This window comes from Klebsiella sp. 1SOBk5mer (assembly GCF_046603115.1).
Taxonomy (GTDB): Bacteria; Pseudomonadota; Gammaproteobacteria; order Enterobacterales; family Enterobacteriaceae; genus Klebsiella; species Klebsiella quasipneumoniae.
The window spans coordinates 1-57,671 of the sequence record NZ_JBKIUU010000002.1; the positions used below are offsets into that span (position 1 = coordinate 1).

The 57,671-nt window shown below is 56.6% G+C and carries 50 protein-coding genes, 1 tRNA gene and 3 rRNA genes (1 of these 54 running past the window's edge); 30 read left to right on the forward strand and 24 right to left on the reverse strand.

Translation table 11 applies throughout. The annotated features are described in order from the left end of the window. From ACLH1U_RS05600 to rrf (ACLH1U_RS05615), 4 genes are all read left to right on the forward strand, one after another. A 23S ribosomal RNA gene (locus ACLH1U_RS05600) occupies window positions 1-84 on the forward strand; the annotation flags it as partial. A 96-nt stretch (window positions 85-180) separates the two neighbouring features. Next, window positions 181-296 (forward strand): 5S ribosomal RNA (rrf, locus tag ACLH1U_RS05605). A gap of 14 nt (window positions 297-310) precedes the next feature. Next, window positions 311-386, forward strand: a tRNA-Thr gene (locus tag ACLH1U_RS05610). A 38-nt stretch (window positions 387-424) separates the two neighbouring features. Continuing rightward, window positions 425-540: ribosomal RNA gene (gene rrf, locus ACLH1U_RS05615) — 5S ribosomal RNA — on the forward strand. A gap of 218 nt (window positions 541-758) precedes the next feature. Here the strand turns inward: rrf (ACLH1U_RS05615) and ACLH1U_RS05620 are convergent. The 3 genes from ACLH1U_RS05620 to ACLH1U_RS05630 form a co-directional block, all read right to left on the reverse strand. After that, window positions 759-980 carry a membrane protein gene (locus ACLH1U_RS05620; protein WP_004206262.1) on the reverse strand — a complete coding sequence of 74 codons (222 nt, stop codon included), beginning with the start codon at window positions 978-980 and terminating at the stop codon, window positions 759-761. Window positions 981-1,272: 292 nt separating this feature from the next. Then, window positions 1,273-4,383, reverse strand: a complete 3,111-nt coding sequence (locus ACLH1U_RS05625; RefSeq protein ID WP_023291164.1) for an efflux RND transporter permease subunit — start codon at window positions 4,381-4,383, stop codon at window positions 1,273-1,275. Between the two features lie 12 nt (window positions 4,384-4,395). After that, the gene (locus tag ACLH1U_RS05630; RefSeq protein ID WP_048298470.1) at window positions 4,396-5,535 is read right to left on the reverse strand and encodes an efflux RND transporter periplasmic adaptor subunit; all 1,140 of its coding nucleotides are present in this window, start codon (window positions 5,533-5,535) and stop codon (window positions 4,396-4,398) included. A 376-nt stretch (window positions 5,536-5,911) separates the two neighbouring features. Between ACLH1U_RS05630 and envR the strand changes: the two genes are divergently transcribed. Beyond that, the gene (gene envR / locus ACLH1U_RS05635; protein ID WP_411299133.1) at window positions 5,912-6,565 is read left to right on the forward strand and encodes an acrEF/envCD operon transcriptional regulator; all 654 of its coding nucleotides are present in this window, start codon (window positions 5,912-5,914) and stop codon (window positions 6,563-6,565) included. Between the two features lie 84 nt (window positions 6,566-6,649). Here the strand turns inward: envR and fis are convergent, their stop codons facing one another. From fis to msrP, 10 genes are all read right to left on the reverse strand, one after another. Continuing rightward, window positions 6,650-6,946, reverse strand: a complete 297-nt coding sequence (fis, locus tag ACLH1U_RS05640; RefSeq protein WP_000462905.1) for a DNA-binding transcriptional regulator Fis — start codon at window positions 6,944-6,946, stop codon at window positions 6,650-6,652. Window positions 6,947-6,970: 24 nt separating this feature from the next. Beyond that, a complete protein-coding gene (dusB, locus tag ACLH1U_RS05645; protein ID WP_004144972.1) occupies window positions 6,971-7,936 on the reverse strand; it encodes a tRNA dihydrouridine synthase DusB in 966 nt (321 codons plus the stop codon). A gap of 357 nt (window positions 7,937-8,293) precedes the next feature. Further along, window positions 8,294-9,175, reverse strand: coding sequence for a 50S ribosomal protein L11 methyltransferase (gene prmA / locus ACLH1U_RS05650; RefSeq protein WP_004144971.1), 882 nt, complete (start codon window positions 9,173-9,175; stop codon window positions 8,294-8,296). An 11-nt stretch (window positions 9,176-9,186) separates the two neighbouring features. Then, window positions 9,187-10,638 (reverse strand): sodium/pantothenate symporter, encoded by a 1,452-nt coding sequence (panF, locus tag ACLH1U_RS05655; RefSeq protein WP_023291160.1) that lies wholly within the window; start codon window positions 10,636-10,638, stop codon window positions 9,187-9,189. Further along, entirely contained in the window at window positions 10,628-10,870 is a 243-nt protein-coding gene (locus tag ACLH1U_RS05660; protein WP_004206253.1) for a DUF997 family protein, read from the reverse strand. The genes panF and ACLH1U_RS05660 overlap by 11 nt, the downstream gene beginning before the upstream one ends. Window positions 10,871-10,980: 110 nt before the next feature. Next, window positions 10,981-12,330, reverse strand: coding sequence for an acetyl-CoA carboxylase biotin carboxylase subunit (gene accC / locus ACLH1U_RS05665; protein ID WP_004174096.1), 1,350 nt, complete (start codon window positions 12,328-12,330; stop codon window positions 10,981-10,983). A gap of 10 nt (window positions 12,331-12,340) precedes the next feature. Further along, the gene (gene accB, locus ACLH1U_RS05670) at window positions 12,341-12,808 is read right to left on the reverse strand and encodes an acetyl-CoA carboxylase biotin carboxyl carrier protein (protein ID WP_004206250.1); all 468 of its coding nucleotides are present in this window, start codon (window positions 12,806-12,808) and stop codon (window positions 12,341-12,343) included. 22 nt (window positions 12,809-12,830) lie between these two features. Then, a complete protein-coding gene (gene aroQ, locus ACLH1U_RS05675) occupies window positions 12,831-13,283 on the reverse strand; it encodes a type II 3-dehydroquinate dehydratase (protein ID WP_023291159.1) in 453 nt (150 codons plus the stop codon). 232 nt (window positions 13,284-13,515) lie between these two features. Further along, window positions 13,516-14,115, reverse strand: coding sequence for a protein-methionine-sulfoxide reductase heme-binding subunit MsrQ (gene msrQ, locus ACLH1U_RS05680; RefSeq protein ID WP_023291158.1), 600 nt, complete (start codon window positions 14,113-14,115; stop codon window positions 13,516-13,518). Continuing rightward, window positions 14,115-15,116, reverse strand: a complete 1,002-nt coding sequence (msrP, locus tag ACLH1U_RS05685) for a protein-methionine-sulfoxide reductase catalytic subunit MsrP (RefSeq protein WP_032454192.1) — start codon at window positions 15,114-15,116, stop codon at window positions 14,115-14,117. The genes msrQ and msrP overlap by 1 nt, the downstream gene beginning before the upstream one ends. A 230-nt stretch (window positions 15,117-15,346) precedes the next feature. Between msrP and ACLH1U_RS05690 the strand changes: the two genes are divergently transcribed. The 9 genes from ACLH1U_RS05690 (at window position 15,347) to tldD (ending at window position 27,888) form a co-directional block, all read left to right on the forward strand. Beyond that, window positions 15,347-15,538, forward strand: a complete 192-nt coding sequence (locus ACLH1U_RS05690; protein WP_032429221.1) for a hypothetical protein — start codon at window positions 15,347-15,349, stop codon at window positions 15,536-15,538. A gap of 79 nt (window positions 15,539-15,617) precedes the next feature. Then, window positions 15,618-17,558, forward strand: a complete 1,941-nt coding sequence (gene csrD / locus ACLH1U_RS05695) for an RNase E specificity factor CsrD (protein ID WP_241515790.1) — start codon at window positions 15,618-15,620, stop codon at window positions 17,556-17,558. A gap of 305 nt (window positions 17,559-17,863) precedes the next feature. Beyond that, window positions 17,864-18,907 carry a rod shape-determining protein MreB gene (mreB, locus tag ACLH1U_RS05700; protein ID WP_002918653.1) on the forward strand — a complete coding sequence of 348 codons (1,044 nt, stop codon included), beginning with the start codon at window positions 17,864-17,866 and terminating at the stop codon, window positions 18,905-18,907. 70 nt (window positions 18,908-18,977) lie between these two features. Continuing rightward, complete coding sequence (mreC, locus tag ACLH1U_RS05705; RefSeq protein WP_004206242.1) at window positions 18,978-19,970, forward strand: rod shape-determining protein MreC; 993 nt, start codon at window positions 18,978-18,980, stop codon at window positions 19,968-19,970. Then, on the forward strand, window positions 19,970-20,458 hold the full coding sequence (gene mreD, locus ACLH1U_RS05710; RefSeq protein WP_002918648.1) for a rod shape-determining protein MreD: 489 nt from the start codon (window positions 19,970-19,972) through the stop codon (window positions 20,456-20,458). Before mreC ends, mreD begins: the two co-directional genes overlap by 1 nt. A 7-nt stretch (window positions 20,459-20,465) precedes the next feature. Then, window positions 20,466-21,047, forward strand: a complete 582-nt coding sequence (locus tag ACLH1U_RS05715; RefSeq protein WP_023291155.1) for a Maf family protein — start codon at window positions 20,466-20,468, stop codon at window positions 21,045-21,047. 2 nt (window positions 21,048-21,049) lie between these two features. Beyond that, window positions 21,050-22,519 carry a ribonuclease G gene (rng, locus tag ACLH1U_RS05720; RefSeq protein ID WP_004206239.1) on the forward strand — a complete coding sequence of 490 codons (1,470 nt, stop codon included), beginning with the start codon at window positions 21,050-21,052 and terminating at the stop codon, window positions 22,517-22,519. A 37-nt stretch (window positions 22,520-22,556) separates the two neighbouring features. After that, on the forward strand, window positions 22,557-26,354 hold the full coding sequence (yhdP, locus tag ACLH1U_RS05725; RefSeq protein WP_032454186.1) for an AsmA2 domain-containing protein YhdP: 3,798 nt from the start codon (window positions 22,557-22,559) through the stop codon (window positions 26,352-26,354). 88 nt (window positions 26,355-26,442) lie between these two features. Then, window positions 26,443-27,888, forward strand: coding sequence for a metalloprotease TldD (gene tldD, locus ACLH1U_RS05730; RefSeq protein ID WP_004206236.1), 1,446 nt, complete (start codon window positions 26,443-26,445; stop codon window positions 27,886-27,888). Window positions 27,889-27,923: 35 nt separating this feature from the next. On the opposite strand, the gene aaeR is transcribed toward tldD, so the two are convergent. Further along, window positions 27,924-28,853: an HTH-type transcriptional activator AaeR gene (gene aaeR, locus ACLH1U_RS05735; protein WP_002918641.1), complete on the reverse strand. Its 930-nt coding sequence runs from the start codon at window positions 28,851-28,853 to the stop codon at window positions 27,924-27,926. A 131-nt stretch (window positions 28,854-28,984) separates the two neighbouring features. Here aaeR and aaeX point away from each other — a divergent pair, with 131 nt between their 5' ends. The 4 genes from aaeX (at window position 28,985) to ACLH1U_RS05755 (ending at window position 32,456) form a co-directional block, all read left to right on the forward strand. Further along, the gene (aaeX, locus tag ACLH1U_RS05740) at window positions 28,985-29,188 is read left to right on the forward strand and encodes a p-hydroxybenzoic acid efflux pump operon protein AaeX (protein WP_002918640.1); all 204 of its coding nucleotides are present in this window, start codon (window positions 28,985-28,987) and stop codon (window positions 29,186-29,188) included. Window positions 29,189-29,195: 7 nt separating this feature from the next. Then, complete coding sequence (aaeA, locus tag ACLH1U_RS05745) at window positions 29,196-30,128, forward strand: p-hydroxybenzoic acid efflux pump subunit AaeA (protein WP_023291152.1); 933 nt, start codon at window positions 29,196-29,198, stop codon at window positions 30,126-30,128. Window positions 30,129-30,133: 5 nt separating this feature from the next. Continuing rightward, window positions 30,134-32,101, forward strand: coding sequence for a p-hydroxybenzoic acid efflux pump subunit AaeB (aaeB, locus tag ACLH1U_RS05750; RefSeq protein WP_023291151.1), 1,968 nt, complete (start codon window positions 30,134-30,136; stop codon window positions 32,099-32,101). Between the two features lie 79 nt (window positions 32,102-32,180). After that, entirely contained in the window at window positions 32,181-32,456 is a 276-nt protein-coding gene (locus ACLH1U_RS05755; protein ID WP_002918629.1) for a barstar family protein, read from the forward strand. Window positions 32,457-32,506: 50 nt separating this feature from the next. Here ACLH1U_RS05755 and yhcN-B read toward each other — a convergent pair whose 3' ends face one another. The 3 genes from yhcN-B to argR form a co-directional block, all read right to left on the reverse strand. Then, window positions 32,507-32,773, reverse strand: a complete 267-nt coding sequence (yhcN-B, locus tag ACLH1U_RS05760; RefSeq protein ID WP_134919014.1) for a DUF1471 family stress response protein YhcN-B — start codon at window positions 32,771-32,773, stop codon at window positions 32,507-32,509. Between the two features lie 100 nt (window positions 32,774-32,873). Continuing rightward, the gene (gene yhcN, locus ACLH1U_RS05765; protein ID WP_017899932.1) at window positions 32,874-33,137 is read right to left on the reverse strand and encodes a peroxide/acid stress response protein YhcN; all 264 of its coding nucleotides are present in this window, start codon (window positions 33,135-33,137) and stop codon (window positions 32,874-32,876) included. 373 nt (window positions 33,138-33,510) lie between these two features. Next, window positions 33,511-33,981, reverse strand: coding sequence for a transcriptional regulator ArgR (gene argR / locus ACLH1U_RS05770; RefSeq protein ID WP_002918625.1), 471 nt, complete (start codon window positions 33,979-33,981; stop codon window positions 33,511-33,513). Window positions 33,982-34,395: 414 nt separating this feature from the next. Between argR and mdh the strand changes: the two genes are divergently transcribed. Beyond that, a complete protein-coding gene (mdh, locus tag ACLH1U_RS05775) occupies window positions 34,396-35,334 on the forward strand; it encodes a malate dehydrogenase (RefSeq protein WP_023291150.1) in 939 nt (312 codons plus the stop codon). A 136-nt stretch (window positions 35,335-35,470) separates the two neighbouring features. On the opposite strand, the gene degS is transcribed toward mdh, so the two are convergent. The 3 genes from degS to zapG form a co-directional block, all read right to left on the reverse strand. After that, entirely contained in the window at window positions 35,471-36,529 is a 1,059-nt protein-coding gene (gene degS, locus ACLH1U_RS05780; RefSeq protein ID WP_002918568.1) for an outer membrane-stress sensor serine endopeptidase DegS, read from the reverse strand. An 87-nt stretch (window positions 36,530-36,616) separates the two neighbouring features. Continuing rightward, window positions 36,617-37,984, reverse strand: coding sequence for a serine endoprotease DegQ (gene degQ, locus ACLH1U_RS05785; RefSeq protein WP_017899931.1), 1,368 nt, complete (start codon window positions 37,982-37,984; stop codon window positions 36,617-36,619). Between the two features lie 174 nt (window positions 37,985-38,158). Next, on the reverse strand, window positions 38,159-38,557 hold the full coding sequence (gene zapG, locus ACLH1U_RS05790; protein WP_012540461.1) for a Z-ring associated protein ZapG: 399 nt from the start codon (window positions 38,555-38,557) through the stop codon (window positions 38,159-38,161). 190 nt (window positions 38,558-38,747) lie between these two features. Here zapG and zapE point away from each other — a divergent pair, with 190 nt between their 5' ends. From zapE to ACLH1U_RS05825, 7 genes are all read left to right on the forward strand, one after another. Next, entirely contained in the window at window positions 38,748-39,875 is a 1,128-nt protein-coding gene (gene zapE / locus ACLH1U_RS05795; RefSeq protein ID WP_023291141.1) for a cell division protein ZapE, read from the forward strand. 266 nt (window positions 39,876-40,141) lie between these two features. Further along, window positions 40,142-40,570, forward strand: a complete 429-nt coding sequence (gene rplM / locus ACLH1U_RS05800; RefSeq protein WP_002918559.1) for a 50S ribosomal protein L13 — start codon at window positions 40,142-40,144, stop codon at window positions 40,568-40,570. A 15-nt stretch (window positions 40,571-40,585) separates the two neighbouring features. Then, entirely contained in the window at window positions 40,586-40,978 is a 393-nt protein-coding gene (rpsI, locus tag ACLH1U_RS05805; protein ID WP_000829818.1) for a 30S ribosomal protein S9, read from the forward strand. Between the two features lie 57 nt (window positions 40,979-41,035). Then, window positions 41,036-41,320, forward strand: a complete 285-nt coding sequence (locus ACLH1U_RS05810; protein ID WP_136070768.1) for a hypothetical protein — start codon at window positions 41,036-41,038, stop codon at window positions 41,318-41,320. Beyond that, entirely contained in the window at window positions 41,290-41,928 is a 639-nt protein-coding gene (gene sspA, locus ACLH1U_RS05815; protein WP_002918467.1) for a stringent starvation protein SspA, read from the forward strand. The genes ACLH1U_RS05810 and sspA overlap by 31 nt, the downstream gene beginning before the upstream one ends. Window positions 41,929-41,931: 3 nt before the next feature. Next, entirely contained in the window at window positions 41,932-42,426 is a 495-nt protein-coding gene (gene sspB / locus ACLH1U_RS05820; protein ID WP_002918465.1) for a ClpXP protease specificity-enhancing factor, read from the forward strand. Window positions 42,427-42,551: 125 nt separating this feature from the next. Next, window positions 42,552-43,256 carry an N-acetylmannosamine-6-phosphate 2-epimerase gene (locus ACLH1U_RS05825; protein WP_374014466.1) on the forward strand — a complete coding sequence of 235 codons (705 nt, stop codon included), beginning with the start codon at window positions 42,552-42,554 and terminating at the stop codon, window positions 43,254-43,256. 55 nt (window positions 43,257-43,311) lie between these two features. On the opposite strand, the gene gltD is transcribed toward ACLH1U_RS05825, so the two are convergent. Together gltD and gltB are read right to left on the reverse strand one after the other, a co-directional pair. Beyond that, window positions 43,312-44,730, reverse strand: a complete 1,419-nt coding sequence (gene gltD / locus ACLH1U_RS05830; RefSeq protein WP_032454181.1) for a glutamate synthase subunit GltD — start codon at window positions 44,728-44,730, stop codon at window positions 43,312-43,314. Window positions 44,731-44,739: 9 nt separating this feature from the next. Continuing rightward, the gene (gene gltB, locus ACLH1U_RS05835) at window positions 44,740-49,200 is read right to left on the reverse strand and encodes a glutamate synthase large subunit (RefSeq protein ID WP_275256999.1); all 4,461 of its coding nucleotides are present in this window, start codon (window positions 49,198-49,200) and stop codon (window positions 44,740-44,742) included. 673 nt (window positions 49,201-49,873) lie between these two features. Between gltB and ACLH1U_RS05840 the strand changes: the two genes are divergently transcribed. Beyond that, entirely contained in the window at window positions 49,874-50,809 is a 936-nt protein-coding gene (locus ACLH1U_RS05840; RefSeq protein ID WP_023291137.1) for a TIGR01212 family radical SAM protein, read from the forward strand. Between the two features lie 52 nt (window positions 50,810-50,861). On the opposite strand, the gene ACLH1U_RS05845 is transcribed toward ACLH1U_RS05840, so the two are convergent. Together ACLH1U_RS05845 and ACLH1U_RS05850 are read right to left on the reverse strand one after the other, a co-directional pair. Then, window positions 50,862-52,145, reverse strand: coding sequence for an MFS transporter (locus ACLH1U_RS05845; RefSeq protein WP_032454179.1), 1,284 nt, complete (start codon window positions 52,143-52,145; stop codon window positions 50,862-50,864). 76 nt (window positions 52,146-52,221) lie between these two features. Next, window positions 52,222-53,238 (reverse strand): Zn-dependent oxidoreductase, encoded by a 1,017-nt coding sequence (locus ACLH1U_RS05850; protein ID WP_411299134.1) that lies wholly within the window; start codon window positions 53,236-53,238, stop codon window positions 52,222-52,224. 297 nt (window positions 53,239-53,535) lie between these two features. On the opposite strand from ACLH1U_RS05850, the gene uxuA reads away from it, so the two are divergent. From uxuA to elbB, 3 genes are all read left to right on the forward strand, one after another. Continuing rightward, entirely contained in the window at window positions 53,536-54,600 is a 1,065-nt protein-coding gene (gene uxuA / locus ACLH1U_RS05855) for a mannonate dehydratase (RefSeq protein ID WP_025999212.1), read from the forward strand. Between the two features lie 148 nt (window positions 54,601-54,748). Further along, window positions 54,749-57,088 (forward strand): aerobic respiration two-component sensor histidine kinase ArcB, encoded by a 2,340-nt coding sequence (arcB, locus tag ACLH1U_RS05860; RefSeq protein WP_032454177.1) that lies wholly within the window; start codon window positions 54,749-54,751, stop codon window positions 57,086-57,088. A 233-nt stretch (window positions 57,089-57,321) separates the two neighbouring features. Further along, window positions 57,322-57,671, forward strand: partial view of an isoprenoid biosynthesis glyoxalase ElbB gene (elbB, locus tag ACLH1U_RS05865; RefSeq protein WP_023291132.1) — the 5' portion only. The gene runs 304 nt beyond the window's last position; the window shows 350 of its 654 coding nt (coding positions 1-350); it begins with the start codon at window positions 57,322-57,324; its stop codon lies beyond the right edge, outside the window.

Below are 57,671 nucleotides of genomic sequence, written 5' to 3' on the forward strand. Positions count from 1 at the left end.
AGACGACGACGTTGATAGGCCGGGTGTGTAAGCGCAGCGATGCGTTGAGCTAACCGGTACTAATGAACCGTGAGGCTTAACCTTACAACGCCGAAGATGTTTTGGCGGATTGAGAGAATTTTCAGCTTCGATACAGATTAATCGATGCGTCCGCAGGACGTGTTGATAAAACAGAATTTGCCTGGCGGCACTAGCGCGGTGGTCCCACCTGACCCCATGCCGAACTCAGAAGTGAAACGCCGTAGCGCCGATGGTAGTGTGGGGTCTCCCCATGTGAGAGTAGGGAACTGCCAGGCATCAAATTTAGCGTGCTGATATGGCTCAGTTGGTAGAGCGCACCCTTGGTAAGGGTGAGGTCCCCAGTTCGACTCTGGGTATCAGCACCACTTTTTAGGTTAAAGTTCGGCACGTTGTAAAGAATTTGCCTGGCGACAATAGCGCGGCGGTCCCACCTGACCCCATGCCGAACTCAGAAGTGAAACGTCGTAGCGCCGATGGTAGTGTGGGGTCTCCCCATGTGAGAGTAGGGAATCGCCAGGCATCAAATAAAGCAGAAGGCCCAGTCGAAAGACTGGGCCTTCTGCTTTTGTGTTATCTGTCGATAAGCAGTCCTGCCGCCAGGGGGAACCGTCAAAGCCGATTTGCGCGTAATGCAGCAAGGGACAGTGAGTTTGTTTGTTCGGTTGTCATGTGGATGATGCGCAGAAGAGCAGATACAGGTTCGACGCTAGCCCCTGTATCTGCTGGTCGGGGGAGAATTAGCGGGTCAGCGCGACGATCCCTAACGTGAGGCCGGCTACCGCGGCGGCGCCCCCAGCGATCGCGCCTGCGGTGTCCCAGTTGTCTTCTGTTGTGCCTTTCATACAGGTATTGGTGTGGACTAAGCGGCCTTGCGAGTCATACACCGGCACGCAGGGAGAGTCATGGGCACAGCCTGCCAGCAGAGAGGCCAGCAGCGCCACGATTAAATACTTTTTCATGATATTACCTCTGGATAATCCGCAGGGTTGTACTGAGAGCCAGTGCAGAACGGAATGGCTTATTTTATCACCGCGGATTGTCCGGCCCGGATGCCGAAATCATCTCAATATATGAGCCACGTAAATATCGTGAAGATAAGCAGGGGAATATGCAGAAAAGATGGAGAGAACGATCGTATCCCATCGCTGCCGCGCGCGATAGCGGTTGTCAGATAGCGGTAAGCTGTAGTGGTTGCTCATATACCAGGCGAAAAAAAAGCGCCCGCAGGGGCGCCTTTAATACCAGGCCGGGTTATTCAGCGTGCCGGGTAAAACGTCGTCTGACGACCACAAAGAAGACCGGAACAAAGAAGATCGCCAGCAGTGTCGCGGTTAGCATCCCGCCCATGACACCGGTACCCACCGCATTCTGCGCCCCGCTGCCGGCACCATGGCTAATCACCAGCGGCATGACCCCGAGAATAAAAGCCAGAGAGGTCATCAGAATGGGTCGCAGGCGCATCCGCGATGCCTCCAGGGTTGCTTCAATGATCCCTTTCCCTTCTTTCTCCATCAGATCCTTGGCGAATTCGACGATCAGGATCGCGTTCTTCGCCGACAAACCGATCGTGGTCAGAAGGCCTACCTGGAAGTAAACGTCATTATTCAGCCCACGCAGCGTGGCGGCTAACAGCGCGCCGATCACACCCAGCGGAACCACTAGCATGACTGAGAACGGAATCGACCAGCTCTCATACAGCGCCGCCAGGCACAGGAAGACGACGATCAGCGAGATGGCATAGAGCGCGGGAGCCTGGTTGCCGGAAAGGCGTTCCTGGTAAGACATCCCGGTCCAGTCGTAACCAATACCGCTCGGCAGTTTACTGGCCAGCGCTTCCATCAGCGCCATGGCTTCCCCGGTACTCTTGCCCGGCGAGGCTTCACCGAGGATCTCCATGGAGGGTAAACCGTTGTAGCGTTCCAGACGCGGCGAGCCATATATCCAGCGCGAAGTGACGAAGGCGGAGAACGGAACCATTTCGCCATTGGCGCTACGAACATACATATTGTTAATGTCGCTCGGCAGCATACGGAAATGGGCATCAGCCTGGACGTACACTTTCTTGACGCGACCACGGTCAATAAAGTCATTGACGTAGTACCCGCCCAGCGCAGCGGATATCGTTTCATTGATATCGGAGAGCGATACGCCCAGCGCCTGCGCTTTTTCCTGGTCGACATCCAGTTTGAACTGCGGCGTATCTTCCAGCCCATTAGGCCGTACCCGTACCAGCTGATCCGGATGCTGTTTCACCATGCCCAGCAGTTGATTGCGCGCCTGCGTCAGGGCAGTATGGCCTAGCCCGCCCTGGTCGATCAGCTCAAAGTCGAAGCCGGTGGCGGTACCCAGCTCAATAATGGCAGGCATGTTGAACGGGAAAACCATGGCGTCTTTGATCTGGCTGAAGGCCACGGTGGCTCGCTTGATGATGGACTCCACGCTGTTTTTATCACCGCTGCGCGCTTCCCATGGTTTCAGGCTGACAAACGCCATGCCGGAGTTTTGTCCCTGGCCGCTGAAGCTGAAGCCGTTAACGGTAAAGACGCTTTCGACGTTAGCCTTCTCGTTATGCAGATAGTAGTCGGTCACGGTATCCAGCACTTTCTGTGTCCGCTCCTGGGTAGCGCCGGAAGGCAGCTGGATCATGGTCAGGAAGACCCCCTGGTCTTCATCGGGTAGAAAGGATGTCGGAAGACGCATAAACAGCACGGCCATTCCCACGACGATCAGCAGATAGATCACCAGGTAACGGCCGGTTCCACGCAAAATACCGCTGACGCTGTTGGTGTAGTGGTTAACGCTCTGGTCAAAACGGGCGTTAAACCAGCCGAAAAATCCTTTTTTCTCATGGTGTTCAGCTGAGGCTGGCTTCAACAACGTGGCGCAGAGCGCTGGCGTCAGCACCAGGGCAACCAGCACGGAGAGCGCCATGGCGGAAACGATGGTGATCGAAAACTGGCGATAAATCGCGCCGGTGGAACCGCCGAAGAAGGCCATCGGCACGAAAACCGCAGATAGCACCATGGCGATACCCACCAGCGCCCCCTGGATCTGCGACATCGACTTTTCCGTCGCTTCTTTTGGCGAGAGCTTCTCCTCAACCATCACACGTTCGACGTTTTCCACCACCACAATGGCGTCATCGACCAGCAGACCTATCGCCAGCACCATACCAAACATCGTCAGGGTGTTGATGGAGTAGCCAAACATCGACAGTACCGCGAAGGTACCCAACAGCACGACGGGCACGGCAATGGTCGGAATGAGCGTAGCGCGCATGTTCTGCAGGAACAGATACATGACAAGGAAGACGAGAATAATCGCTTCAAAGAGCGTTTTGACCACTTCGTGAATAGAGATTTTGACGAAAGGGGTCGTATCGTACGGATAGACCACCTTCATTCCCTGGGGGAAGTAAGGCTGCAGTTCGGCCAGCTTCGCTTTAATCGCGGTGGCAGTATCCAGCGCGTTGGCGCCGGTCGCGAGCTTAATACCCAGACCAGAGGCGGGCTTGCCGTTAATTCTGGCGACGACATTGTAGTTCTCTCCGCCCAGCTCAACGCGGGCGACATCTTTCAAATGGACGACAGAACCATCGGCATTGACCCGCAGCGTGACCTTGCCAAACTCCTGCGGATCTTTAAGCCGCGTCTGGGCAATGATCGACGCGTTCAACTGCTGGCCTTTCAGCGCTGGCGTACCGCCCAGCTGGCCGGCGGCAATCTGATCGTTCTGAACCTGCAGCGCATTGATGACGTCCACCGGCGTCAGGTTGTATTTGTTCAGCAGGTTGCCATCCAGCCAGATGCGCATGGCGTACTGCGCGCCGAACAGCTGTACATCGCCCACACCGTTGAGTCGGCTGATGGGATCTTTAACATTAGAGGCGACATAGTCGGAAATATCATCCTGGGTGGTGACCGGGTTATCAGAGATAAAGCCGGCCACCAGCAGGAAGCTGCTGCTGGACTTCTCTACGCTAATTCCCTGCTGCTGGACTTCCTGAGGCAGCAGCGGGGTGGCCAGCTGCAGTTTGTTTTGCACCTGCACCTGGGCGATATCCGGATCGGTGCCGGACTTAAAGGTAAGCGTGATGGTTACTGAGCCGGCGGAATCGCTGGTCGACGACATATACATCAGGTTGTCGATACCGTTCATGTTCTGCTCAATAACCTGAGTGACCGTGTCCTGCACGGTCTGAGCATCCGCACCGGGATAGGTGGCGGAGATCGCCACCGCAGGGGGCGCAATCGTCGGATACTGCGCTATCGGCAGCTGGAGAATGGCCAGACCGCCGGCAATCATCATGATGATGGCCAGCACCCAGGCAAAGACCGGTCGATGGATAAAAAACTTAGACATGGCTGGGTATCCTTATTGCGCGACCGGTGCCGCACGCTCCACTTCTGCTTTAACGGTAACGCCGGGACGGACTTTCTGTAAGCCGCTGACAATCACCTTGTCGCCCGGCTTCAGCCCGCTGGTGATAAGCCACTTATCGCCCACGGCCTGGGAAGCCACCACTTGACGGGTTTCAACCTGATTTTTGTCATTCACCAGCATGACGGAGGCATCGCCCCGCGGCGTTCGAGTCACCCCCTGCTGCGGCACCAGGATGGCCTGCGGATCGGTGCCTTCATCGATGCGGGCGCGGACGAACATCCCCGGCAGCAGGACATGCTGCGGGTTAGGGAAGATAGCGCGCAGGGTAATTGAACCTGTACTTTCATCGACAGTGACGTCGGAGAACTGCAGCGAACCCTTAAGCGGATAGGCCTGACCGTTCTCCATCAGCAGTTCAACGCTTTTGGTGTCGCCGCCGCGTTGCAGGCTTTCCTGCTTAAGGCGCATGAAGTCATTGCTGGATTCCGTCACGTCGACGTAGATCGGATCGAGCTGCTGGACGGTGGCCAGGGCATCCGACTGACCGTTGGTAACCAATGCCCCCTCGGTGACGCTCGATTTACCGATGCGTCCGCTAATGGGAGAGGTCACTTTGGTGTAGGCCAGGTTGATGCGGGCGCTTTCCACGGAGGCTTTGGTAGCGATGACGTCGGCATCGGCCTGGCGGGCGGTGGCCACCGCCTGATCGTATTCCTGTTGACTGATATACTGGGTACCCAGCAGCGGAACGTAGCGTTTCACCGTCAAGTGGGCGATGGCGGCTGCGGCTTCGGCTTTTGCCTCATCGCCCTTGGCGCTGTTCCACGCCGCCTGGTAGGTTGCCGGATCGATCTGATAGAGCGACTGGCCTGCTTCGACATCGCTTCCTTCAACAAAGTTACGCTTCAGGATAATACCGCTTACCTGAGGGCGGACCTCCGCCACGCGAAAAGCTGAAGTTCGGCCTGGCAGTTCGGTGGTGACCGACAGCGGCGCGCTGTTCACGACATGGACCGTCACCTGCGGCGCCTGGGCATGGGGTTGCGGATTGTCCGAATTATCGCAGCCGGTAAGCAATAAGGCCGAGATAATTAAACCGGATAAAAGTGTCACTCTGGCGTGAGTAGTCATGGCGGTTCCTTATAGATTACGTGCCAAATTCGGCGGCGAATCTGTGAAAGAAAGAGGGAATTAAAAAGCAGTTTGCCATCCTACAAATAAACGCCGCTGGATGTAAGGGATAGTTATTTTGGGACAATCAGCAAGGCACGCAAAAACAAAAAAACGCGCTGCCTTTTTATTCTATTTACCTTAATTGTAAATCTTAATAAATAGACATCAATTCCGTGAATGAGTTATTTATTAATATTGATTTGGGTAATTTATTTGACGATGGCGTCAGAATTAACTTGTCTGCATTTTTGCTAAAAAATATTCCATGACAAATGTTAGGTTAAGCGATCTTCAGAAAATCCTAAATATCCTGTCCGGCGGGAAGGGGGCTTGTATGGCAAGAAAAACGAAAGAAGAGGCGCTACGCACGCGGCAGCTCCTGATTGAGTCCGCGATCCAGCAGTTCGCTCTGCGGGGGGTGACCAACACGACCCTGACGGATATTGCTGATGCGGCGGGAGTGACCCGCGGCGCCGTCTACTGGCATTTTGCCAGTAAGACCGAGCTGTTTAATGAAATGTGGCAGCAGCAGCCACCGCTCAGGGATTTGATTCAGCATAGCCGCGCAACAGAGAATGAACAGGAGCCTTTAAATGCGTTGCGCGAGCGGTTTATTACCGGGCTCCGCTATATTGCTGCGAATCCTCGCCAGCGTGCGCTGATGCAAATTCTTTATCAGCGCTGCGAGTTTGCCAATGATATGCTTTCGGAAAATGAAATTCGCCAGCGCATTGGCTTTAATTATTCGCTCATCGGCGGCATGCTGCAGTGCTGTGTGCGTAACAATATATTGCCAGCCGAAACAAATATTGAAGTGATATTAATTGTTTTACACAGCGCCTTTTCCGGACTAATTAAAAACTGGCTGCTCGATCCGCAACGCGTCGATCTTTATCAGCAGGCGCCTGCGCTGGTGGATAATATTATGGCGGTAGTCTGTGCTGCTCGTGTATCGGAGACGCCGGTACTGCGGGCGGTGAATCAGTAATGTGTCCCGCTGCCGCAGGTAATAAAAAAGGCGCTTCCCCATGCCGAAGAGCGCCTTTTATATCAAGCAAGCAACTGACTAGTATCAGTTCATGCCGTATTTTTTCAGTTTTTTACGCAGCGTACCGCGGTTGATGCCCATCATCAGGGCAGCGCGGGTCTGGTTACCACGGGTGTATTGCATCACCATGTCCAACAGGGGCTGTTCAACTTCAGCCAGTACCAGCTCATACAGGTCATTCACATCCTGACCGTTCAGTTGAGCAAAATAGTTCTTCAGTGCCTGTTTAACCGAGTCACGCAGGGGCTTTTGAGTTACCTGATCCTGAGAGTTAACGGTAGAAACGGTCAGTACGTCAGAATTTACGCGTTGTTCGAACATAGTTCTGTCAGCTCTTTATTTCTATTACGCAAAATTTTCGAAGTATGCCTCCAACGCCTCCAGCTGTTCGCTGGCATCCTCAATGGCGTTGAATGTGCGCCGAAACTGGTCATCTGGAGCATGTTCCTGAAGATACCAGGAGACGTGTTTACGCGCGATTCGGTACCCTTTTGCCTGACCATAAAAGTCATGCAATTCCCGAACGTGCGCACAAAGCAAGCGCTTGACCTCTGCCAGCGGCAGCGGGGGCAGCAGCTCTCCAGTGTCCAGATAATGCTGGATTTCCCGAAAGATCCAGGGTCTTCCCTGAGCTGCACGGCCTATCATCAGGGCATCAGCCCCTGTATAGTCGAGCACAGCTCTGGCTTTAAGCGGGTCAGTAATGTCGCCATTCGCGATAATCGGAATGGAAACTTTCTGCTTAACTGCCCGAATACTGTCGTACTCAGCGTCTCCGTTAAACAAGCAGGCGCGGGTGCGTCCGTGAATAGTCAGAGCCTGAATGCCACACTCTTCGGCCAGTTGGGCAATCTCTACGCAGTTACGGTGTTCCGGTTCCCAACCGGTGCGAATCTTGAGAGTCACAGGAACGTCCACCGCATTCACGACCGCCGTCAGGATCGACTTCACCTGGTCGGGGTACTGCAAGAGGGCTGAACCTGCAAGCTTGCGATTCACCTTTTTCGCCGGGCATCCCATATTGATATCAATAATCTGGGCGCCGCTTTCCACGTTAATCCGCGCGGCGGCAGCCATCTCTTCCGGCACGCTACCGGCGATTTGCACGGTACGAATACCGGGCTCATCAATATGCACCATCCGTAAACGGGACTTGTCGCTCTCCCACACCTGTGGGTTAGAGGACATCATCTCGGAAACGGTTAAACCCGCTCCCATCTCGTAGCACAGCGTCCGGAATGGTCTGTCAGTAATGCCAGCCATGGGCGCTGCGATCAGGCGATTTCTGAGCTGGTGGTGTCCGATGCGCATGAGTTAAGAAATGACCATACTGTGACTGCAAGGCGGCGTATATTACGCATTTTTTGCACGAGATGAAAGGCCAAACTTTGAGCAATCCTCTGTTGCAGATCAATGAATCCGGGACTAACGTAAAAGGAATGAATAAATACTTATATTAATCATTGATTTAATGGGTGATGGATAATTTGTGTCCATTTATAAAATCATAAAACTTCTCGATTTTTCTTAGAAAAACTCGCTACCAGACGATATAAAACGCTGTTTTTATAGTCAAAAAAGTGCTCTGTAGTGCGATCTGCCTCTCATTTCCTGGCATTATTTGGTGGCTACTGGAAACAAAAATGCGGCCCACAGGCCGCATTGCGCTTAGTTTTTCCGGCCGGTGATCCGGCACCACTCCTCTTTCTCGACCACCGGGTCAAGGGTGAAGAGATCGGCGTAGGCTTCACAGACGCTCTCCGCCTGGCTGGCAAGGATGCCGGAAAGCCCCAGCAAACCGCCTGAAACGGGCAGGACGCTGATTAACGGCGCCAGCTCACGTAACGGGCCAGCCAGGATATTGGCGACCACGACGTCGGCTTTCATCGACTCCGGCTGGTCCTGAGGAAGATAGAGCTCCAGACGCTCAGATACGCCGTTACGCTGAGCGTTATCGCGGCTGGCCTGAATAGCCTGCGGGTCGATATCAATGCCGATCGCTTTTGCGGCCCCTAGTTTCAGCGCGGCAATCGCCAGGATGCCGGAACCGCAGCCGAAATCAATGACCGTTTTTCCGTTGAGGTCGAGTCCATCGAGCCACTGCAGGCACAGGGATGTCGTCGGGTGCGTGCCGGTACCGAAGGCCAGACCCGGATCGAGCATCACGTTGACGGCATTTTCATCCGGAACGTCGCGCCAGCTCGGGCAGATCCACAGCCGCTCACCGAAACGCATCGGATGGAAGTTATCCATCCATTCCCGCTCCCAGTCTTTATCTTCCAGCTGCTCGATCTTATGCGCGAAGCCGGCGCCCAGCAGCGGGTGCTGCTCCAGTTGGGCAACGACCGCTTTCATATCGGTTTCGGCATCGAACAGGCCGATCACGTCGGTATCGCCCCACAGCCGGGTTTCCCCGGGCAACGGCTCAAATACCGGCGTATCGTGCGTATCCTGGAAGGTGATCGAGACCGATCCGGCCTCCATCAGCGCATCGCTAAGATCTTCAGCGTTCGCGCCGGTGGTATTTAGTTTCAGTTGGATCCATGGCATAGCAAAACTCTTTATTTATCAGTAGTCAAAATAGGTGGCTGTGGTGCGGGACGGCCGAAACGGTTCCCTGCCACAAACGCCAGTAAACTCAGCAGCAGCGCGGGAACGATCGGATGGAAGCCGAGAAACTGCACTTTCAGCGTGGCAAGTACGGCATACAGCACGCCGCCCACGATCATCGCGCTCAGCGCGCCAGCCGCGTTGGCACGTTCCCAATACAGGCCCAGTACCAGCGGCCACAGGAAGACGGCTTCCAGGCCGCCGAAGGCCAGCAGATTCAGCCAGATAATCATCTCCGGCGGTCGCCAGGCCGCGAGCAGCAGCAGAACACCCAACAGGAGCGTGATGCCGGCGGACATGCGTTTTAGCCGCTTTTCGTTAGTCGCCTGATCCGGACGCCAGTTCAGATACAGATCCTTGATGATCGTAGCGGAACTTTGCAGAAGCTGGGCATTGATCGTCGACATAATCGCCGCCATCGGCGCGGCCAGAAAGATCCCTGCCGCAAAGGGCGGGAGCACTTTGACCATCAGCGTCGGGATCACCAGATCCGGTACGGTTAAGTCGGGGAGCACCGCCCGACCTAACGCGCCGGCCAGGTGCATGCCAAACATCAGGATCGCCACTACGATGGTGCCGATCATGATGCCGCGATGCACGGCTTTGCTGTCTTTGTAGGAGATACAGCGTACGGCGGTATGCGGCAGGCCAATGACGCCGAAGCAGACCAGCACCCAAAACGAGGCCATAAAGGTTGGCGAGAGGATATCTTCCGCCCCCTGCGGGGACACCAGCTTGACGTCGATTGACTGCAGAGTCTCTACCGCATGGCCAATCCCGCCGGCGGCGTGGATCACCCCCACCAGCAGCACGATCGTGCCGATCAGCATCACCATGCCCTGCATGGTATCGTTGAGCACGCTGGCGCGAAAGCCGCCATAGGCGGTATACAGCGCGATGCTGATGCCGAAGATCAGCAGACCGGTATCGTAGGGAATACCCGCAGCCGTCTCCAGCAGGCGGGCGCCGCCGATAAACTGGACGGTCATGGCGCCAACGAAGGCTACCAGCAGGCTCAGGCTGGCCAGCCAGACCAGCAGACGGCTCTGGTAACGCGCAAACAGCATGTCATTGAGGGTGACGGCATTATAACGACGCGCAAGGATGGCGAATTTTTTTCCCAGTACGCCCAGCGACAGCCAGATGGCGGGGAGCTGGATCATCGCCAGCAGCACCCATCCCAGGCCGTATTTATAGGCGGCGCCGGGTCCGCCGATAAATGAGCTGGCGCTGATATAGGTGGCGGTTAGCGTCATGGCCAGCACGAAGCCGCCCATCGAGCGGCTGCCGAGAAAGTACTCATTAAGAAAGCTTCCTGAGGCGCGTTTTCTCATGGCGTAAAGGGATAAGCCGAACACCACCACCAGATAGGCGATCAGGGGAATAATGACCTCAAACTGCATCATCGTCCTCCAGAGGAATGTCGCGGAAAACCAGTTTGACCATCGCCCAGCACAGCAGAATAAACAGCAGCGGAACCAGCAGGCAGGCCATTTCAAACCAGTGGGGCAGGCCGGTAAAACCGATAGCCACCCCCGGCAGATAGGCGGCGGCCAGCCAGGCGGCAAGATAGAGAAGGGTCAGCCACAGCGCCCAGCGCGCTTCTTTGTGGGCCTGAACAAAGCGTTTGTCCATTTTTTGTCCCTTGAGGATAAAGAAAGCGGGGATTGTACCGCATGGTATAGATGAGGAGAGAGAAAAAGAAAAAAGGCCGGAAAATCCGGCCTTTTGCTGAGAGAGCAGAATTATTTTTCCTGCAAGCCGAGTTTTTTCTCCAGATAGTGGATGTTGGTGCCACCATGCTGGAAGTTCTCGTCGCTCATAATGCGCATCTGCAGATCGACGTTGGTCTTGATACCATCGATGATCAGCTCCTGCAGCGCATTCTTCATGCGGGCAATCGCCACGTCACGGCTTTCGCCGTAGCAGATCAGTTTGCCGATCATGGAGTCATAGTACGGCGGTACGGTGTAGCCGGCGTAAATATGGGACTCCCAGCGCACGCCAAAGCCGCCCGGCGCGTGGAAACGGGTAATTTTACCCGGGCTCGGCAGGAAGGTGTTCGGGTCTTCGGCGTTGATACGGCATTCCACCGCATGGCCGCGAACCACCACTTCATCCTGCTTGATGGACAGCGGCTGGCCGGCTGCGATACGCAGCTGCTCTTTGATCAGGTCAACGCCGGTGATCATTTCAGTTACCGGATGCTCTACCTGGATACGGGTGTTCATTTCAATGAAGTAGAACTCGCCGTTTTCGAACAGGAACTCAAAGGTACCCGCCCCGCGGTAGCCGATATCGACACAGGCTTTCGCGCAACGCTCGCCGATGTAGCGACGCAGTTCCGGAGTGATGCCCGGCGCCGGCGCTTCTTCGACCACTTTCTGGTGACGACGCTGCATGGAGCAGTCACGTTCAGCCAGATAGATAGCGTTGCCCTGACCGTCCGCCAGTACCTGAATTTCAATGTGACGTGGGTTTTCCAGGTATTTCTCCATGTAGACCATATCGTTGTTGAAAGCCGCTTTGGCTTCCGCTTTGGTCATGGAGATGGACTGGGCCAGTTCAGCGTCGCTGCGCACAACGCGCATACCGCGACCGCCGCCGCCGCCGGAGGCCTTGATGATCACCGGATAGCCGATGCGTTTAGCATGGGCGCGGTTAGCGTCCATGTCGTCGGTCAGCGGGCCGTCAGAACCGGGTACGGTCGGGACGCCGGCTTTTTTCATGGCGGTGATCGCGGACACTTTGTCGCCCATCAGGCGGATAGTGTCGGCTTTCGGGCCGATGAAGATAAAGCCGGAGCGCTCAACCTGCTCAGCAAAGTTGGCGTTCTCGGAGAGGAAGCCATACCCCGGGTGAATCGCTACCGCGCCGGTGATCTCAGCGGCGCTGATGATAGCTGGGATGTTCAGATAGCTTTTTACGGACGGAGCCGGACCGATACAGACCGTCTCATCCGCTAACAATACGTGTTTTAGATCGCGATCCGCGGTGGAATGCACAGCAACGGTCTTGATGCCCAGTTCTTTACAGGCACGAAGGATGCGCAGTGCGATCTCGCCACGGTTAGCGATGACAATTTTATCCAGCATGTTCGCCTCGTTACTCGATAACTACCAGCGGCTCGTCGAATTCTACCGGTTGGCCGCTTTCGATCAGAATGGCTTTCACCACGCCGGCTTTGTCGGCTTCGATCTGGTTCATCATTTTCATCGCTTCGACGATGCACAGGGTGTCGCCCACGTTAACTTTCTGGCCAACTTCCACAAACGCTTTCGCGTCCGGGCTTGGCGTACGATAGAAAGTACCAACCATCGGGGAACGTACGATGTGACCACTGATTTCCGCTTTTGCCGGCGCTTCTGCTGCTGCAGCTGGCGCGGCAGCCGCGGCGGCAGGTGCCTGAGGCTGCATCATCGGCGCAGCATAAGCCTGCTGCATAACCGGATAGCTTGCGGCCGGTGCAGAGCGGCTGATGCGAACAGACTCTTCGCCTTCAGAAATTTCCAGTTCGGAGATACCTGATTCTTCAACCAGCTCGATCAGTTTTTTAATCTTACGAATATCCATGAGTGGGTTCCGTACTCTTTGTTTAGTGTGATTGTGACAGGCGTTTTACCGCCGTCTGTAAAGCGTATGAATAGCCGTCCGCCCCCAGTCCGCAGATGACGCCAGCGGCGACATCTGACAGATACGAATGCTGGCGGAAGGGTTCGCGTGCATGCACATTGCTCAGGTGAATCTCGATAAACGGGATGTTCACGGCAAGCAAAGCGTCACGAATTGCTACGCTGGTATGCGTGAACGCGGCCGGATTAATCAGGATATAGTCCACGTTGTCTTTAGCCTGATGAATTCGGTCGATTAACGCATGCTCCGCGTTGGACTGCAGGTGATCCAGGCTCACATTCAGCGCCGCCGCTTCAGATGTTAAATGGTTAACAATCTCCGCCAGCGTGAGCGGACCATACTTCTCAGGCTCGCGGGTACCGAGCATGTTAATGTTTGGACCATTCAAAAGCAAAATGTGAAACTTCTTTGCCATCGTGTGGCGATCTCCTGCCATTTTCGGGTAAAAAACAACATATACCTTCAATGCGCCCTTGTCACCTTTTCAGGGTCAGAAAACCCCGTCAGGAAAGCCAAAGTCGCACATTATAACGATTTCGTAGCAATTGGCAGCTAAATACTGGTCTTATCAGGGAAGATTATCAACCGCTATCTTAAAAAGAGTCGCGGTTGATAAAGGATCTGCGGGAAACTGCACATTACGGGATTCAGCGCCACCACTGGCGGAACTTCTTGTAACGCCATGCCAGCAGCGCCACTGCCAGCAGGGCATAAATGATGGGCTGCGGCGAGAGGATCTTCACTGACCACAGGTAGTGAATCGGCGCGAGGATCGCCACCAGATAGACGAAGTTGTGTAAAAGTTGCCAGCGGCGGCCCAGTTTTCGCTGCATCGCCTGCGTCGACGTCACCGCCAGCGCCAGCAGGATCGCCCAGCTGACCATGCCTAACGTCAGATAGGGGCGGTTGATAATCTCCGAGCCCAGCAGCGCCAGATTGTTAATGCCCAGCTCCAGCAGGGTATAGCTGGTCAGGTGCAGCGTCGCCCAGGCGAAACACCATAAACCTAACAGGCGACGAACGCGAATCAATAATGGTTGTTTCGCATAGCGCGCCAGCGGGGAGACCAGCAGCGTCGCCAGCAGAAACTTCAGCGCCATCCTGCCGGTAAAATGCTGGATATCCTTGGCCGGATCGGCGCTAAAGTAGCCCTGATGTCCGGCCCAGAATAGCCAGACCAGCGGCAAAAAACCCGCCAGATGAAGTAAAACCTTCAGCCAGGCGATCTGTTTGACGGTGAAACGCACTAGAAGTTCTCCCGCAGATTCATGCCGCGATACAACGACGCCACCTCGTCGGCATAGCCGTTAAACAGCAGGGTTGGCTGACGCTTGACATCGAGTACGCCGCCGGCGCCGATAAACCGCTCGCTGGCCTGCGACCAGCGGGGGTGATCGACGTGCGGATTGACGTTGGCGAAGAAGCCGTATTCGTCCGGTGCCGCCAGGTTCCAGGTGGTCGGCGGCCGCTCGCGGGTCAGTTCAATGCTGACGATGGATTTAATGCCTTTGAAACCGTACTTCCACGGCACAGTAAGGCGGACCGGCGCGCCATTTTGCGGCGGCAGCGCTTTGCCATACACCCCGACGGTGAGCAGCGTCAGCGGATGCATCGCTTCATCCAGCCGCAGCCCCTCCACGTAAGGGTAAGCCAGCCCCCCGCCGATAAACCGATCTTTCTGCCCGGGCATTTGATCCGGAGCATAGAGGGTTTTGAAGGCCACATAGCGCGCATTGCTGGTGGGCTCCACCAGCGCCAACAGCTTATGCAGCGGGAAGCCGACCCAGGGGACCACCATCGACCAGGCTTCCACGCAGCGCATACGATAAATACGCTCTTCCAGCGGGAAGCGTTTGGTCAGATCGTCATGGTCGAGAGTCAGCGGCTTCGCCACCTCACCGCCGATGGTCAATGTCCAGGGATCGGTGCGCAGGCTACCCGCGTTCGCCGCCGGATCGGCTTTATCGAGGCCGAATTCATAAAAGTTATTGTAGCCGGAGACTTTATCTTCCGGGGTAAGCGTCAGCTTAGCCTGCCATTCAGCGGGTTTAGCAAAGTCCAGGGCTTTGCCCGCCGGGGCTGGCGGACGGTCATGGCCTTTAAACCAGTCCAGCAGGTCGGCCTGCGCGGCGGCGGGAAGCGAAAGGGCGGTTGCGCTGATGCCCAGCATTTTCAGTACCTGGCGCCGCTGGAGCATAAAAACGGATTCGGCCGTGACGTCGGCTTCCGTCAGTTTTTTTCTTTTCATGGTGTCCTCCGTCATGCGTTTCCTTAAGCATGACGGAGGCGGCGATGAATCGCGAATATGTCACGAAAAATTGCACATTAGGAGCATGAGCCGCCGCCGAAGCAGGGGCGCGGTCGTCCAGGAATCATCGGAAAGTGGCGCAAGACGTTTCCTTTACCGCGCCTGACCCGGCATCTTTAGCAGGGAAAAAAGCGGACGGGAGGCTGGCAGGACGGAAAATCGGCAATAATGTGCGCCGCTGGCGCGGGTTTGCCATCCAGCGTCTAAAATTAAAGCGCTTCTGGCGCAGGCCGCAGGCGGGCGGCGATTGGCAAATTTTTTCTGCCGACTATACTCGCTATCGGCATACTTTCGCCGATAATACGCATTCCATTGCCAGACTCGCCATCTTTGATAGTATGCGTCGCGCTTTAAAAGGTTAATGCTAGCGTCAAGGCGCGCGCCGGCACGGGAGCCTGATGGTTCATCGGGCAGTCATTCACTCGCGGAGTTAACACAGGGATGCGATTAACGACGAAGTTCTCAGCCTTTATCACGCTGCTAACTAGCCTGACCATCTTTGTCACGCTGATTGGCGCTTCGCTGAGTTTTTACAACGGCATTGAGAACAAGGTCGAAAACCGGGTTCAGGCGGTGGCGACCATGCTGGATAACCGGCTCATCACCACCTCTTTTGATAAGCTTGAGCCGCAGCTGGATGAGCTGATGACGCCGATAGAGATCGTGCATATCGATTTCATGCTTAACGGTAAACCGCTCTACAGCCACTCCCGAACCGACAGCTATCGCCCGCTTGGCAGTCATGAGCAATTCCGTGAGATCACGGTCCCGTCGTTGAAACATCCCGGTCTCTCTCTGCATCTGGTCTACGTTGACCCGATGGTGAACTATTTCCGTTCGCTGTCGATTACCGCCCCGCTGTCCATCTCCATCGGCTTCATGGTGGTGATTATTTTCTTCGCCGTCCGCTGGATCCGCCGCCAGCTGGCGGGTCAGGAGCTGCTTGAGCTTCGTTCCACGCGTATCCTGAGCGGCGAGCGCGGGCCGCAGGTGCGCGGCTCAGTCTATGAATGGCCTGCCAGCACCAGTAGCGCGCTGGATATGCTGCTGTCGGAGCTGCAGTTTGCCAGCGATCAGCGCAGCCGGATGGATACGCTGATTCGCTCCTATGCGGCACAGGATTCTAAAACCGGGCTGAATAATCGCCTGTTTTTTGACAATCAGCTGGCCACGCTGCTGGAAGATCAGGAGAAGGTGGGGGCGTACGGCATCGTGATGATGATCCGTCTACCGGAGTTTGATCTGCTACGGGACAACTGGGGGCGGGCGGCGGCCGAAGAACATTACTTCACGCTTATCAACCTGCTCTCTACCTTTATTATGCGTTACCCTGGCGCGCTGCTGGCGCGCTATCACCGTAGCGACTTCGCCGTGCTGCTGCCGCACCGCACGTTAAAAGAGGCGGATAGTATCGCCGGGCTGCTGCTGAAGGCCATGGACGCGCTGCCTCCGACGCGGATCCTCGATCGTGACGATATGATGCATATCGGCATCTGTTCTTTCCGCAGCGGACAATCGGCGGCGCAAGTGATGGAACATGCAGAAGCGGCAACGCGCAACGCGGTGCTGCAGGGCAGCAACAGCTGGTCGGTCTATGACGATACCCTTCCGGAGAAAGGCCGCGGCAACGTTCGCTGGCGGACGCTGATCGAACAGATGCTGAGCCGCGGCGGGCCGCGGTTGTACCAGAAGCCCGCCGTCACCCGCGACGGTCGGGTGCATCACCGTGAACTGATGTCGCGGATGTACGACGGTAAAGAAGAGGTGATTGCCGCCGAGTACATGCCGATGGTGCTGCAGTTTGGCCTGGCGGAGGAGTATGACCGCCTGCAGGTGACGCGCCTGCTGCCGTTTTTAGGCTTCTGGCCCGAGGAGAATCTGGCGCTGCAGCTGTCGGTGGAGTCGCTGATCCGTCCGCGTTTCCAGCGCTGGCTGCGCGATGCTCTAATGCAGTGTGAAAAATCGCAGCGTCAACGGATTATTTTTGAACTTGCTGAGGCAGATGTTTGTCAATATATCGGCCGTCTGCAGCCGGTTATGCGGTTGGTTAACGCGCTTGGCGTTCGGGTGGCGGTGGTTCAGGCAGGGTTAACCCTGGTGGGAACCAGCTGGATCAAGCAGCTGGATGCGGAGCTGATCAAACTGCATCCGGGCCTGGCGCGCAACATCGAAAAGCGCAGCGAGAACCAGCTGCTGGTGCAAAGCCTGGTGGAAGCCTGTAAAGGCATGCCTATGCAAGTTTTTGCGACGGGCGTACGCAGCCGCAGCGAGTGGCTGGTACTGTCCCAATGCGGTGTCACGGGCGGGCAGGGGGAATTTTTTGCCGCCTCACAGCCACTTGACACAAATGTGAAAAAATATTCGCAAAGATACTCGGTTTGATCTGCCGTTTAGCGTGATTTCACGTAGAATAACGCGCGCCATCGTGAAGGGGGTGTGCTTGTCTACCTGCCGGATCATCGCAATGTAAATGCCAGTGACCCTCCTTTGACAGGTTACAAATTCAGGCGTGGAGCGCTGCTGAAGATTTCAGCAATGAACGGAGTCGGAAAAATTTGTAACAAAGGAAATGAACTGCACTAATTTTCACCGCAGCAGGTGATTTTTGCGCCTTGTCGCTGCTGCGTGTGGTTGGTAAAGTAAGCGGATTTTGTTTTCCGCCCCAGCTTTCAGGATTATCCCTTAGTATGTTAAAAAAATTTCGTGGCATGTTTTCCAATGACCTGTCCATTGACCTGGGTACCGCGAATACCCTTATTTACGTAAAAGGACAAGGCATCGTATTGAATGAGCCTTCCGTGGTGGCCATTCGTCAGGATCGTGCCGGATCGCCGAAAAGCGTCGCCGCCGTGGGTCATGAAGCGAAGCAGATGCTCGGCCGTACCCCGGGTAATATCGCGGCGATTCGCCCGATGAAGGACGGCGTTATCGCTGACTTCTTCGTGACGGAAAAGATGCTGCAGCACTTTATCAAACAAGTGCACAGCAACAGCTTTATGCGCCCGAGCCCGCGCGTACTGGTCTGCGTGCCGGTTGGCGCCACCCAGGTTGAGCGTCGTGCTATCCGTGAATCCGCGCAGGGCGCTGGCGCTCGCGAAGTGTTCCTGATTGAAGAACCGATGGCGGCCGCGATCGGCGCTGGCCTGCCGGTTTCTGAAGCGACCGGTTCCATGGTGGTGGATATCGGCGGCGGTACCACCGAGGTAGCGGTTATCTCCCTGAACGGTGTGGTTTACTCTTCTTCCGTGCGTATCGGCGGCGACCGCTTCGACGAAGCCGTCATCAATTACGTGCGTCGTAACTACGGCTCTCTGATCGGTGAAGCGACCGCTGAGCGTATCAAACATGAAATCGGTTCGGCTTACCCGGGCGATGAAGTGCGTGAAATTGAAGTGCGCGGCCGTAACCTGGCGGAAGGCGTTCCACGCGGCTTCACCCTGAACTCAAACGAAATTCTTGAAGCGCTGCAGGAGCCGCTGACCGGCATCGTGAGCGCGGTCATGGTTGCCCTTGAGCAGTGCCCGCCGGAACTGGCGTCTGATATCTCCGAGCGCGGGATGGTTCTCACCGGCGGTGGTGCGCTGCTGCGCAACCTGGACCGTCTGTTAATGGAAGAAACCGGTATTCCAGTCGTGGTTGCTGAAGATCCGCTGACCTGCGTAGCGCGTGGCGGCGGCAAGGCGCTGGAAATGATCGACATGCACGGCGGCGACCTGTTTAGCGAAGAGTAGTCAGCCTGAAGGTCCGGGGTGGCTTCCGCGCTGCCCCAGGTCTTTACTGACACGAGAATACGCATAGCCTATGAAGCCAATTTTTAGCCGTGGCCCCTCGCTACAGATTCGCCTTATTCTGGCGGTGCTGGTGGCGCTTGGCGTGATTATCGCCGACAGCCGCCTGGGTACGTTCAGTCAAATCAGAACGTACATGGATACAGCCGTCAGCCCTTTCTACTTTGTCTCTAATGGTCCCCGGGAACTGCTCGACAGCGTATCGCAGACGCTGGCTACCCGTGACCAGCTCGAACTGGAAAACCGCGCGCTGCGTCAGGAGCTGTTGCTGAAAAACAGCGATCTGCTGATGCTGGGCCAGTACAAGCAGGAGAATGCGCGCCTACGTGAACTGCTTGGCTCGCCGCTGCGCCAGGACGAGCAAAAAATGGTGACCCAGGTCATCTCAACGGTCAACGACCCCTACAGCGATCAGGTGGTTATCGATAAGGGCAGCGTCAACGGCGTCTACGAAGGCCAGCCGGTTATCAGTGATAAAGGCGTGGTGGGGCAGGTCGTAGCCGTGGCGAAAATGACCAGCCGGGTACTGCTGATCTGTGATGCCACCCATGCGTTGCCGATCCAGGTCCTGCGGAACGATATTCGCGTCATTGCCGCCGGTAACGGCTGCACCGACGACCTCCAGCTTGAGCATCTGCCGGCAAATACCGATATTCGCGTCGGCGATGTGCTGGTGACCTCCGGTCTGGGCGGTCGTTTCCCGGAAGGGTACCCGGTTGGGGTTGTCTCTTCAGTGAAACTGGACACCCAGCGCGCCTACACGGTGATCCAGGCGCGTCCGACGGCCGGTCTGCAGCGTTTGCGCTATCTGCTGCTGCTGTGGGGCGCCGATCGCAATGGCGCTAACCCGATGACCCCGGAAGAGGTCCATCGGGTGGCTAACGAACGCCTGATGCAGATGATGCCGCAGGTGTTGCCTGCGCCGGATGCGATGGGGCCGCAGATGCCGGCGCCCGCCACCGGGCTGACGCCGTCTCAGCCGTCGCAGCCTGCAGGGGGGCAATAGTGGCAAGTTACCGTAGCCAGGGACGCTGGGTTATCTGGCTCTCGTTTCTTATCGCGCTATTGCTGCAAATTATGCCCTGGCCGGCGGACATCAGCGTTTTCCGGCCCAACTGGGTATTATTGATCCTGCTGTACTGGATCCTCGCGCTGCCGCACCGGGTGAATGTGGGAACGGGCTTCGTGATGGGGGCTATTCTTGATCTCATCAGCGGCTCGACGCTGGGCGTTCGCGCGCTGTCCTTAAGCATCGTCGCCTATCTGGTGGCGCTGAAGTATCAGCTGTTCCGTAACCTGGCGCTGTGGCAACAGGCGCTGGTGGTCATGCTGTTATCCCTCGCCGTGGATATCATTGTTTTCTGGGCAGAGTTTTTAGTGATCAACGTCTCTTTCCGTCCGGAAGTATTCTGGAGTAGTGTAGTAAACGGTATCCTCTGGCCATGGCTTTTCCTGCTGATGCGTAAAGTGCGTCAGCAATTTGCAGTGCAATAAGGTTGATATGACAACTCTGTATCTTGCTTCTGGTTCCCCGCGTCGGCAGGAACTGCTGACTCAGCTTGGTCTCGCGTTCGAGCGTCTGGTTCCTGGTATCGAGGAGCAGCGCCAGCCGCAGGAGAGCGCGCAGCACTATGTCGTGCGCCTGGCGCGCGAAAAGGCGCAGGCCGGGGTGGCGCTGGCATCGCGGGATTTGCCGGTTTTGGGAGCGGATACGATTGTTATTTTGAACGGCGAAGTGCTGGAAAAACCGCGCGACGCCGAACACGCTGCAGCGATGCTGCGCCTGCTTTCCGGCCAAACCCATCAGGTCATGACCGCGGTGGCGCTGGCGGATAAGCAGCAGACGCTGGATTGTCTGGTGGTCACGGAAGTGACCTTCCGGCCGCTCAGCGAGCAGGATATCGCCGATTATGTGGCCAGCGGCGAGCCTTTAGATAAAGCAGGTGCATACGGTATTCAAGGGTTGGGTGGCTGTTTCGTCAGGAAGATTAATGGCAGCTATCACGCCGTAGTCGGCTTACCGCTGGTGGAAACGTATGAGTTGCTCAGTAACTTTAACTCACTGCGTAAAGAAAAGGGATAAAGATGACGGCTGAATTATTAGTGAACGTAACGCCATCCGAAACGCGCGTTGCGTATATTGATGGCGGTATTCTGCAGGAAATCCATATTGAGCGTGAAGCGCGACGCGGAATAGTAGGCAATATCTACAAAGGTCGTGTTAGCCGAGTGCTGCCGGGAATGCAGGCGGCTTTTGTAGATATTGGTCTGGATAAGGCGGCGTTCCTCCACGCCTCCGATATCATGCCGCATACCGAGTGCGTTGCCGGTGAGGAGCAAAAGCAGTTTACCGTGCGCGATATTTCGGAACTGGTGCGCCAGGGCCAGGACCTGATGGTCCAGGTGGTTAAAGATCCGCTCGGTACCAAAGGCGCGCGTCTGACCACCGATATTACCCTGCCTTCCCGCTATCTGGTCTTTATGCCGGGCGCCTCCCACGTGGGGGTCTCTCAGCGCATTGAAAGCGAAGCCGAGCGTGAGCGGCTGAAAAAGGTCGTGGCAGAGTACTGCGACGAGCAGGGCGGATTTATCATTCGCACCGCCGCGGAAGGCGTTCACGAGCAAGAGATGGCCGCCGATGCCGCCTATCTTAAGCGTGTATGGACCAAGGTGATGGAGCGCAAAAAGCGCAACCAGACCCGCTATCAGCTGTACGGCGAGCTGGCCCTGGCTCAGCGCGTGCTGCGTGATTTTGCCGACGCGCATCTCGACCGGATTCGCGTTGACTCGCGGCTGACCTACGAGGCGCTGCTCGAATTTACCGCCGAATATATTCCGGAAATGACCAGCAAGCTGGAACACTACAGCGGCCGTCAGCCGATATTCGATCTCTTTGACGTTGAGAACGAAATTCAGCGCGCGCTGGAACGTAAAGTCGAGCTCAAGTCCGGGGGGTATCTGATCATCGACCAGACCGAGGCGATGACCACCATCGATATCAACACAGGGGCGTTTGTTGGGCACCGCAATCTTGACGATACTATCTTCAATACCAATATCGAAGCCACCCAGGCGATAGCCCGCCAGCTGCGTTTGCGTAATCTCGGCGGCATTATCATCATTGATTTCATCGACATGAACAATGAAGACCATCGCCGGCGGGTGTTGCACTCCCTGGAGCAGGCCCTCAGTAAAGACCGGGTGAAGACCAGCATCAACGGTTTCTCCCAGTTGGGTCTGGTGGAGATGACCCGTAAACGCACCCGCGAAAGCGTGGAGCATGTGCTGTGCAACGAATGCCCGACCTGCCACGGACGCGGAACGGTAAAGTCCGTGGAAACGGTATGCTATGAGATTATGCGTGAGATCGTTCGCGTGCATCATGCTTATGATTCCGATCGCTTCCTGGTCTATGCTTCCCCTGCGGTGGCGGAAACCCTGAAAGGGGAAGAGTCGCATGCGCTGGCGGAAGTGGAGATCTTTGTCGGCAAGCAGGTGAAGGTACAAATTGAGCCGCTCTATAATCAAGAGCAGTTCGATGTGGTTATGATGTAAGACACTGCGTCATTGTGCGGCTGACAAGGAGAGAGGCGTGAGGCGACTGCCCGGGATTTTATTGCTCACCGTGGCAACACTGATTGTTATCGTCGCGCTGCTGGTGAGTGGCTTGCGTCTCGTGTTGCCGCAGCTCGATGCCTGGCGTCCGCAGCTGCTGGAGAAGATCTCCTCTCTCACCGGCACGCCGGTGGATGCCTCGCAGATCGCAGCCAGCTGGCAAACTTTTGGCCCAACATTAGATGTCCGCGATATTCATGTCGGGCTGAAAGATGGCGGGACAATGGCGGTCAAGCGCGTGACCCTGGCGCTGGACGTCTGGCAGAGTCTGTTGCATATGCGCTGGCAGTTTCGCGATCTCACCTTCTGGCAGCTGCAGATCCATACCAATACCCCTATTCAGACCAATGACGGCGGCGAAAGCCTGAAAACCGACCGCGTCAGCGATCTCTTTTTACGTCAGTTCGACCACTTTACTCTGCGCGACAGCCATCTGAGCTTCCTGACTATTTCCGGTCAGCGGGCGGAGCTGGCGGTCCCGCAGCTGACCTGGCTTAACGGCAGGAACCGTCACCGCGCCGAGGGGCAGCTCAGCCTTTCCAGTCTCACCGGCCAGCATGGCGTCATGCAGGTGCGGATGGATCTCCGCGATGAGGATGGCCTGCTGAACAAAGGCCGGGTCTGGCTGCAGGCTGACGATATTGACGTCAAGCCCTGGCTGGGCCGCTGGATGCAGGACAATATCGCCCTGAAAAGCGCCCGCTTCAGCCTCGAAGGCTGGATGACCATTGAAAAAGGCGATGTGGCCAGCGGCGACGTATGGCTGAAAAAAGGGGGCGCCAGCTGGCAGGGGGATAGCGAGGTTCATCACCTGTCGGTGGATAACCTGACGGCGCATCTCTCCCATGACAAGCAGAGCTGGGGCTTCTACATTCCCGATACGCGGATCGCGATCGACGACAAACCCTGGCCAAGCGGCGCGCTGGCGATGGCGTGGATCCCAGCGCAGGATGTCGGTGGCGACGGTCATCAGCGTAGTGATGAATTACGTATTCGCGCCAGCAACTTAGCCCTCAGCGGTCTGAGCGGACTGCAGCCGTTTGCCGATAAGCTGGCGCCTTCATTGGGCGAACTCTGGCGCACCACGCAGCCCAGCGGCAAAATCAACCTGCTGGCTCTCGATATTCCCCTGCAGGCGACGGAGAAAACGCGCTTTCAGGCGCAGTGGAGCGATCTGGCGTGGAAGCAGTGGAAACTCCTGCCGGGAGCGGAACACTTTTCCGGCAGCCTGAATGGCAGCGTTGAGCATGGGGAACTGCGCGCGCGCATGACGAAGGCGCTGATGCCGTATACCGGTGTTTTCCGGGCCCCGCTGGAGATCGCCGCTGGCGAAGCCACCCTCTGCTGGGTGAAAAATGACAAAGGGTTTATGCTTGATGGCCGCGATATTGACGTGCAGGCGACGGGGGTACGCGCCCGCGGCGGCTTCCGCTATCTGCAACCGCAGGGGGACGATCCCTGGCTGGGTATTCTGGCGGGGATCAGCACCAACGATGGCGGCCAGGCGTGGCGTTACTTCCCGGAAAACCTGATGGGCAAAGCGCTGGTGGACTATCTCAGCGGCGCGATAAAAGCCGGACAGGCACGCGATGCGACGCTGGTGTATGGCGGCAACCCACATCTGTTCCCGTATCCGCACAACGAAGGACAGTTCCAGGTTTACGTCCCGCTGAAGAATGCCACTTTCGCTTTTCAACCGGACTGGCCGGCGCTGACCGGGTTGAATATCGACCTTAATTTTATCAACAGCGGCCTGTGGATGCGGGCGGAGAAAGCGATGCTCGGCAACGTAACCGCCAGCAATCTCGATGCCGCGATCCCGGATTACGCGCAGGAAAAACTGCTGATTGATGCCGATATCAAAGGCCCGGGGAAAGAGGTGGGACCTTATTTCAACACCACGCCGCTGAAAGAGACCCTGGGAGCGGCGCTGGATTCCCTGCAGCTGGATGGTGATGTAAGCGCTCGCTTACATCTGAACATTCCCCTCGATGGCGAAATGACCACCGCGAAAGGCGATGTGCATCTGCAGAATAACGATCTGTTTATCAAGCCGTTAGATACCACGCTGCAGAATCTGAGCGGTAATTTCAGCTTTGTGAATGGCGATCTTAATAGTCAAACGTTGAGCGCGACCTGGTTTAATCAGCCGCTGAACCTCAATTTTTCCACCCGCGAAGGCGAAAAAGCATTTCTGGTGGATGTCGGGATGAACGCCAGCTGGCAACCGTCGCGCACCGGGCTGCTGCCGAAAGCGGTTAATGAGGCGCTGAGCGGTAGCGTTCCGTGGGAGGGTAAAGTCGCTATCGAACTGCCGTACCATGGCAATGCCAGCTATAAGGTTGATATCAATGGCGATCTGAAGAATGTGAGCAGTCACTTACCTTCACCGGTCAACAAGCCCGCTGGCGAACCCCTGCCGGTCAAAATTAATGTTGCCGGCGGTCTGAGCAGCTTCGACCTGACCGGATCCGTTGGCGCGAAGAATCATATCAACAGCCGCTGGTTGCTGAACCGTAAGCTGACGCTGGACAGAGCGATCCTCACGACGGACAGCAAAGGCCCCTCTCCGCTGCCCGACCAGCCCGGCGTTGAGCTCAATCTGCCGCCGATGGATGGCGCGCAGTGGCTGGCGCTGTTCCAGAAGGGCGCGGCGAATGAAGTCAGCAGCAGCGTCCTCTTTCCACCGCGCATTGTGCTGCGTACGCCGTCGCTGGCGCTGGCCGGCCAGCAATGGAACAACGTGAGTCTGATGTCGCAGCCGGTCACCGGCGGTTCACAGGTTGAGGCGCAGGGGCGCGAGATCAACGCCACCCTGACGATGCGCGACAATGCCCCGTGGCTGGCAAATGTGCGTTATCTCTATTTCAACCCGGCCAGCGCCAGCGGCAAGGGCGGAACGGAGAACGTGGTCCCGCAGGCGGAGACGCGGCTGGATTTCCACGGTTGGCCCGATCTGCAGCTGCGCTGCGCGGAATGCTGGCTGTGGGGGCAAAAATATGGCCGTATCGACGGCGATGTGGCGATCAAGGGCGATACCTTAACGCTCTCCAACGGCCTGGTGGATACCGGGTTTGGCCGGCTGACGACCGACGGCGTGTGGGTTAACGCCCCTTCCGGGGTGCGCACCTCGCTGAAAGGCAGACTGCATGGCAATAAAACGAATGAATTTGCGGATTTCTTTGGCGTTTCCACACCGGTGAAGGATTCGCCGTTTGATATCGACTACGATCTGCACTGGCGCGCGCCGCCCTGGTCACCCGATGTCGCGTCGCTCAATGGGATCATTAAAAGCCACCTCGGCAAGGGTCAGTTTACCGACCTGAGTACCGGACACGCAGGCCAGCTGCTGCGTTTGCTGAGCGTCGATGCCCTGCTGCGCAAACTGCGCTTCGACTTCAGCGATACCTTTAGCGAAGGATTTTACTTCGACTCGATTAACAGTACGGCCTGGATTAAGGATGGTGTACTGCATACCGATGATACGCTGGTGGATGGTCTGGAGGCGGACATTGCCATGAAAGGGTCGGTCGATCTGGTGCGTCGTCATCTGGACCTGCAGGCGGTGGTGGCGCCGGAGATCTCCGCGACTGTCGGCGTGGCGGCGGCCTTCGCCGTCAACCCGATTGTCGGCGCGGCGGTATTTGCCGCCAGCAAGGTACTGGGGCCGCTGTGGAACAAAGTCTCGATACTGCGCTATCGCATCACCGGCCCGATTGACCAGCCGCAGATCAATGAAGTGCTGCGCCAGGCGCGCAGCAACAAAAAGCAATGATTTGACGATTGCCGGGAATTACCGCAATCTCAATAGATAGCCTTCTGTATTTCCGCCTGTCAGGCGGCAACAAACGAGTAGCATAACGATGAGTCTGAACCTGGTAAGTGAACAATTACTGTCGGCAAATGGCCTGAATCATCAGGACCTGTTTGCCATTCTTGGTCAACTGACCGAGCGCCGCCTCGATTACGGCGATCTCTATTTTCAGTCGAGCTATCACGAATCCTGGGTTCTGGAAGACAGCATCATTAAAGATGGGTCGTACAATATCGACCAGGGCGTAGGCGTGCGCGCCGTCAGCGGCGAAAAAACGGGCTTTGCCTACGCTGACCAGATCAGCAAGCTGGCGCTGGAGCAGAGCGCCCAGGCGGCGCGGACCATTGTGCGCGAGACTGGCAATGGCAAAGTACAGACCCTCGGCGCAGTAGAGCACAGCGCCCTCTATACCAGCATCGACCCGCTGCAGAGTATGAGCCGGGAAGAGAAGCTGGATATTCTCCGCCGGGTAGACAAAGTCGCCCGCGCGGCGGACCAGCGCGTGCAGGAGGTTTCGGCCAGCCTGAGCGGGGTCTATGAGCTGATTCTGGTGGCCGCCACCGACGGCACTCTGGCCGCCGACGTTCGTCCGCTGGTGCGCCTCTCGGTCAGCGTGCTGGTGGAAGAGGACGGCAAACGCGAGCGCGGCAGCAGCGGCGGCGGCGGGCGTTTTGGCTATGACTATTTCCTCGCCTCTCAGGAGGGCGAAGTACGGGCCGACGCCTGGGCGAAAGAAGCGGTGCGCATGGCGCTGGTTAACCTCTCGGCGGTCGCCGCCCCGGCGGGGATGCTGCCGGTGGTGCTCGGCGCCGGCTGGCCTGGCGTCCTGCTTCACGAAGCGGTCGGTCACGGCCTGGAAGGCGATTTCAACCGTCGCGGCACCTCGGTCTTTAGCGGCCATATGGGGGAATTAGTCGCCTCTGAGCTGTGCACCGTCGTGGACGACGGCACCATCGTCGACCGTCGTGGCTCGGTGGCCATCGATGACGAAGGAACGCCGGGTCAATACAATGTGCTGATCGAAAACGGCATCCTGAAAGGCTACATGCAGGATAAACTCAATGCGCGTCTGATGGGCGTCGCGCCGACCGGCAACGGTCGCCGTGAATCCTATGCCCATCTGCCGATGCCGCGTATGACCAACACCTATATGCTGGCGGGCCAGTCCACGCCGCAGGAGATTATCGAGTCGGTGGACTACGGTATCTTCGCGCCAAACTTCGGCGGCGGGCAGGTGGATATCACCTCCGGTAAGTTTGTCTTCTCCACCTCCGAGGCCTATCTGATCGAAAAAGGCAAGGTCACGAAGGCGGTGAAAGGCGCTACCCTGATCGGCTCCGGGATTGAGACTATGCAGCAGATTTCGATGGTGGGTAACGATCTGCGTCTGGATAACGGCGTCGGCGTCTGTGGCAAAGAGGGCCAGAGCGTGCCGGTGGGCGTTGGCCAGCCGACCCTGAAGGTCGATAACCTCACCGTCGGCGGCACTGCCTGATCCTGAGCGGGTTCCCGGCGTCGCCGGGAACCGCTTCAGCGGGCGATCCCTCTGCCGTGCATCCCCTGATAGATCTTCGCCACGTCGACAAAATACTCCGTCAGATAATTGATACAGACCTGCACTTTCAGCGGCAGTTTATCCTTTTCGGTGTACAGGGCGTAGACCGGACGCGGATCGGACTGGTAGCTCGGCAGCAGGATCTCAAGCTCACCGCGATTGATCTCTTCGATCGCCCACATCAACGGCACATAGGCGATACCCACCCCGGCGGTCAGCCAGCGCACCAGCGTCATGGGGTCATTGGTCACAAAGCGCCCCTGCGGGGTCAGGCGGGTTGAGATCCCTTCCGGCGCGATAATGACAAACTCATTGTCCGGCCGCACGCTATATTCCAGCCAGGCATGCCCGGCAAGATCGGCCGGTTTCTCAGGATTGCCAGCCTGCGCCAGATAGCTTTTCGCGGCGCATAACACCATCGGCATTGAGCCCAGACGGCGGGAAAAAAGACTGGAATCCTGCAGGGCGCCCACGCGGATCACCACGTCAAGACCGTCGGCGATCAGGTCCGGCGCAGGTATGCCGGTGACCAGATTGACGGAGAGCCCGGGGTATTCTTTCAGCATTTTCGCCGTTATGCGCGCCAGAACATTCTGTGCCATAGTTGAAGAGCAGCCGATACGCAGCGTTCCGATGGGGGTGTTGTTAAATGCGTATAATTGCTCATGGACATCCTGTGCTTCAAACAGCATCCTACGGCAGCCCTGATAGTAAATTTTACCCGCTTCCGTTAAGCCAAGGCTGCGGGTGCTGCGGTTGAGCAGCTTCACCTGCAGTTCATCTTCCAGTTTGGCGACGGTCTGACTGATCGAGGAAACGCTCATCTGAAGCTGGCGGGCCGCTGCGGTGAAGGAACCTAATTCGACCACTTTGGCGAAAACGGACATGCGCTTTAATCGTTCCATTATTCACTCTGGCTTAAAAGTGATTTAGATCACACATTGTAGATAATGCGGCAATCGTTACGTTAATATATTGTTAGCTACATAATAAACGCATCTGCTCACTACCTGTACGCTTCTTATTCAAGGTCATCATGAGTCTGTTTCCTGTCATCGTGATTTTCGGCTTATCGTTTCCGCCGATCTTCTTCGAGTTGCTTTTGTCGCTGGCCATCTTCTGGCTGGTGCACCGATTGCTGGTTCCGACCGGCATTTACGATTTTGTCTGGCACCCTGCACTGTTTAATACGGCGCTATATTGCTGCCTTTTTTATTTGATATCGCGCTTGTTCGTTTGAGGTTGATGTGAAAACACTAACAAGAAATATCCTCCGTACCGCTATTACCGTGATACTGGTCATTTTGGCCTTCGTGGCGATTTTCCGCGCCTGGGTTTACTACACCGCCTCGCCGTGGACGCGGGATGCGCGCTTTAGCGCCGACATTGTGGCCATTGCTCCCGACGTCTCCGGGCTGATTTCCCAGGTAAACGTCAAGGATAACCAACTGGTTAAGAAAGACCAGGTATTGTTCGTTATTGACCAACCTCGTTACCAAAAAGCGCTGGCGCAGGCGGAAGCCGATGTCGCCTACTACCAGACCTTAGCCCAGGAAAAACGTGTCGAAGCCGGTCGGCGTAATAAGCTTGGCGTCCAGGCGATGTCGCGGGAAGAGATTGACCAGGCGAACAACGTGTTGCAGACCGTTGAGCATCAGCTGGCGAAAGCGGTGGCCAGCCGCGACCTGGCCAGACTGGACCTGCAGCGCACAGAGATTCGCGCCCCCGCGGATGGCTGGGTGACCAACCTTAACGTCTATACCGGGGAATTTATCACTCGCGGCTCCACGGCGGTGGCGCTGGTGAAAGAGAATACATTTTACGTCATGGCCTATCTGGAAGAGACCAAACTGGAAGGCGTCCGCCCTGGATACCGGGCGGAAATTACCCCGCTTGGCAGCAGCAAAACCATTAAAGGCACGGTGGACAGTATCGCTGCGGGGGTAACCAACGCCAGCAGCAGCAGCGACTCGAAAGGGATGGCTTCGGTGGATTCCAACCTTGAATGGGTGCGTCTGGCGCAGCGTGTGCCGGTTCGTATTCGCCTTGACCACCAGCAGGGGAATCTGTGGCCATCGGGCACGACGGCGACGGTGGTGATCACCGGTAAAGAAGACCGTGATACCAGCCAGGCCAACTTCTTCCAGAAACTGGCTATGCGCCTGCGCGAATTCGGTTAATCGCTATGGGGACATATACTATTGCTCCCCAGCATCTCCGCTTTGCTATTAAGCTTGCATGCGCGGTGGTGTTGGCGCTGTTCGTCGGCTTCCATTTTCAGCTCGAAACGCCGCGCTGGGCGGTGCTGACCGCGGCGATTGTCGCCGCTGGCCCGGCCTTTGCCGCCGGGGGAGAGCCGTACTCCGGCGCGATCCGCTATCGCGGCATGTTGCGTATTGCCGGGACCTTTATTGGCTGTATTGCGGCGCTGGTCATCATCATCCTGATGATCCGCGCCCCTCTGCTGATGATGCTGGTCTGCTGCCTGTGGGCCGGGTTTTGTACCTGGGTTTCGTCGCTGGTCAAGGTCGAAAACTCCTATGCCTGGGGGCTGGCCGGATACACCGCGCTGATTATCATTATTACCATCCACACCGATCCGATGCTGGCGCCGCAGTTTGCCGTTGAGCGCTGCAGCGAAATCGTCATCGGGATTGTCAGCGCCATTGTCGCCGATCTGCTGTTCTCCCCGCGTTCGATTAAAAAAGAGATCGACCTTGAACTGGATAACCTGCTGATTGCGCAGTATAAGCTGATGCAGTTATGCGTTGCGCACGGCGAAAAAGATGAAGTGGATCAGGCCTGGGGAGCGTTGGTGCGTCGCACCACGGCGCTGGAGGGAATGCGCAGTAACCTGATTATGGAGTCCTCTCGCTGGGCTAAGGCGAATCAACGCCTGAAGGCGATCAATACCCTCTCGCTAACGCTTATCACCCAGGCTTGCGAAACCTACCTGATTCAGAACTCGCGCCCGGAAATGGTGACGGACGACTACCGCGAGCTGTTCGCTGAGCCGGTTGAGACGGTGCAGGATGTTCACCAGCAGCTGAAGCGTATGCGTCGCTTCCTGACCTGGAAAGGCGAGCATAATACGCCGGTCACCATCTACAGCTGGGTAGGCGCAGCCACCCGTTACCTGCTGCTTAAGCGTGGCGTGGTGGGCAACACCAAAATCAGCCGCATCGAAGACGGTGTATTGCGCGGCGAAACGGTGGTTAAAGTGGAGTCCGCCGAGCGTCACCACGCGATGGTGAACTTCTGGCGTACCTCTGTCTCCTGTATCCTTGGGACGCTGTTCTGGCTGTGGACGGGCTGGACCTCAGGCAGCGGCGCAATGGTGATGATTGCCGTGGTTACCGCGCTGGCGATGCGCTTGCCTAACCCGCGAATGGTGGCGATAGACTTCCTCTACGGTACTCTGGCGGCGTTACCGCTGGGTACCCTGTACTTTCTGGTGATCATGCCGGCGACGCAGCAGAGTATGCTGTTGCTTTGTATCAGCCTGGCGGCGATGGCGTTTTTTATCGGTATCGAAGTGCAGAAAAGGCGCCTCGGATCGCTGGGGGCGCTGGCGAGCACCATCAACATTCTGGTGCTGGATAACCCGATGCAGTTCCAGTTCAGTCAGTTCCTCGATAGCGCGCTGGGGCAGATCGTCGGTTGTTTCCTCGCCCTGATGGTTATTCTCATTGTCAGGGATAACTCCCGGGCAAGAACCGGTCGGGTGCTGCTGAACCAGTTTGTCTCCGCGGCGGTCTCTTCGCTGACCACCAACTCGGCGCGTCGCAAAGAGAATCATCTGCCCGCGCTCTATCAGCAGCTGTTTTTATTGCTCAACAAATTCCCCGGCGATGTCGCTCGTTTCCGACTGGCGTTGACGTTAATCATTGCCCACCAGCGCCTGCGCGATGCGCCCGTGCCGGTGAATGAGGATCTGTCGGCGTTCCATCGCCAGCTGCGACGTACCGCGGATCATGTAATCTCCGCCGGGAGCGATGATAAGCGTCGGCGCTACTTTACCCGGCTGCTGGCGGAGCTTGATGTTTATCAGGAGAAGCTGCGGGTCTGGGAGGCTTCGCCGCAGGTGACCGAGCCGGTACGGCGACTGGTTGAGATGTTGCACAAGTACCAGCATGTGCTGACCAGCAGTTAACCCATAAACCGACGCCCAGGCGTCGGTTTTTTTATCGCTATACTTAACGGCGACAGGAAGAGAAGCGGGAGGGGCTGCCATGACCACCTATACGTTTGATTTTGACGAAATCGCCGAGCAACAGGATTTCTACCGGGAGTTTTCCCGCACCTTCGAGCTGGCACAGGATAAGGTCAACAACCTTGATTCGCTATGGGACGCGGTGACTGGTGGGCTGCTGCCGCTGCCGCTGGACATTGAGTTCATCCATTTAAATGACAAGCAGCGTCGGCGTTTTGGGGCGTTAATTTTATTATTTGATGAAGCAGAGGAAGAGCTGGAGGGGGAGTTACGTTTTAACGCCCGGCAGGCATAAAAAAGCCCCCGGCAGGCGGGGGCAAGTCGTCGAAATAAGACGACGAGGGTTTATTTGTACAGCTCAGCGGTGGCGTGCCAGCTATCGCCGGTACGTGCTTCAATAATACGGTAGCTGCTGGCGCCTTCTTTCTCGGCTTTAGCGGCCAGTTCCTGACGCATGTCCATTGGCGCACTACCTACCTGGGAAACCGAGATGGTGCCCATGGACTGCATGTTCTGGGCTTGCTCAGCGTTCACTTGCTGAACGGCCGCGCTAGCGCCGAAAGAGAGAAGAGAAGCCAGGCCAAGGGATGCGATGATCATTGCGCGTTTCATAATCTTTACTCCAGTCTTTGTTTTGCCGCGGCGGGGCGATGAATGAGGCCGGGCCGCGGTAGAGAATTTTTTGTCGGGTTAATCGTTGACGATCTAAAACTTATTTATACAGCTCAGCAGTGGCATGCCAGTGGTCGCCAGTGCGGGCTTCGATAATGCGGTAAGAAGAAGCCCCTTCTTCCTGCGCTTTTTTGTTCAGCATTTCATGCATATCCATCGGGGAAGAGGCTACCGCGCCGACGGAAACTGTACCGATGGCCTCGCGGCCCTGGGCTTGCTCGCTGTTGATAACATCAGCGGCGAAAGCGCCAAACGACATGACGGACAGGATGCTGAGAGCTGCTACAGTGGTTTTGATTTTCATGATGTTCACCTCGTCGAATCTTTTTGTTGAGGGTCTTTGTTTCGTGACCCTCATCACAAAAACAAGTATACACTAATCACCAAAAATATTAATACCATGCTAATTGTTTTGTGCGTTAATAGTTACAATAAATTGCGCTTTTTATAACCGATAAGAATTAAAAATGACGAGTCACAGACAGAGATAAGTTTTATTTCTAATAAAATCATAAAGGTATACGATTTTGATCTTTCGTGCGTTTTAGGCGTTTCCCTTACGTAAAAGAACGTATAGACAGGCTAAATCACACGAAATGTTAAATTTTTGTTGAGTTGAAAGGGGGGAGGGAGAGAAGAGGGGGAATCACCCTCTGACGGTTGCCAGAGGGGAATGCTCAGAGTTCCTGTTCGAACAGCACCAGGATAGCGTCGTGCAGATCTTTCACTGTGAAACCGCGCGCTGGCGTGGTGAAGATGGTGTCATCCCCGGCGATGCTGCCAAGAATACCTTCCGCCTTGCCCAGCGAGTCGAGAAGACGGGCGATCAGCTGCGCTGCCCCGGGGCTGGTGTGAATCACCACGACGGCATCGTTATAATCGATATCCAGCACCAGATTTTTCAGCGGGCTGGAGGTGGTCGGCACGCCAAGCTCGGCAGGCAGGCAATAGACCATTTCCATTTTGGCGTTACGGGTACGAACCGCGCCAAATTTGGTGAGCATGCGGGAAACCTTCGATTGGTTGATATTCTCGAAGCCTTCTTCCTGCAGCGCCTGGACGATCTCTCCCTGCGAGCTGAATTTCTCTTCTTTAAGCAGCGCTTTAAACGCTTTAACCAGTTCTTCTTGTTTTGCCGAACTTCGCATAAGTCACCCAGATTATGGTGGTAAAATCAACATCATTATGCATAACCGTGAATTTTTATGCAAATAATCCGCGAGGGGATAGGTCAATAATGTTATGAAGGGGGCATATTTTAGCAAAAAAACCGTATAAGGAACATGTTCTCATCACAACGCTTAAAGGCATGTAAAAGTAAATGAAATGTTATTGAGTTGGTGTTGTTTTGCGCAACTGGCTGGGTGTATTGTAACCAATAGTCGATCCGGTACTTCGCTTTGCTGGATGGTCAGTCAGGAAGCATAAAGTGCGCCGCTGTTCTATTGCTACGCACAATAATGCATTCTTCAGCCATAATCATTGTAATTGTTCATCTTGTGAATTAAGGTCCAGGCGACGGAATAACGAAAGACTAAATTAACCATAATAAGGAGTTTAGGATGAAAGTTGCAGTCCTTGGCGCTGCCGGTGGTATCGGCCAGGCGCTTGCCCTACTACTTAAGACCCAACTGCCTTCAGGTTCAGAGCTCTCGTTGTACGACATCGCTCCGGTTACGCCGGGCGTGGCGGTAGATCTAAGTCATATCCCCACAGATGTAAAAATTAAAGGATTTTCCGGTGAAGATGCTACCCCGGCGCTGGAAGGCGCTGATGTGGTGCTGATCTCCGCGGGCGTAGCGCGTAAGCCCGGCATGGATCGTTCCGACCTGTTTAATGTGAATGCGGGTATCGTTAAGAACCTCGTGCAGCAGATAGCCAAAACCTGCCCGCAGGCCTGCATCGGCATTATTACCAACCCGGTGAACACCACCGTGGCCATCGCCGCCGAAGTGCTGAAAAAAGCCGGCGTGTACGATAAAAACAAACTGTTCGGCGTGACTACGCTGGACATCATCCGCTCCAATACCTTTGTGGCGGAGCTGAAAGGTCAATCGGCAACCGAGGTGGAAGTCCCGGTTATTGGCGGTCACTCCGGGGTCACCATTCTGCCTTTACTGTCACAGATCCCGGGCGTCAGCTTTAGCGATCAGGAAGTGGCCGATCTGACTAAACGCATTCAAAACGCCGGTACCGAGGTCGTGGAAGCGAAAGCGGGCGGCGGGTCGGCGACCTTGTCGATGGGTCAGGCGGCTGCGCGCTTTGGCCTTTCTCTGGTTCGCGCCATGCAGGGAGAAAAAGGCGTAGTGGAGTGCGCCTACGTGGAAGGCGACGGCCAGTATGCGCGTTTCTTCTCTCAGCCGCTCCTGCTGGGGAAAAATGGCGTAGAAGAGCGTCAGTCTATCGGCAAACTCAGCGCCTTTGAGCAGCAGGCGCTGGAAGGCATGCTGGACACCCTGAAGAAAGATATCGCGCTCGGCGAAGACTTCGTCAACAAGTAACCTCGCACGCTCAAAAAAGCCGGAACTGTTGTTCCGGCTTTTTATTGTCTTGCATTCATGATGACCGGGTTTCTGGTCAGATTCCCGGCCGGTCCGGTATTTAGCGATTAACGTGGCTCCCCAAACGGGGAGCCGCTTAGTTGGTGGCCGGGTATTCCTGGACGGCGATATGGAGCGTGATTTTCTTATCATCACGCATGATGACCACCGGAATTTCTGAACCCGGGCGGATCTCGGCCACCTGATCCATCGTCTCCAGCGCGGAGACCGCGGGTTTGTCATTCACGGAGATGATCACGTCGTTGGCGCGGATCCCCGCCTGCGCGGCCGGTCCGTCCGGCGCGACATCGTTAACGACGATCCCCTGGATCTGATCGATCCCGCCGCCCTGCGCGTGCAGCGGGGCGATCTCCCGGCCGCTAATGCCGATATAGCCGCGGATCACACGGCCATCCCGGATCAGCTTGTCCATAATTTTGGTCGCTAACTGGAACGGGATCGCAAAGCCAATGCCTTCAGGCGTTTCGCCGTCGTTGCTCTTGTCAAAGGAGAGGGTGTTAATCCCCATCAGCTCGCCGAGGGAGTTCACCAGCGCCCCGCCGGAGTTACCGTGGTTGATCGAGGCGTCAGTCTGCAGGAAATTCTGGCGGCCGGTGGGGTTGAGGCCAATGCGCCCTGTGGCGCTGATGATCCCCTGGGTGATGGTCTGTCCCAGGTTATAGGGGTTGCCAATCGCCAGCACCACATCGCCGATGTGCGGCGTGCGTTTCGGGTTGATCGGGATCACCGGCAGCCCGCCGGTAGCGTTGATCTTCAGCACCGCGAGGTCGGTCAGGGAATCGGAGCCTACCAGCAGCGCTTCGAAGACCCGGCCGTCCTGCAGAGCGACGATAATCTGGTCGGCATCGTTAATCACATGCTTGTTGGTCAGGATATAGCCGCGCTGGTCCATGATCACCCCGGAGCCAAGCGTCAGCTGATTATGGCTGGTGCTGTTCAGGGCGCGGTTATAGACGTTCACTACGGCGGGCGCGGCGCGGCGTACGGCGGCGTTATAGCTCGCCGGGGAGTCGTCTGCCGTATCGTTCTGGGTGGTCGGCGCTAGCTGCCACTGGCGCAGCGAGGGCATCAGGGCCAACAGCAGGCCCCCGACAAGCAAACCGATGAGTACTGAACGTAATAACTTTCCAGGCATGATGCAGATATCGTTAATGAATGGTCAGGCGCAGCATAGCATGAGTTGTCCGGACATCGCACATGGCGGCGATGTCCGGGGAGACAATCAGCGCAGCAGCAGATAGATGCTTTCGTTGCCGCGGATCACGTTCAGGGCGATGACCGGCGGTTTGCCTTCGAGCACTTTGCGTAATTCGGCAATCGAATGAATACGCTCGCGGTTAAGGCCAATGATAATGTCATCCTTATGCAGGCCGACCTGGGCGGCGGCGCTGCCTTTATCGACATTATCGATCACCACCCCTTTGGTGCCATCTTTCATCTGACCGTCGCTGAACGAGGCACCCTGCAGAGCCGGGATAATCAGCTCAGCGCTGGCGGTGGAGGAGGTGCTCTTATCCAGCGTCACTTCGACATCGACCGGTTTTCCGTCGCGCAGCAGACCCAGTTTGACTTTGGTCCCCGGCTCGGTGGTGGCGATCCGCGAGCGCAGTTCGGCAAAACTGTTCAGCGGTTTGCCGTTCAGGCTAACGATGACGTCGCCGGATTTGATCCCCGCTTTGGCGGACCCGGAGTTTGGCAGCACTTCACTGACGAAGGCGCCGCGCTGAACGTTGAGGTTCATCGCCTTGGCGATATCGGCGCTCATTTCCATGCCTTTAATGCCCAGCAGGCCGCGCTTGATTTCGCCAAACTGAATGAGCTGGTCGGCGAGGGTTTTCGCCATGTTGCTCGGGATGGCGAAGCCGATGCCGATGCTGCCGCCGCCCGGCGCCAGGATCGCGGTGTTGATCCCGATAAGCTCGCCGTTGAGGTTCAACAGCGCGCCGCCGGAGTTGCCGCGGTTGATGGAGGCATCGGTCTGGATGAAATTCTCCAGCCCTTCAAGGTTCAGGCCGCTGCGGCCAAGGGCAGAGATAATGCCGGAGGTGGCGGTCTGACCAAGGCCGAACGGGTTGCCGACGGCGACGGCGAAGTCGCCGACGCGGAGTTTATCGGAGTCAGCAATGGCGATTTGCGTCAGGTTTGACGGCTTAATCAGCTGCAGCAGAGCAATGTCGCTCTGTTCATCGCTACCGACCAGTTTGGCATCAAATTCACGACCATCGTTCAGCTGGACGCTGATCTTCTGCGCCTGATTGATGACGTGGTTATTGGTCAGCACGTAGCCTTTCGCTGCGTCGATAATGACGCCGGAGCCAAGCCCTTCGAACGGCTGCGCCTGTTCTTGCGGGGCGTTATCGCCAAAATATTTCTTCAGCTCTTCCGGCATATTGAGCGTCGGCGAGGCAGTGCCTTCCACCTGGACGCTGACTACCGCCGGCAGGACCTTTTCCAGCATCGGCGCCAGGCTTGGTAACGCGCCCTGGCCGGGCACCTGAGTCGGTAAGGATGCTGCTGCCGGAGGCAGAACCGACAACGATAACCCAATGCTTAACGCTAACGCACTCAACAGCAAAGTCTGTTTCTTCATTAGATGCTGGCTCTCGTAACCTGAGGTGTATGGAAAAATGTCCTGAATAACCTGATGTTATTGAATTTTTGCGCAGGTAACAATGTGGGGACTGGTTTAAATTGTAGCCGGGAAGTGGGGGAAGGAGCGGGCGCGATGGGCGCGCCCGGAGAATATTTTATCAGAGGCGATTGTTTAATCGCGTTTTGCGCCACCGCGCAGTAAACCGGATGCGCCTTCGGAGTAGTCGCGCGGCATCTGGACCGGCGCCTGATCGTTGCTGGCTTCAGACTCTTCCAGGCGGTTGCGGAACGGGTTGGCGTCTGCCATGGAATCCGGCAGCAGGTTGTTAGAGCTTTTCGCCATATGCTGATACAGCTGACGGTAGTCGTGCGCCATGTTATCCAGCAGCTCGGCGCTGCGCGCAAAATGGCTGACCAGCTCTTCACGGTACTCTTCAAGCTCGGCTTTATTCTTTTCCAGTTCGAACTGCAGCGCCTGCTGCTGGCGCAGTTTGCGGTTGCCGAAACGCATGGCGACGGCACCAATGATGATACCGACGACTAACCCAATTAGCGCGTATTCCCAGGTCATGAACATCTCCCGTTGTATTGTGGTTCCGTAGGGTGGCTCTTAGGCTCTCCGCCTGCGCCCGATAGTGCCACTATAACCGCTAATTCCACAGAAGTGGAATCCTGGCGTATCATCGCGTAGTGTAGAACGGCCTTTTTTTCGTCAATCGTGAGCTTCGACATCACGGTTTTCAAGGAATAACAATTAGATCATGCAAAGCCTGTCTCCAACATCGCGTTACCTTTCAGCCCTGAAAGAGGGCAGCCATCAACCCGACGACGTCCAGCAAGAAGCGGTGAGCCGCCTCGATACCATTTACCAGGAACTGCAGACTCAGCCCGCGCCCGTCGCGTCAGGCGGCGGTTTGCGCGCGAAATTCGGCAAACTGCTGGGTAAGCGCGAACCAGCAGCCGAGGCGGCGCCCGTCCGCGGCCTGTATATGTGGGGCGGCGTGGGGCGGGGGAAAACTTGGCTGATGGACCTGTTTTACCAGAGCCTGCCGGGCGAGCGTAAGCAGCGCCTGCATTTCCATCGCTTTATGCTGCGGGTGCACGAAGAGCTGACCACCCTGCAGGGCCATAGCGACCCGCTGGACATTGTCGCCGACCGCTTTAAAGCGGAAACCGACGTGCTCTGTTTCGACGAGTTTTTTGTCTCCGATATAACCGACGCCATGCTGTTGGGCGGGCTGATGAAGGCCCTGTTCGCCCGCGGCATCACGCTGGTGGCGACCTCCAATATTCCGCCGGATGAGCTCTATCGCAATGGCCTGCAGCGCGCCCGTTTTCTGCCCGCTATCGACGCCATCAAGCAGCATTGCGATATTATGAACGTCGATGCCGGCATCGATTATCGCTTGCGTACCCTGACCCAGGCGCACCTGTGGCTGTCGCCGCTGAATAACGACACCCGCGAACAGATGGATAAACTGTGGCTGGCGCTGGCCGGCGCGCCGCGCGCTGCCGGGCCGACGCTGGAGATCAACCATCGCGAGCTGCCGACCCTCGGCGTGGAAAACCAGACGCTGGCGGCGTCGTTCGCCACGCTGTGCGTGGATGCCCGTAGCCAGCATGACTATATCGCGCTCTCCCGCCTGTTCCACACCGTGATGCTGTTCGATGTGCCGGTGATGACCGCGCAGCTGGAGAGCGAAGCCCGGCGCTTTATCGCCCTGGTGGATGAGTTCTATGAGCGCCACGTGAAGCTGGTGGTCAGCGCGGCGGTGCCGCTGTACGACATTTATCAGGGAGAGCGGCTGAAGTTTGAGTTTCAGCGCTGTCTGTCGCGTCTGCAGGAGATGCAGAGCGAAGAGTACCTCAAGCGCCCGCATATGCCCTGACAGGATACTTTTTCCCGGCGAATTCAGGGCTGCAGGGCCGCCCCGGGAGCTGCCTGAAAAATCTCATAAAGGGGTCGATCTTTGACCCCGACTTCTCTATAATCTTGCGACCCCACGTTACGAGAAGGTTTTTTTCCCGAAACTTTCTATGTGCCGGCATAGGCTATTCGAAGGGGTAGGTTTGCTGGACAATGTCGTGTGAACCTCAACTGACTAAACGTTTGGGTGTTCACCAACGTGTAACTTATTATTTGGGTAAGCTTTTAATGAAAACTTTTACAGCTAAACCAGAAACCGTAAAACGCGACTGGTATGTTGTTGACGCGACCGGTAAAACTCTGGGCCGTCTGGCTACTGAACTGGCTCGTCGCCTGCGCGGTAAGCACAAAGCGGAATACACTCCGCACGTTGATACCGGTGATTACATCATCGTTCTGAACGCAGAAAAAGTTGCTGTTACCGGCAACAAGCGCGAAGACAAAATGTACTACCACCACACCGGCCACATCGGTGGTATCAAAGAAGCGACCTTTGAAGAGATGATTGCCCGCCGTCCTGAGCGTGTGATTGAAATCGCGGTTAAAGGCATGCTGCCAAAAGGCCCGCTGGGTCGTGCTATGTACCGTAAACTGAAAGTTTACGCGGGTAACGAGCACAACCACGCGGCACAGCAACCGCAAGTTCTTGACATCTAATCGGGATTATAGGCAATGGCTGAAAATCAATACTACGGCACTGGTCGCCGCAAAAGTTCCGCAGCTCGCGTTTTCATCAAACCGGGCAACGGCAAAATCGTTATCAACCAGCGTTCTCTGGAACAGTACTTCGGTCGTGAAACTGCCCGCATGGTAGTTCGTCAGCCGCTGGAACTGGTCGACATGGTTGAGAAACTGGATCTGTACATCACTGTTAAAGGTGGTGGTATCTCTGGTCAGGCTGGTGCGATCCGTCACGGTATCACCCGCGCTCTGATGGAGTACGACGAGTCCCTGCGTTCTGAACTGCGTAAAGCTGGCTTCGTCACTCGTGACGCTCGTCAGGTTGAACGTAAGAAAGTCGGTCTGCGTAAAGCACGTCGTCGTCCGCAGTTCTCCAAACGTTAATTGTTTTCTGCTCACGCAGAACAATTTGCGAAAAAACCCGCTCCGGCGGGTTTTTTTATGGATAAAACGGCTGTTATCCACAAGCTTACCGCCGGTTCTTGCCACTTTTTCAGCATTTCCAGAATCCCCTCACCACAACGTCTTCAAAATCTGGTAAACTATCATCCAATTTTCTGCCCAAATGCTGGTGATTGTTCATTTTTTGTTTTATTCGTGAACGAAGGTGACATCGCGCTACTGGGGTTTTTACATCTGGCCGGCCATGAGTGGCTGGCAGCAGTACAAAATTCTGAATATACCTGGAGGTTTTCATGGCTGTCGCTGCCAACAAACGTTCGGTAATGACGCTGTTTTCTGGTCCTACTGACATCTATAGCCATCAGGTCCGCATTGTGCTGGCCGAGAAGGGTGTCAGTTTTGAGATAGAGCACGTGGAGAAGGACAACCCGCCTCAGGATCTGATTGACCTCAACCCGAATCAAAGCGTACCGACGCTGGTGGATCGTGAGCTCACTCTGTGGGAATCCCGCATCATTATGGAATACCTGGATGAGCGTTTCCCGCACCCGCCGTTAATGCCGGTTTATCCGGTGGCGCGTGGCGAAAGCCGTCTGTATATGCAACGTATCGAGAAGGACTGGTATTCGCTGATGAACACCATCCAGAGCGGTACCGCAGCGCAAGCTGATGCTGCGCGTAAGCAACTGCGTGAAGAACTGCTGGCCATCGCGCCGGTGTTCACCCAGAAACCTTACTTCCTGAGCGATGAGTTCAGCCTGGTGGATTGCTACCTGGCGCCGCTGCTGTGGCGTCTGCCGGTTCTCGGTGTGGAGCTGGTTGGCGCAGGCGCGAAAGAGCTCAAAGGCTATATGACTCGCGTATTTGAGCGTGATTCCTTCCTCGCCTCTTTAACTGAAGCCGAGCGTGAAATGCGCCTCGGTCGGGGCTAAATAATGGATGTATCACAGCTGACGCCGCGTCGCCCGTATCTGCTGCGGGCGTTTTATGACTGGCTGCTGGATAACCAGCTGACGCCGCATCTGGTGGTGGATGTCACGCTGCCGGGCGTGCTCGTGCCGATGGAGTATGCGCGCGACGGGCAAATCGTTCTCAATATTGCCCCGCGTGCGGTAGGTAATCTTGAGCTGGCGAACGACGAAGTGCGCTTCAACGCGCGCTTTGGCGGCGTGCCGCGCAACGTATCTGTCCCGCTGGCTGCGGTACTCGCCATCTATGCCCGTGAGAACGGCGCCGGCACGATGTTTGAACCGGAAGCGGCCTATGACGAAGACGTCAGCAGCCTCAACGATGATGACGTCGCGCCTGAGAGTGAAAGCGAAACGGTGATGTCGGTGATTGATGGCGATAAGCCCGATAATCACGACGACGATCCTGACGACACGCCGCCGCCGCGCGGCGGTCGCCCGGCGCTGCGCGTGGTGAAGTAAATCCCTTCTCTGACAGGCCCTGCGGGGCCTGTTTTTTTTGTCTGTCCGCTTTGTTAACTCTGCCACAAACGAGGCGCCCCATGGCTGGTACTGTCATCGCCACAGGTAGCTTTCAGGGAGCAGACATGACTTTACTCGCACAACTGGACCAGCGTATCCGTCACCATGGCGGATTAATTGTCTCCTGCCAGCCGGTGCCGGGCAGCCCGCTGGATAACCCCGCCATCGTCGCGGCGATGGGGCTGGCGGCGGAGCAGGCGGGGGCGGTGGCGCTGCGCATAGAAAGTCTGGCCAACCTGCAGGCCGTTCGTCCGTTAGTGACGGTGCCTGTTATCGCGCTGATTAAGCGCGATCTGCATGATAGCCCGGTGCGTATTACGCCGTGGCTTGAGGATGTGAATGCCCTGGCGCAGGCAGGGGCCGATATCATAGCGGTTGACGGCACGCGGCGTCAGCGTCCGGCCTCTGTCGCATCGTTGTTGGCGGCAATTCACCGCCAGGGGAAAAATGCGATGGCAGATTGTTCCTCTCTCGACGATGCCCTTGAATGCTGGCAATTGGGCTTCGATATGGTTGGCACCACCCTCTCAGGCTATACCGCAGAGGAGACACCGGTCGAGCCGGATCTGGCGCTGGTGAAAAGCCTGAGCGCCGCGGGTTGCAGAGTGGTCGCTGAGGGACGCTACAATACGCCTGCGCAGGCGGCTGAGGCAATGCGCTGCGGCGCGTGGGCGGTGACCGTCGGCTCGGCGATCACCCGCTTAGAACATATCTGCGGCTGGTATAATACGGCGCTGAAAGCGGCGGTCTACCCGGCGAATGGGCAATAAAAAAGCCCGATGGCGTTAACCATCGGGCTTTTATGCGCTGAGACTCCGGGCCTAATCAGACTTCAAGGTAGTTGAGGATCCCGTCAGCCGCTTTACGTCCTTCCGCAATCGCGGTGACCACCAGGTCGGAACCGCGAACGATATCGCCACCGGCGAAGATTTTCGGGTTGCTGGTCTGGAAGGCGTTCTCGCTGCCTTCCGGCGCAATGATGCGGCCCTGGGAATCCAGCTCGACGCTGTGCTTCGCCAGCCACTCCATGCTGTGGGGACGGAAGCCAAACGCCATGACGACGGCGTCTGCCGGCACCACGTGCTCAGAACCGGCGACGATCTCCGCGCGACGGCGGCCTTTCGCATCCGGCTGGCCCATCTCGGTGCGCGCCATCTTCACGCCGCACACTTTACCGTTGGCATTCACTTCCACGCCCAGCGGCTGGACGTTGAACTGGAACTCAACGCCTTCCTCACGCGCGTTTTTCACTTCGCGTTTTGAACCCGGCATGTTCTCTTCGTCACGACGATAGGCGCAGATCACGTGCGCCGCATTCTGGCGGACGGAGGTGCGTACGCAGTCCATCGCGGTATCGCCACCGCCGAGCACGACCACGCGTTTGCCTTCCATGCTGACGTAGGGCTCATCGGCGGTTTCGCCAAAGCCCATGATCTGCTTGGTGTTGGCGATCAGGAACGGCAGCGCGTCGTAGACGCCCGGGGCGTCTTCATTGTCCAGCCCGCCGCGCATCGACTGATAGGTGCCGACGCCGAGGAACACGGCATCGTACTCTTTCAGCAGGTCGTCGAGCTGCACGTCGCGGCCCACTTCGGTATTGAGTTTGAACTCAATGCCCATGCCGGTGAAGATCTCCCGGCGGCGGGTCATCACCTCTTTTTCCAGCTTGAACGCCGGGATACCGAAGGTCAGCAGGCCGCCGATTTCCGGATGGCGGTCAAACACCACCGCCTTGACGCCGTTGCGGGTCAACACGTCGGCACAGGCGAGGCCCGCCGGGCCAGCGCCGATGATCGCGACGGTTTTACCGGTCGGTTTCACGCCGGAGAGATCCGGACGCCAGCCCATCTCGAATGCCTTATCATTGATATAGCGTTCGATGTTGCCGATGGTCACCGCGCCGAACTCATCGTTCAGCGTACAGGAGCCTTCACACAGGCGGTCCTGCGGGCAGACGCGCCCGCAGACTTCCGGCAGGGTGTTGGTCTGGTGCGACAGCTCAGCCGCCTCAAAAATACGCCCCTCGTTGGCCAGCTTCAGCCAGTTCGGGATGTAGTTATGCACCGGGCACTTCCACTCGCAGTACGGGTTGCCGCAGGAGAGGCAGCGATCCGCCTGCGCCTTGGCCTGGCCTTCTGAAAACGGCTCGTAAATTTCCACAAATTCAATTTTACGGATCTTCAGCGGTTTCTTTGGCGGATCAACGCGCTGCAGGTCGATAAATTGATAAACGTTCTGACTCATCTTAACCCCTTACTGCGCCTGCACCCGCAGCTCAGCTGCGGAACGACTACGGTGACCCAACAGTGCTTTAACATCGCTGGACTTCGGTTTAACCAGCGCAAACTTCGCGGAGAAGGCCGGCCAGTTGGCGAGGATCTCTTCGCCGCGTTGCGAACCGGTAAGCTGCACGTGCTCGGTGATTAAACCGCGCAGGTGCTCTTCATGGATGGCCAGAGAGTCAACGTCCAGCACTTCCACCAGCTCCGGGTTCACGCGTTTACGGAAGTCGCCATCTTCATCCAGGACATAGGCAAAGCCGCCGGTCATCCCTGCGCCAAAGTTGACGCCGGTTTTACCGAGCACGCAGACGATACCGCCGGTCATGTATTCACAGCCGTTGTCGCCGATGCCTTCCACCACGGTGATGGCGCCGGAGTTACGCACCGCGAAACGCTCACCTGCGCGGCCTGCGGCGTACAGACGACCACCGGTCGCGCCGTACAGGCAGGTGTTGCCGATAATGCTGGCTTCGTGGCTGCGGAAAGCGGAGCCCACCGGCGGACGAATGGCCAGCAGACCGCCCGCCATGCCTTTGCCGACATAGTCGTTGGCGTCGCCCGTCAGATGCAGTTCCACGCCGCCGGCGTTCCACACGCCGAAGCTCTGGCCCGCGGTGCCGCTAAAGTGAGCGACGATCGGGTCGCCCGCCAGTCCCTGGTCGCCATGGGTCTGGGCAATATACCCGGACAGCGAGGCCCCCACGGAGCGGTCGGTATTGCGGATATCGAACCAGAACGTTTTGCTCTGCTTTTCATCCACGTACGGTTTCGCCTGCTGCAGCAGCTGGGCGTTGAGCACGCCGTTATCGAACGGCGGGTTATTTTCGGTGCAGTACAGCGCTTTGCCAGGATGTGGCTCTGCGGTCTCCAGCAGTTTACCCAGATCCAGTTTCTGCTGCTTGGCGGTGAACCCATCCAGCTCTTTGAGCAGATCGGTGCGGCCAATCAGATCCACCAGGCGCTTGACGCCCAGCTGGGCCATCAGCTCGCGGGTTTCACGGGCGATAAATTCAAAGTAATTGGTCACTTTGAACGGCAGACCGTGATAGTGGTTCTTACGCAGTTTGTCATCCTGGGTCGCCACGCCGGTCGCGCAGTTGTTCAGGTGGCAAATACGCAGGTATTTACAGCCCAGCGCCACCATCGGGCCGGTACCGAAACCAAAGCTTTCCGCGCCGAGGATCGCCGCTTTGATGATATCGAGGCCGGTTTTCAGGCCGCCATCCACCTGCAGACGGATCTTATGACGCAGGCCGTTAGCGACCAGCGCCTGCTGGGTTTCCACCAGACCAAGCTCCCACGGACAGCCGGCATATTTCACGGAAGAGAGCGGGCTCGCCCCGGTGCCGCCGTCGTAGCCGGCGATGGTGATCAGGTCGGCATAAGCTTTGGCTACGCCGGTGGCGATGGTGCCCACGCCCGGTTCAGAAACCAGTTTGACCGAAATCATCGCTTTCGGGTTGACCTGCTTGAGGTCGAAAATCAGCTGCGCCAAATCCTCGATAGAGTAGATATCGTGGTGCGGCGGCGGGGAGATCAGCGTCACGCCCGGTACCGAATAGCGCAGTTTGGCGATGTACGGAGTGACTTTATCACCCGGCAGCTGGCCGCCTTCACCCGGCTTCGCGCCCTGGGCGACTTTGATCTGGATAACGTCGGCATTGACCAGATAGGCTGGGGTGACGCCGAAGCGGCCGGACGCCACCTGCTTGATGCGCGACACTTTATTGGTGCCGTAGCGCGCCGGGTCTTCACCGCCTTCACCGGAGTTAGAGAAGCCGCCGATGCTGTTCATCGCTTCCGCCAGCGATTCGTGAGCTTCCGGACTCAGGGCGCCGATCGACATCGCTGCGGTATCGAAGCGTTTGAACAGCTCCTTCGCCGGCTCCACGTCGTCGATGCTGATGGCGTCTTCGCCCGGGTTGAGCGCCAGCAGATCGCGCATCGTGGCCGCCGGACGTTCGTTAACCAGCTTCGCGTATTGTTGATAATCGCTGTACTCGCCGCTCTGCACAGCCTGCTGCAGGGTACGCACCACGTCCGGGTTGTAGGCGTGATATTCGCCGCCGTGAACGTACTTCAGCAGACCGCCCTGAGCCAGCGGCTTGCGCGCCAGCCAGGCGCGTTTCGACAGATTCAGCAGGTCCTGCTGGAAATCGTCGAAGCCGGCGCCGCCGATGCGACTGACCACGCCCTGGAAGCAGAGATCGGAGACATCGCGATGCAGACCGACCGCTTCGAACAGCTTCGAGCAGCGGTAGGAGGCGATGGTCGAGATCCCCATCTTGGACATGATCTTATACAGACCTTTATTGATACCGTTGCGATAGTTCAGCATCACCGCACGGTATGGTTTATCGATAGCTTTGCTGTCGACCAGCTTCGCCAGCGTTTCATAGGCGAGGTACGGATAGATAGCTGTCGCGCCGAAGCCCAGCAGCACGGCGAAGTGATGCGGATCGCGGGCGCTGGCGGTTTCAACGATGATGTTGGCATCGCAGCGCAGACTCTTATCGACCAGACGGGTCTGGATCGCGCCAACGGCCATCGGCGCCGGCACCGGCAGGCGGTCTTTGGCGATGTTGCGGTCAGAAAGAACCAGCAGCACGGTACCATCGCGTACCATTTGCTCCGCTTTGTCGCACAGGGCCTTCACCGTCTCGCTGAGGGAAGCCTCTGCCGGGTTGAAGGTGATGTCGAGGACGTCTGCACGATAGTGCTCTTCTTCCATCGTCGTCAGCTGTTTGAAATCGGAGTACAGCAGGATCGGCGATTTGAAGCTCAGACGATGCGCCTGGCCTTCCGCTTCGCAGAAGACGTTCATTTCGCGCCCGATGCTGGTGGCCAGCGACATGACGTGCGCTTCACGCAGCGGATCGATAGGCGGGTTCGTCACCTGGGCGAACTGCTGACGGAAATAATCGTAGATAATGCGCGGCTGGCTGGAAAGGACGGCGAAAGGCGTGTCATCGCCCATTGAGCCGACCGCTTCCTGGCCATTTTCGCCGAGCACGCGCAGCACCGAGTCCAGCTCTTCCGCGCTGTAGTTAAACTGTTTCTGGTAGCTGGCCAGCAGATCGTCGTCCAGCTGGCGGCTGCCAACCTCTTCGTCCGGCAGATCTTCAAACGGCACCAGGCGACGAACGTTTTTCTCCATCCACTCTTTATACGGATGGCGGCTCTTCAGATCGTCATCGGTTTCCGCTGAGTGCAGAATGCGTCCGGCACGGGTATCGATAACCATCAGCTCACCCGGACCCACGCGGCCTTTCTCAACCACCTCGTCCGGCTGGTAGTCCCAGATGCCGACTTCAGAGGCGCAGGTGATGAGCTTATCTTTGGTAATGACGTAGCGCGCCGGGCGCAGGCCATTACGGTCGAGGTTACAGGCCGCGTAGCGACCATCGGACATGACGATGCCCGCCGGGCCGTCCCATGGCTCCATATGCATGGAGTTAAAGTCGAAGAACGAACGCAGCTCCGGATCCATATCCGGGTTGTTCTGCCAGGCTGGCGGCACCAGCAGACGCATGGCGCGCACGATGTCCATCCCGCCGGCCAGCAGCAGCTCCAGCATGTTGTCCATTGAACTGGAGTCGGAGCCGGTTTCGTTAACGAACGGCGCGGCGTCGTGCAGGTCCGGGATCAGCGGGGTCTGGAATTTATAGGTACGGGCGCGAGCCCACTGGCGGTTGCCGGTGATGGTGTTGATTTCACCGTTGTGCGCCAGGTAGCGGAACGGCTGCGCCAGCGGCCAGCGTGGTACGGTGTTGGTGGAGAAGCGCTGATGGAACAGGCAGATAGCCGACTCCAGGCGCAGGTCCGCGAGGTCCAGGTAGAAGCGCGGCAAATCCGCCGGCATACACAGACCTTTATAGATGTTGACCAGGTTGGACAAGCTACAAACGTAGAAATCTTTGTCTTCCTGCAGGCGTTTTTCAATGCGACGACGCGCAATAAACAGACGACGCTCCATATCGCGCGGGCGCCAGCCAGCCGGGGCGTTAACAAAGATTTGCTCAATACGGGGCAGCGAGGAGAGGGCGATTTCACCGAGCACGCCTTCGTTGGTCGGCACATCGCGCCAGCCAACAATCGACAGGGTCTCAAGCTGAAGTTCTTCTTCAACGATGCGGCGTGCCGCTTTCGCCAGTTCAGGATCTTTATTCAGGAACAGCATCCCAACGGCGTAGTTTTTGGCTAAACGCCAGCCGCGCTCTTCGGCAACGATGCGGAAGAAACGATCGGGTTTTTGCAGCAGCAGACCGCAACCGTCGCCGGTTTTACCATCGGCAAGGATTGCGCCACGGTGCTGCATGCGGGCCAGTGCGTGTATCGCGGTTCGCACTACCTTGTGGCTAGGTTCGCCTTCTATGTGGGCGATCAGGCCGAAACCACAGTTATCCCTCTCAAGGGATTTGTCGTACAACATATCAGTGAACCTCCCCAGGCTCTACGGACCCCCTCCGATACCGATTGCGCACAGGCACAGAAAGAGCATGGCGACGGGGTTTGCACCTCGCATTCGCCCTCTTTAAATCCTTTTTGCATCGGTACACAAGTTTGAGGACTTGCTGTTAAGAGGGAATCTCAATTACTGCATAAATATGATGAGCAGAGTGCTCATCCAGAAAGCTTCCAGCGGATTCCCAACTTATCGGGAATCCACACTTACGTCAAATGGCAATCTTATTAATACAAAAATGTGCTATACAGGTGTTAACTTTTTGTTTTTAAAATAGATAATGCCATTTTTTATGCTTTGGATACGTCTGCAGAGGGTAAGACTAGTGTGATCTGTCTCACTGTGCGCGCGGCTTTGCATTACCGATCTGCGCTGAAATATATTTCATTATTAGCATATTCGACTGCTATAAATTTATGTGGTGGATATTAATACTGTTTTTTACCATAAAGTAGATTAGGGCCGTGCGATGAAGAAATATAAGGAAAACTCATTACCCTGTGGGTGAATGAAATTGCAGTAATCATGATTGTTTATGCAATGAAGCGGGGCGCCGCGCTGACGATTGATCCAGGTCATCGCCGTCGGTGACGAAAAGTGGCAGGCTTGGCCCCCTTTGTTGAGGCCGGTCTATCAGATTATGCAGTTACAGAAATTAGTCAATATGTTTGGTGGGGATCTTCTGCGCCGCTATGGCGAAAAGGTCCATAAGCTAACGCTGCACGGCGGTTTTAGCTGCCCGAACCGCGACGGTACGCTGGGCCGTGGCGGCTGCACTTTCTGTAACGTGGCCTCGTTTGCGGATGAAGCCCAGCAGCATCGATCCATCGCCGAACAGCTCGCCCATCAGGCGCAGCTCGTTAACCGGGCAAAGCGCTATCTGGCCTATTTTCAGGCTTATACCAGCACCTTTGCTGAAGTGCAGGTGCTCCGCTCGATGTATCGCCAGGCCGTCAGCGAGGCGAATATCGTTGGCCTCTGCGTCGGCACCCGCCCGGACTGCGTGCCGGAGGCGGTTCTCGACCTGCTCAGTGAATACCACCAGCAGGGGTATGAGGTATGGCTGGAGCTGGGGCTGCAGACCGCGCATGATAAGACCCTGCACCGCATTAACCGCGGGCATGATTTCGCCTGTTACCAGCGTACCGCGCGTCTGGCGCGTGAGCGCGGACTGAAGGTTTGCGCGCATCTCATTGTCGGCCTGCCCGGGGAGACCCAGGAGCACGGCCTCGAGACGCTGGAGCGGGTCGTGACCACCGGCGTGGATGGCATCAAGCTGCACCCGCTGCATATCGTTAAAGGCAGCATTATGGCAAAAGCATGGCAGGCCGGTCGTCTCGATGGCATCGAACTGGAGGCGTATACCGTCACCGCCGGGGAGATGATCCGCCATACCCCGCCGGAGGTGATCTACCATCGCATATCGGCCAGCGCCCGTCGGCCCACGCTGCTCGCGCCGCTGTGGTGCGAAAATCGCTGGACCGGAATGGTTGAACTGGATCGCTATCTGAATGAGCAAGGCGCTCAGGGTTCGGCGCTGGGCCGCAGCTGGGTCGCGCCCCAGGCGGTGAAATAGTCTCAGAGGATGCCCGGCGTGATGACTGCGCCGGGCATGGTATTGCTGTCGACTATGCCTGACTGGCTTTCATTGTCACGCGTGGCGTTTTGATCACGAACAGTACCAGCAGGGCGCCGAGCGCGGCGATAGTGCCGGCTAGGACAAAGGCGCTGTCGAATTTACCGGTAGACTGTACGATATAGCCGGTGACAATCGGCCCCACGATGCCGGAGACGCTGCCGATAAGGTGGATAAAGCCGCTGGTGCCGCCGACGCGGGATTTATGCACCACGTCCTGGATAATCGCCCAGTAGATCGCGCCGGTGACATAGAGGAAAAAGATGGAGACCGACATCAGCAGAACGGCAGGAACGACGCTGCTGACGGTACCGGCAAGCCCCACACAGATGGCGGCCATCAGCAGACATACCACCAGCACAATTTTGCGCGACAGCAGCAGGCGTCCGGTGAGTTTAAAAATTTTATCGGAAATATACCCCCCCAGCGCCAGGCCGACAAAGCCGACTATCCATGGGATCATGGTGGTGAGGCTCATTTGTTTAATATCCAGATGGTGCTGCTGAACCAGATAGGACGGGAACCAACTGAGGAAGAAAAACAAAATATAGTTGTAGCAGAAGAACGCAAAGGCCGTTACCAGAATAATAGGCTGCTTGAGATAATAACCCAGTGAGTGAGTGGTTTGATTTTCTACGGTTTCCAGGGCGTCCTCCTCTTGCTTCATTTTATTAATGAGCATGAGCTCTTCCTGACTGACATGCTTATGTTTGTCAGGCGAGTTGGCGGCAATAAAAAACCACACGACCATCCATACAATACCGATGGCGAAAATAATCATAAACGCCGGGCGCCAGCCGAATGCGAGGGCCAGATAACCGACGATGGGGCCGGCAACCGCGCCGCCCAGCGGAGAGCCGGCGCTGAGCAGCCCTACGGCGGTAGCCGCTTGCTTCTTAGGAAACCAGCCGTTGATCATCTTGTTCGCCGACGCGCAAATCGGGCCTTCAGCCATCCCGAAGAGAACGCGCAGCATCAGCATGGAATAAAAGCCGGTGGCAAAGGCGGTTAAGCCGCAAAATAGCGACCACATCCCCACCGCCAGCCCCAGGACCAGCGTTGCGCCAAACTTATCCACGGCCAGACCGCCAATAAAATTAAATACCGCGTAGCCGAAGAAAAAACTGCCGAAAATAATACCAAACTGTTCAGCGTTTAGCGCCAGATCCTTTTCAATCATCGGTACCGTAATGGATAACGCCACCCGGTCCAGATAATTAATCATATATACTAAAAATAATAACAGGACGATAATCCAGCGGATATTTTTTCCCATGATGACACCGTGATGAGTATATTATTGAGCTCTGGCGCGACGGATATCAATATTCACGTCGCCCGTTATTTAGTATTTACCCCAGCTGCAGTAATACCTTGCAGCAGGTTTTCCGATCGTTGGCAAAAATCTCCATAGCCTCTTTTACCTGCTCCAGCGGCATGCAGTGGGTGATTAACGCCTCAGGCTGGATAAGGCCTTTCTCCATCCAGTCGATGACCAGCGGAAAACGTCCGCTGTTCAGCCGGGAGGAGAAAATGGAGATCTCTTTACTGGTGATGCTTTGCTGGGTGAGGGTGGACGCCTCGCCGGAGAAGCCGAGTATGCCGATGCGTGCGGCGGGAGAGGCGAGGAGAATGGCCTCCTGAAGGATCGCCGGGTGGCAGGCGGCATCGATGACCAGCGTGGGGGCTATCTGCCGCTGCGCCAGCTGTTCCGCCAGCGGCTGGTGAGTGTTATCCAGCGTCAGATCGGCGCCATTGTCCCGCGCCATCTGCAGACGTTCGGCAATGCGGTCCACGACGATCACCTGCTTAACGCCATACACCCCCTTCAGCGCCTGGATCACCGTCAGACCCATCGGACCTGCGCCGTAGATCAGGGCGATATCCTGCGCCATGGGCTGCAGCTGGGCGGTAATGTTTGCCGCAATGGTAAAAGGCTCAACCATCGTCGCCTGACGATCGCTGATGGCTTCCGGAATGCTCCAGGCGTTTTTCGCCGGCACGCAGGCGTAGTCGCTGAATCCGCCGTCGCGGTGAACCCCGATGACCTGGAGCTGCGCACAGACATTCGGCCGCCCCACCGAGCAGGGATAACACTGGCCGCAGCTGACGACAGGGTCGACCGCGACGCGCTCGCCGATGCGTGCCGGAGAGACCTGTTCGCCGACGGCATCGATGATGCCGAAGAATTCATGGCCGATCACGCGGGGATATTTCGCGAAGGGGTTGTGGCCCTGATAGATATGCACATCGGAACCGCAGATCCCGGCAAAGGCGATTTTCACCCGGACTTCGTGGGCGCCCGGAGCGGGAACCGGACGTGATTCGATGTTCAGTTGGCCTGGCTCTTTGACAACGACGCTTCTCATTTCTGTTCCTTCCCTTGTCTGTTTTCTGAACAAATATCGTGACTTTTATTACCATACAAGTATGCAATTGATCATAACTAGCTCTGGATCACATTTGGCGAAGGTCGTCAGAAAAAGCCCGGCAATGATTAATCTATTGAAATAAATTGAGAAAAATTATGAATGTAGCGAAAGCGACCTCACCGGCGAGCCGGTCAGCAGGAATGTGATCGCCATCACGACAGTTAAGGCTCAATCAATTATGATTACTGGTATGGTAGTAGGGTGAAATTAAACTATGTTGAGCAGGTGATGACGATGCAGATGACAATGCGCTGGTTTGGACCAGAGGAAGATAAGGTTTCATTAGAGCATATACGCCAGGTCCCCGGCGTGGAGGGGGTGGTCGGCGCGCTCTATGACGTCGCGGTGGGCGAGGTATGGCCGGAGGATAAAATTGAGCGTCTGGTCAGCCAGGCCCATGCCGCAGGCCTGAAAATGGAGGTAATAGAGAGCGTCAACATCCATGACGATATCAAAATCGGCCTCCCTTCTCGTGACCGCTATATTGCCAACTATCAGCAGACCATTCGCCACCTTGCCCGCTTCGGCGTCAAAGTCATCTGCTATAACTTCATGCCGGTGTTCGACTGGATGAAGACGGATATGAACTACGTCCTGCCGGATGGCTCGTTGACGATGGCTTTTGAGAAGAAAGATATCGATAAGCGGCTGGAAGACGTGGTGAAGGAGGTGCTTGAGAATTCAAACGGCTTCGCGTTGCCGGGCTGGGAGCCGGAACGGCTGGCAGAAGTGCAGACCCTGTTTGCCAAATATAGCGCGGTGGATGACCATAAGCTGCGGGAGAACCTGGTCTATTTTCTGCAGGCGGTGATCCCGGTTTGCGAAGAGGTGGGCGTGAAAATGGCGATCCACCCTGACGATCCGCCGTACTCGATATTTGGCCTGCCGCGGGTGGTCAAAAACCGCGACGATCTGGACTGGATCTGCCGGGCTGTCGATTCACCCGCCAACGGCATCACCCTCTGCACCGGCTCGATTGCCGAAGATCCGGATAACGACGTATACGCTATTCTGGCTGAGTTTACCCGCCGCAAGCGGATCCATTTTGCCCACGTCCGCAATATTAAACTGATGCAGGATAAAGACTTTTACGAGTGCGCCCATCCGTCAGAATACGGCTCCCTGGATATGTACAAGGTGATGCAAGCGTTGCACGACAACGGCTTCGACGGCTATATACGCCCGGATCATGGCCGCTTTATCTGGGGAGAGACCGGACGCCCGGGCTATGGTTTATACGATCGCGCACTCGGGGTGACCTACCTCAAAGGTCTCTGGGAGGCGCTAAGCAAGCGCTAACCCCTTCCTGACCATACCTCTTTTTCGCGGCTGGTTCGCCTCGGCGGCCAGCCGTCATATCGGCTCCTTCCCGCATTTTTTGCACAACTTACAGCGCATTGCTCAGAATTGAGTATTATTGTGCGGAGTTGTCGTGAAGGAATCCCTTATGAAGCAAATTCGTATGCTGGCGCAGTATTATGTCGACCTGATGATGAAGCTGGGTCTGGTCCGCTTTTCAATGCTGTTGGCACTTGCGCTGGTGGTGCTGGCCATCGTGGTACAGATGGCGGTCACCATGGTGCTGCATGGCCAGGTTGAAAGCATCGACGTTATCCGCTCTATCTTCTTCGGTCTACTGATCACCCCGTGGGCGGTCTATTTTCTCTCGGTGGTGGTGGAGCAGCTTGAAGAGTCCCGCCAGCGTCTTTCGCGGCTGGTGGAGAAACTGGAGGAGATGCGTGAGCGCGATCTGAAGCTGAACGTGCAGCTGAAAGACAATATCGCGCAGTTGAATCAGGAGATTGGCGAACGTGAAAAGGCGGAAGCCGAGCGTGAGACCACCCTCGAGCAGCTGAAGATCGAGATGAAAGAGCGTGAAGAGACGCAGATCCAGCTCGAACAGCAATCCTCCTTTCTGCGCTCTTTCCTCGATGCCTCCCCGGACCTGGTCTTCTACCGCAATGAGGATAAAGAGTTTTCCGGCTGTAACCGGGCGATGGAGCTGCTGACCGGCAAAAGCGAGAAACAGCTGATCCACCTCAAACCGCAGGATGTCTATAGCGAAGAGGCGGCGGAAAAGGTGCTGGAAACCGATGAGAAGGTGTTCCGCCACAATGTATCGCTGACCTATGAGCAGTGGCTGGACTATCCCGATGGCCGTAAAGCGTGCTTCGAAATCCGCAAGGTCCCGTACTACGATCGCGTCGGTAAGCGTCGTGGTCTGATGGGCTTCGGACGCGATATCACCGAACGAAAACGCTATCAGGACGCCCTCGAACGCGCCAGCCGGGATAAAACCACCTTCATCTCCACCATCAGCCATGAGCTGCGTACCCCGCTGAACGGGATTGTCGGGCTGAGCCGAATTTTGCTGGATACCGAACTGACCAGCGAGCAGGAAAAATACCTGAAAACCATCCATGTCTCAGCGGTGACGCTGGGGAATATCTTCAATGATATTATCGACATGGATAAAATGGAGCGCCGTAAGGTGCAGCTCGATAACCAGCCGGTGGACTTCACCAGCTTCCTTGCCGACCTGGAAAACCTTTCCGGTCTGCAGGCGCAGCAGAAGGGACTGCGCTTTGTGCTGGAGCCGAGCCTGCCGCTGCCGCACAAGGTGATCACCGATGGCACCCGCCTGCGGCAGATCCTGTGGAATCTTATCAGCAACGCCGTGAAGTTTACCCCACAGGGCGGAGGGGTGAACGTCCGCGTGCGCTATGACGAAGGCGATATCCTGCACTTCGAAGTGGAAGACTCCGGGATTGGTATTCCTGAAGCGGAGCAGGACAAAATATTCGCCATGTATTACCAGGTCAAAGACAGCCACGGCGGCAAACCCGCCACCGGCACCGGGATTGGCCTCGCCGTATCGCGTCGCCTGGCGCGCAATATGGGCGGCGATATCAGCGTCACCAGCCAGCCGGGTAAAGGGGCGACCTTTACGCTCACCGTCCATGCGCCTGCCATTGCGGAAGAAGTGGAAGATACGCTGGCGGAAGACGACATGCCATTACCGGCGCTCAACGTCCTGCTGGTGGAAGATATTGAGCTCAACGTCATTGTGGCGCGCTCGGTGCTGGAAAAGCTGGGCAACAGCGTGGATGTCGCGATGACCGGCAAAGCCGCGCTGGAGATGTTTGAGCCTGGCGAGTACGACCTGGTGCTGCTGGATATCCAGCTGCCGGATATGACGGGACTGGATATTTCTCGTCAGCTAAAACAGAATTTTGCCGCGGACGAGCTGCCGCCGCTGGTGGCCCTGACCGCCAACGTGCTGAAGAATAAGAAAGAGTATCTGGATGCCGGCATGGACGATGTGCTGAGCAAGCCGCTATCGGTGCCGGCACTGACAGCCATGATTAAAAAATTCTGGGATGCGCCGGAAGAGGAGGCGCAGGAAGCGCCGGCGGCCGATCGGCATAAAGCCGATGCGGTGCTGGATACCGATATGCTTGAGCAATATATCGAACTGGTGGGACCGAAGCTTATCAACGATGGCCTCGCGGTGTTTGAGAAGATGATGCCGGGCTATATGTCCGTCCTTGAGTCTAATCTCACCGCCCGGGATCAAAAAGGGATCGTTGAAGAGGGGCATAAGATCAAAGGGGCTGCGGGCTCTATTGGCCTGCGCCACATCCAGCAGCTGGGTCAGCAGATCCAGACGCCGGACCTCCCTGCCTGGTCTGATAATGTCGCTGAATGGGTTGAAGAGATGAAATCCGAGTGGCAAAACGACGTGGCGGTTCTGAAGGCGTGGGTGGCGAAGGCCGGGAAAAAATGACCCCGGACAGACCGGGGTGCGCGAATACTGCGCCAACACCAGGGAACTGGTGGTTGAGCCAGTGTGATTTGAGTGATGTTGTTACGTGGCGCAACCTGAGAAGTGGATTGCTCGCTCATTAAGATAGCAAAGCTTAACTAATTTGTTACATGAATCAGTAAAATATGTGAAGCATAGCGAGTAAATCGACATTTTTGACTGGTTTCAGCGAGTTGCATGGAGGAGCGAAGGCGATGAAAAAAATTGGTGTGGTACTGAGCGGCTGCGGCGTGTACGACGGCAGTGAAATTCATGAGGCAGTGATTACCCTGCTGGCGATCGCGCGCAACGGCGCGCAGGCGGTCTGCTTTGCGCCCGATAAACCGCAGCGCGACGTCATCAACCATCTGACGGGCGAACCGTTGACCGAGCAACGCAACGTGCTGGTTGAAGCGGCGCGCATCGCCCGCGGCGACATCCTGCCGCTGGCGCAGGCGCGTGAGGAGACGCTGGACGCGCTGATCGTCCCCGGCGGCTTCGGCGCGGCGAAAAACTTAAGCAGCTTCGCCGCCGAGGGCAGCGAATGCGAGGTGGACCGCGACCT

What these genes read in the sequence shown, in the direction of transcription:
- ACLH1U_RS05620 (WP_004206262.1), bottom strand. Translation starts at nt 980, where the DNA reads ATGAAAAAGTATTTAATCGTGGCGCTGCTGGCCTCTCTGCTGGCAGGC.
- ACLH1U_RS05625 (WP_023291164.1), bottom strand. Translation starts at nt 4,383, where the DNA reads ATGTCTAAGTTTTTTATCCATCGACCGGTCTTTGCCTGGGTGCTGGCC.
- ACLH1U_RS05630 (WP_048298470.1), bottom strand. Translation starts at nt 5,535, where the DNA reads ATGACTACTCACGCCAGAGTGACACTTTTATCCGGTTTAATTATCTCG.
- envR (WP_411299133.1), top strand. Translation starts at nt 5,912, where the DNA reads ATGGCAAGAAAAACGAAAGAAGAGGCGCTACGCACGCGGCAGCTCCTG.
- fis (WP_000462905.1), bottom strand. Translation starts at nt 6,946, where the DNA reads ATGTTCGAACAACGCGTAAATTCTGACGTACTGACCGTTTCTACCGTT.
- dusB (WP_004144972.1), bottom strand. Translation starts at nt 7,936, where the DNA reads ATGCGCATCGGACACCACCAGCTCAGAAATCGCCTGATCGCAGCGCCC.
- prmA (WP_004144971.1), bottom strand. Translation starts at nt 9,175, where the DNA reads ATGCCATGGATCCAACTGAAACTAAATACCACCGGCGCGAACGCTGAA.
- panF (WP_023291160.1), bottom strand. Translation starts at nt 10,638, where the DNA reads ATGCAGTTTGAGGTCATTATTCCCCTGATCGCCTATCTGGTGGTGGTG.
- ACLH1U_RS05660 (WP_004206253.1), bottom strand. Translation starts at nt 10,870, where the DNA reads ATGGACAAACGCTTTGTTCAGGCCCACAAAGAAGCGCGCTGGGCGCTG.
- accC (WP_004174096.1), bottom strand. Translation starts at nt 12,330, where the DNA reads ATGCTGGATAAAATTGTCATCGCTAACCGTGGCGAGATCGCACTGCGC.
- accB (WP_004206250.1), bottom strand. Translation starts at nt 12,808, where the DNA reads ATGGATATTCGTAAGATTAAAAAACTGATCGAGCTGGTTGAAGAATCA.
- aroQ (WP_023291159.1), bottom strand. Translation starts at nt 13,283, where the DNA reads ATGGCAAAGAAGTTTCACATTTTGCTTTTGAATGGTCCAAACATTAAC.
- msrP (WP_032454192.1), bottom strand. Translation starts at nt 15,116, where the DNA reads ATGAAAAGAAAAAAACTGACGGAAGCCGACGTCACGGCCGAATCCGTT.
- csrD (WP_241515790.1), top strand. Translation starts at nt 15,618, where the DNA reads ATGCGATTAACGACGAAGTTCTCAGCCTTTATCACGCTGCTAACTAGC.
- mreB (WP_002918653.1), top strand. Translation starts at nt 17,864, where the DNA reads ATGTTAAAAAAATTTCGTGGCATGTTTTCCAATGACCTGTCCATTGAC.
- mreC (WP_004206242.1), top strand. Translation starts at nt 18,978, where the DNA reads ATGAAGCCAATTTTTAGCCGTGGCCCCTCGCTACAGATTCGCCTTATT.
- ACLH1U_RS05715 (WP_023291155.1), top strand. Translation starts at nt 20,466, where the DNA reads ATGACAACTCTGTATCTTGCTTCTGGTTCCCCGCGTCGGCAGGAACTG.
- rng (WP_004206239.1), top strand. Translation starts at nt 21,050, where the DNA reads ATGACGGCTGAATTATTAGTGAACGTAACGCCATCCGAAACGCGCGTT.
- tldD (WP_004206236.1), top strand. Translation starts at nt 26,443, where the DNA reads ATGAGTCTGAACCTGGTAAGTGAACAATTACTGTCGGCAAATGGCCTG.
- aaeR (WP_002918641.1), bottom strand. Translation starts at nt 28,853, where the DNA reads ATGGAACGATTAAAGCGCATGTCCGTTTTCGCCAAAGTGGTCGAATTA.
- aaeX (WP_002918640.1), top strand. Translation starts at nt 28,985, where the DNA reads ATGAGTCTGTTTCCTGTCATCGTGATTTTCGGCTTATCGTTTCCGCCG.
- aaeB (WP_023291151.1), top strand. Translation starts at nt 30,134, where the DNA reads ATGGGGACATATACTATTGCTCCCCAGCATCTCCGCTTTGCTATTAAG.
- ACLH1U_RS05755 (WP_002918629.1), top strand. Translation starts at nt 32,181, where the DNA reads ATGACCACCTATACGTTTGATTTTGACGAAATCGCCGAGCAACAGGAT.
- yhcN-B (WP_134919014.1), bottom strand. Translation starts at nt 32,773, where the DNA reads ATGAAACGCGCAATGATCATCGCATCCCTTGGCCTGGCTTCTCTTCTC.
- yhcN (WP_017899932.1), bottom strand. Translation starts at nt 33,137, where the DNA reads ATGAAAATCAAAACCACTGTAGCAGCTCTCAGCATCCTGTCCGTCATG.
- argR (WP_002918625.1), bottom strand. Translation starts at nt 33,981, where the DNA reads ATGCGAAGTTCGGCAAAACAAGAAGAACTGGTTAAAGCGTTTAAAGCG.
- mdh (WP_023291150.1), top strand. Translation starts at nt 34,396, where the DNA reads ATGAAAGTTGCAGTCCTTGGCGCTGCCGGTGGTATCGGCCAGGCGCTT.
- degS (WP_002918568.1), bottom strand. Translation starts at nt 36,529, where the DNA reads ATGCCTGGAAAGTTATTACGTTCAGTACTCATCGGTTTGCTTGTCGGG.
- degQ (WP_017899931.1), bottom strand. Translation starts at nt 37,984, where the DNA reads ATGAAGAAACAGACTTTGCTGTTGAGTGCGTTAGCGTTAAGCATTGGG.
- zapG (WP_012540461.1), bottom strand. Translation starts at nt 38,557, where the DNA reads ATGACCTGGGAATACGCGCTAATTGGGTTAGTCGTCGGTATCATCATT.
- zapE (WP_023291141.1), top strand. Translation starts at nt 38,748, where the DNA reads ATGCAAAGCCTGTCTCCAACATCGCGTTACCTTTCAGCCCTGAAAGAG.
- rplM (WP_002918559.1), top strand. Translation starts at nt 40,142, where the DNA reads ATGAAAACTTTTACAGCTAAACCAGAAACCGTAAAACGCGACTGGTAT.
- rpsI (WP_000829818.1), top strand. Translation starts at nt 40,586, where the DNA reads ATGGCTGAAAATCAATACTACGGCACTGGTCGCCGCAAAAGTTCCGCA.
- ACLH1U_RS05810 (WP_136070768.1), top strand. Translation starts at nt 41,036, where the DNA reads ATGGATAAAACGGCTGTTATCCACAAGCTTACCGCCGGTTCTTGCCAC.
- sspA (WP_002918467.1), top strand. Translation starts at nt 41,290, where the DNA reads ATGGCTGTCGCTGCCAACAAACGTTCGGTAATGACGCTGTTTTCTGGT.
- sspB (WP_002918465.1), top strand. Translation starts at nt 41,932, where the DNA reads ATGGATGTATCACAGCTGACGCCGCGTCGCCCGTATCTGCTGCGGGCG.
- ACLH1U_RS05825 (WP_374014466.1), top strand. Translation starts at nt 42,552, where the DNA reads ATGACTTTACTCGCACAACTGGACCAGCGTATCCGTCACCATGGCGGA.
- gltD (WP_032454181.1), bottom strand. Translation starts at nt 44,730, where the DNA reads ATGAGTCAGAACGTTTATCAATTTATCGACCTGCAGCGCGTTGATCCG.
- gltB (WP_275256999.1), bottom strand. Translation starts at nt 49,200, where the DNA reads ATGTTGTACGACAAATCCCTTGAGAGGGATAACTGTGGTTTCGGCCTG.
- ACLH1U_RS05840 (WP_023291137.1), top strand. Translation starts at nt 49,874, where the DNA reads ATGCAGTTACAGAAATTAGTCAATATGTTTGGTGGGGATCTTCTGCGC.
- ACLH1U_RS05845 (WP_032454179.1), bottom strand. Translation starts at nt 52,145, where the DNA reads ATGGGAAAAAATATCCGCTGGATTATCGTCCTGTTATTATTTTTAGTA.
- ACLH1U_RS05850 (WP_411299134.1), bottom strand. Translation starts at nt 53,238, where the DNA reads ATGAGAAGCGTCGTTGTCAAAGAGCCAGGCCAACTGAACATCGAATCA.
- uxuA (WP_025999212.1), top strand. Translation starts at nt 53,536, where the DNA reads ATGCAGATGACAATGCGCTGGTTTGGACCAGAGGAAGATAAGGTTTCA.
- arcB (WP_032454177.1), top strand. Translation starts at nt 54,749, where the DNA reads ATGAAGCAAATTCGTATGCTGGCGCAGTATTATGTCGACCTGATGATG.